We start from the raw sequence: 55381 nt of genomic DNA, 5'->3' as shown, positions 1-55381 counted from the left end.
GAAACCGTGATGGCGGAGGAGGTGACGGAAATCCGTCCGCCTGCGAAACGGTCGGCCGGCGGCGGAAGGCAGACGGCCGGCAGGCGGAGCGGCCCGGACCGCCGGGCTCTGGTGCCCTGGGCGGCGCTGGCGGCGACGGTCCTGCTGGTGGCCGGCGGGCTGGCGCTCGGCCGCGAGGCGGTCGTCTCGCTCTGGCCGCCCGCCTCCCTGCTCTACGAGACGGCCGGCCTGCCGGTGGAGCCGCCGGGCGCCGGGCTGAAGCTGCAGAACGTCAGCTCCCGGCAGAAGGCCGAGGGGGGCGCCACGGTCCTGGAGGTCGAGGGGCAGATCGTCAACGTCTCGGACAGCCAGCGGCCGGTGCCGCGGGTGAAGGTGCTGCCCTTCGGCAAGGACCATGCCCCGCTGCCGGGCTGGACGCTGGAGGCGGCGCCCGCGACGCTGCTGCCCGGCGAGGTCGCCACCTTCCGCGCCGCGCACCCCGATCCCGGCTCCGGTCCGGGGGCGGTGGCGGAGATCACCGTCACCTTTGACGGCGGCTGACGCGCGCCCCGGGCGACGGCGGCTGACGCTCAGGCCCGCGCCTGCTGCCCGGCGGAGCGGCGCCAGGCGCCGGCCATCCGGACCACCGGCAGCAGCCCGGTGACCATCATCGCCAGCCCGCACAGCGCCACGATGACGCAACCCTTCACCAGGAAGGCCGCGACCGGGACGAGGTGGCCGGTGAAGTCCGCGGCGCCCAGGGCGAACAGCGCATAGGCGGCGAAGGTCAGCAGCACGCTCAGGCCCGCCTGCCGCAGCGGCCGGGCCGGCAGCAGGCCGACGGTGCGGATATGGTTGCCGGCGATGCCGACCAGCATCAGGGCGGCCGTCGTGACGCTCGCCGTCGCCGCTCCCAGAGCGCCGAGGAAGGGGGTCAGCGCGAAGCACAGCGCCGCGTTGGCGATGCCGCAGACCAGCATCACCATCATGTACGGCCTCTGCCGGTGCCAGACCAGCAGCGGGTCGCCCAGCACGATCACCAGGAACAGCAGCGGCACGCCGGCCATCATGATGCGCATCGGTTCCCGCGCGCCTTCGAAGGCCGGGCCGAACAGCACCGCCAGGATCTCCGGCGCCAGGGCCATGCCGCCGACCGTCACCGGCACGGCGATGGCCGCCATGGTGACCACGAAGCGCCGCACCCCCGCCTGCATCGCCGGCCGGTCGCCATACACGTTGGCGAGCGGCGGCAGGAAGGCGTTGCGGATGACGTGGGCCAGCATGACCACCAGCGTCACCACCTTGTAGGCAGCGCTGTAGAGCCCGACCTCGGCCGCCGGCCGCATCAGCCCCAGGACCAGCACGCCGGTGCTGTGATAGGCCATCCAGACGAAGCCGCCGATGGAGATCGGGGCGGACTGCGCCAGCAGGTCCCACCAGCGGCGGACGGAGAAGCGGAAGGTCATCCGGCGGAACAGGGCGACATAGCCGATCCAGATCCACAGGGCGTTGACCGCCGCCGACCCGGCGGTGATGCCCGCGGCGATGGCGGTGTCGCCGCTGTCGTGCACCAGCAGCACCGTCGCCCCCAGCGTCAGCAGGGCGGTGCCGATCTGGCGCAGGGCGATGGCGCCCATCCGCTGGATGCCGGCGAAGACGAAGTCCAGCACCAGCGCCTGCGCGATCAGCTGCACCCCCTGCACCAGATAGACGGCGCGGGCGTCGGCCGGCAGGTCGAGCGCGAAGAGCACCGCCGCGAAGGCCCCGTAGCTGACGAGCGACAGCGTCAGCCGCAGCGAGACGACCGTCCCGGTCAGTTCCGGCACGCAGCCGGGATCACGCGCGATCTCGCGCATCGCCAGCGTGGCGATGCCCGAATTGACCAGCAGCGAGAAGAAGCCGACCAGCGCCGTGCCGAACCCGATCACGCCGAACTGCTCCGGCTGCAGCGCCCGCGCCAGCCAGCCGGTCGCCACCAGCCCGCACAGCGTCGTCACCACGGTGGACAGGGTCAGCAGCCCGATGTTCCGCAGGATCGTCAGCATGGCGTTCCCGCCGCGTGACGGTCCGATCCGCCCGGCACGCCGTTCAGCCAGCCTGCCATCATCGCCTCATCCGCTCCTGCCCTTGTTTCACCCAGGTCGTGCTGCACCGCAAACGCCATGGCGCGGCGCCCTTACGGTAGGCGGACCCACGGGGAGCGAACACTGGGCATTGAGGGAAGTCGCGGGGCAGCCGGCGCGATGCCGGCTTACCCCTCTTGTGGTGGTTACCAGCCGTCAGAACTGCTTCAGCAGCCGGTCGATATACTCGCGCTCCGTCTGCGGGCGGGAATACTGCCCGGACCGGCGGCGCAGCTCGTCGAGGATCTCCCGCGCCCGCTGCAGGTCGGACTGCTCGGGGATCTTCACGTCGTTGGCGTCGATGCTGCCGAAGCCGGAGGGGCGGCGGCCCAGCGGGTCGCGTCCGCGGCTGGGGCGCTGCTGCGTGCCCTGCGGCTGGCCCATCATCATCGGCCCCTGGCCCATCATCTGCTGGGCGAGCTGCTCGGCGAGCCCCTGCATACCCTGCTGCAGCTCGTCCATCGCCTGGGTCTGCGGCGGCACCGCGCCGCTGGGCGAGCCCTGCTGCAGGGCCTGCCCGGCGTCGCGCATGGCGCGTTCGGCCCGGCCGAGCGGGCGCGGGATCTCGCCGCCGGTCGCCTCGCCCATGCGGCGCATCAGCTCGCCGAGCTGGCGGCGCAGCGCCTCCTGCTGCTCGGCCTGCTTCTGCAGGGTCGGGCTGCCCTGCATGCTGCCCTGGCCCTGCTGGTTCTGCTGGCCCTGGCGGCCCTGGCGGCTGCGCGGCATCGGCTGGCCGTTCTGCTCGCGCTGCATCTGCTCCTGCGACTGGCGGAAGCTCTGGTCGAGAAGCTGCTGCTGCTGGCGGGCCATCTCCTGCAGCTCGCGCATCATCTCCCAGGCCTGGTTCTGGCCGTTCTGCTGCTGCTGTTGCATCTGCATGGCCATGGCGCCGTTGCGCATGTTCTCCAGCATCTGCTGGAGCTGCGAGAGCATCTGGCGGGCGGCGTCGCGCGATCCGGTCTCCGCCATCTGCCGCATCTGGTCCATCATCTGCTGCAGGTCGTTGCGGTCCATCATGCGGTCGGCCAGTTCCGGCGGGATGGTCGGGATCTGCTCGCCGCGCTTCAGCGCCTCCATCATCTGCTGTTCCATCGCCTGCATGAAGGCGTCGAGCGCCGCCTGCAGCTCGTCCATCAGCTTGCGCAGCTCCTCGTCCGACGCGTTGCGCTCCAGCGCCTCGGACAGGCGCTGCTCGGCGTTGCGCAGGTCGCGCTCCGCCTGCGACACGCCGCCGTCCTCGATGCGCAGGGCCGTCTCCCACAGAAGCTGCTGGACGGGCGGCACCGACTCCTCGCTGCGGTCGAGCATCAGGCGCCCGATGGCGGTGCGCATGGCGAGAAAGGCGACGATGTCGCCGCCATAGGTGCCGGGCCGGGCCGAGATGTCGGCCAGCGCGCGGGCCACGTCGACATGCGCGTCCTTCGGCCGGAGCGTGAGCTGCTTGCGCTGCTCGACCAGCGCGCGGGCGACCGGATGGCTGAACACCCGCTCCGGCAGGGTCAGCGCGGCTTCCTCCGAGCTGCCGGTCTGGCCGGCGCCGTCGGTGGCGACCAGCCGGATCGTCACCGGCAGGCCGGCCCAGGGGTGGGGCGTCAGGTCATGGAAGCCGGAGGCATGGGCCTCCTTCGGACGGACGCCGGGCAGCGACAGCGGCAGCTCGATCGGCGGCGCGTCGCGCAGGGCGGCGATGGCGCCGTCCTCCGTCCCTTCCGCCCCCTCGGTGGCGAGGCGGATCACCGCCTTCACCTCGGCAAGTCCGTAGTCGTCGCGCGCCGCATAGTCGAGCTTCAGCGCCGCCCGCTCCGATTTGGAGGGCGGGTTGGCGTGGGCGATGATCGGCGGGTTGTCCGGCACCACCCGCACCGGCCAGGAGCCGAGGGTGCCGCCGCCCTGGGTGACCGAAATCCGGGTGCCGCCCTCGATCGGCTGCTGGATCTGGAAGGTCGCGGCGTCCACCGCCTCGAAGGCGGCGGTCCGGTCCCCCGCCTCCAGCGTCGGGGTGCTGCGCCCGCCGGTGACGCGGGCGAGCACGAGGCTGCCCCTGGGCACCGGCACCGGCTGGGCGCCGGCACCCTCGGCCGCCGGGGCCTGGGTGCCGGCGCTGCCCGTCTTCAGGAAGACCGGCGGCAGGCCGGTGTATTCCGGCGGCGCCACCCAGAGGTCGAGCGTCGCGGCGGCCGTCACCGTCCCCACGCCGAAATGCGGCGTCAGCGCGGCGGCCAGCCGCGGCCTCCAGTCGCCCCAGGTGGCGCCGCCGACCGCCACCAGCACCAGCACGACCAGCGCGCGCAGGGCGAACCGGTCGCGCGACGGCACGTCGGACTGCGGGAAGGCGACGCGCAGCCGGCGCATCGCCGCGCGCACCCGCTCCTGGTGCAGCGCCCACAGCGCCTCGGCCACCGGGTCGCCGCCGGCCGGCCGGTCGGCCAGCGTGTGCAGCGGACGGTGCGGCAGGCCGCTGTCCCGCTCCAGCCGGCGCCGGATCTCCGCCTCGCCGGGCAGCGAGAAGCGGCGGAAGCCGAAGACGAGCGACAGCACGAAGGCTGCGGCCAGCAGGATCAGCACGGCCGAATGCAGCCAGCCCGGCAGGCCGGGCAGCAGGCCGGACAGCGCCAGGGCCAGGAACAGGCCGGCGATCGAGGCGGGCGCCCACAGGGCCGGCCACAGCCGCTCCCACAGCAGGGCCGCGCGGGCCTCGATCAGGCGAAGGCGCGGTGCCGCCGGATGGTCGGCTGCGGTGCGGCTCCGGCTCGTCCGCTGCTCCTGCTCGCTCATCTCGCCACTCCCATCCTGCCCGCAGCCGTCCCGCCCACAGTCATTTCGTCCGCAGCCATTTCGTCCGCAGCCATTTCGTCCGCAGCCATTTCGTCCATTGCGGCGGCCCTCCCAGGATATTGGCCGTTCCGCCCGGGTTTGCCCACCATCTACCCGTAAGAAAGTCCGACTCCGCGGATAGGGATAGCGCGTCCGACTCCAGCATCGCCCGATGGCCGAAATAAGGCGGCTCCGCCCTCGCCGCGGCTGTTTCCCCGGCCCGCCGCCTGCACTAGGATGCCGCCCCCGAACGACGAGGACCAGAATGGACAGCGACCTGACGTGCCCGCAGTGCAATTCCGAACATGTCTACCAGGACGGCAGCCTGTGGGTCTGTCCGGAGTGCGCCCATGAGTGGAACCCGCAGGCCGCCGGCGAGCCGGCCGCCGAGGCCGCGGAGGGCGTGCGGGACGCCAACGGCAATCCGCTGAGCGACGGCGACAGCGTGACCGTCATCAAGGATCTGAAGGTCAAGGGCTCGTCCCTGGTCGTGAAAGGCGGCACCAAGGTCAAGAACATCCGCCTGACCGACGGGGCCGACGGCCACAACATCGCCTGCAAGATCGACGGCATCGGCGCCATGAACCTGAAGTCGGAGTTCGTGAAGAAGGCGTAGCACCAGTTCCCGGCCCGTGTGTCCCCGATCGTGCTAATCGTCCGAGCCGGCCGGCACCGGCTTGGACGGAACGGCGCGGCGCCGGGTCTCGCGGTGCAGGATGTAGAGGCCGCTCGCGGCCACCACCACGGCGCCGGCGGCCATGTTGCTGGCCGGCACGTCGCCCCACAGCAGCCAGCCGAACAGCACGGCCCACAGCAGCGACAGATAGTTCAGCGGCGCCACCACCGCGGCCGGCGCCAGCGAATAGGCCCGCGTCACCAGAAGCTGGCCGCCGCCGCCCAGCAGGCCGGTGGCGAGCAGCAGCAGCCATTCGTGGGCGGTGGGGGTGCTCCAGGCGAAGGGCAGGGCGAGGCCCAGCATCACCGTGGTGGCGGTGGTGAAGTAGAAGACGATGGTGTTGGCCGGCTCCGTCCTGCTCAACTGCCGGACGGTGATCATGGCGGCCGCCTGACCGGCGGCGGCGGCCAGCGCGACCAGCGAGCCGAACTGCAGCACGTCGCCCGAGGGCCTCACCATGATCAGCACGCCGAGGAAGCCGACCAGCACCGCGCTCCACCGGTGGATGCCGACCCGCTCGCCGAGCAGCGGGACCGACAGCGCGGTGAGGAACAGCGGCGCGGCGAAGGTCAGCGCCACCGCGTCGCCCAGCGGCAGCAGGTGGAAGGACCAGAACATCGCCGACATCGACGCGATGCCGATCATGCCGCGCCACAGATGGGCGAAGGGGCGGGCGGTGCGCAGGTTGGCCACCCAGCCGCCCTGCGCGGCGATCATCGCTCCGACCGGGATCAACGCGAACAGGCTGCGGAAGAAGGCGACCTCGACGACCGGGAAGGTCTCCGTCAGCAGCTTCACCAGCACGTTCATCAGCGAGAACAGCAGCACCGATCCCAGCATCATGCCGATGCCGAGCGGCGTGTTGTCGGTCCGTACGTACGGCTGGACGGGGGATGGGAGGCAGGTCTCACTGCGCAACCGTAGCAAAACGGCGCCGCCCGCGTCACGATGTCGCAACGCGGGCGGTCATGTCCCGGCGGTATGGCGGCCCTGCTGAGGCGGCCGGGCGGTCAGTCCTGCAGCTTGCCGCTGATCTCCGCCTCGGCGCGCAGCCAGTGCTCCTGGTCGCGGCCCTCGGGGCGGCCCTCCTGCTCCCAGATCTCGTAGGCGCGCTCGGCGATCAGCTTGTTCTGGCCGCCGCGCAGCAGGCCCTCGGAGATGTTCATGTTGATGCGGGCCAGCGACACCAGCCGCCGCGCCTCGATGGTGCCCTGGGTCGCCTCCATCGTGGTGGTGGAGACATACTGCGCCAGATTGCGCAGGTTGGCCTTCACCTCCGGCTCCAGCGGGCACTCGTCGTTGACCAGCACGGTCTTGATCGCGACCCAGAGCTTCAGGTTGTGGTCGAGCGCGAAGCTGACCTTCTCCGGCGTGTCCGCCTCGATCAGCAGGCTGGCGGCGTGCAGCAGGGCGACGGAGTCCTGCTCGACCTGAGCGAAGTTGGTGCGGAGGATGACTTCCGCGCCGACGCTGGTGTCGGGGGCGGCGACCTCCGCAACCGGGGCGGCAGCCGGAGCGGCGGTGGCGGCGGACTTGCGCTTGGTGGCCATGGTGTGTTCCCCAGGAGCGTTTTTCTACGGGGTCCACTTGACCTGTGCATGATTAAGATGCGGTTAAGAGGATTCGCCCCAATTGCCGCAGGTCACCGTGCCGACGATTCACTTCCGGATGATGGGTTTCATTGACCGCCGAAGGGCAGGCGGTAATAGAGCCCGAAGACATTGTTGACCGGCACGGTGCCGTCCGTCGGGTTGCCGTCGGTGGCGATGCGGCTGTAGCCCAGGCTGAAGCGCGACTTGTTGTCGAACTCATATCCCAGTTCGAGCTGCGAGCGGAACTCGGTGGTCGGTCCGCTCTCGCGGGGGGAGCGGGCGAGAGAGCCGGCCCCGAAGCTGGGCGTGAAGACGAAGGAACCGAGCGGCACGTCGATCAGGATGCCGGCGCGCACGTTGCCGAGGCCCGAGGCCCCCGCCATGTCCGGGGTGGACGGGGCGGCGGACAGGAAGGGCCGGACGGTGGCGACGGATTCGAGCTGCGGGATCAGCGAGGCGCCGATGCGCACCTTGTCCTGCAGCAGGTCCGACACCCTGGTCTCGCTCTGGGTCCCCACGGCATAGGCGAGCCCGCCGACCTTCCAGGAGCCGATCCGGTCGCCGCTGTCCTGCGCCGATGCCGGTCCGGTCGCCGACAGCAGGGCCGCGGCTGCGAAGGCCAGGCAGGTCAGGGCGTTGGCGACGGGCAGTCGGCTCACGGCGAGCAGCCTCCGAGACAAGCGAACCGGCCCGACGGGTGGCCGTGCCCCCTTGATAATAATGCGGCTCGCACCCCTGCGAGGGGTGTATCGGCACTACCCCTTTGATGTCGGACTCCTGCTGCGCCGCGTCAACCGGAAAGGCGGCGCCGGATGCATTTGACACAGGTATTGCGGGTGCTTCGCGGGGTGGTGTGGCAGCCGTGTTGCCGGCTCGTCTTGCCGCGGTCCCCGGCTCTCCCGTATCCTGCCGCGGTCGACGGCCGGACTCCATCCATGGCGGCCGGGCGCGCAGCCGTCGATGCACAACGGCCGCCTGCGAACGGTCGATGGCAAGCCGCTGATGCGGAAGGAGGATCCCGGTCCTCCCCCCATTGTGCGCCGGAAACGCGCTGCACAATCCGCACGACAGGGCCCGGTTCGTGGTATCCTGCTGCCATGCAGCACGACCCGCCCGAATCGGCGCGGCCGGTCCCGGGTCCCGAGGATCGGGACCAGCGGGACGTCGTCGCCTTCCTCGCCGACCCGCGCACCCATGGTGGTGCCGCGGTGCAGCGGATCGACACCCATGCGGCCATGGTCTTCCTGGCCGGCGACCGCGCGGTGAAGCTGAAGCGGGCGGTGCGCTACCCCTATCTCGACTTCTCGACATCCGACCGGCGGCGCGCCGCCTGCGAGGCGGAGCTGACCCTCAACCGGCGGACCGCCCCGGAGCTCTACCAGGGGGTGGAGCCGGTGGTGCGCCGCAGCGACGGGACGCTGGCGCTCGGCGGGGCGGGGGAGGTGCTGGACTGGGTGGTGGTGATGCGCCGCTTCCCGGACGGGGCGCTGTTCGACCGCATGGCAACGGCCGGCGGCCTGACGTCCGACCTGATGCGCGGTCTGGCCGACGCCGTCGCCGCCTTCCATGCGGTGGCGGAGCGCCGGCCCGACGGCCCGTCCCTGCGGCCGGTGGTGGAGGAGAACCTGGAGGAACTGCGGGCCAGCCCGTCGCTCTTCCCGCCCGCCCGGGTGGAGCGGCTCGCCGTCCTGTCGATGCAGGCGCTGGCGCGGCTCGACCCGCTGCTGGAGGAGCGGCGGCGCTCCGGCTTCGTCCGCCACTGCCACGGCGACCTGCATCTGCGCAACATCGTCCTGCTGGACGGCCGGCCGACCCTGTTCGACGCCATCGAGTTCGACCCCGCCTTCGCGGTCGTCGACGTCCTCTACGACCTCGCCTTCCTGCTGATGGATCTGGAGCATCGCGGGCTGCGGCCGCTGGGGAACGCGGTGCTCAACCGCTATCTGGAGGTGACCGGAGACCTCGCCGGGCTGGCGGCGCTGCCGCTGTTCCTCTCGGTCCGCGCCGCGGTGCGCGCCAAGATTGCGGGGACCGTCGCCGCGCTGAAGCCCGGTGATGCCGGGGCGGCGGCCGAGGCGGTCGCCTATCTGGGTCGCGCCGCGGCGGCGCTGGAACCGGCGGCCGCCCGGCTGGTGGCGGTCGGCGGGCTGTCGGGCACCGGCAAGTCGGTGCTGGCGCGCGGGCTCGCCCCGTCGCTGGGGCCGGCCCCGGGGGCGGTGGTGCTGCGCTCCGATTCGGTGCGCAAGGCGCTGTTCGGCGTGGCGGAGACGGAGCGGCTGCCGGCCGGGGGCTATGCGCCGGGCGTGACGGAGCGGGTCTACGCCCTGCTGGCGGAGCGGGCGGGGCAGGTGCTGGCGGCCGGCCACGCGGCGGTGGTCGACGCGGTCTGCGCCCGGCCGGACGAGCGCGACCTGTTCGAGTCGGTCGCCCGCCGGGCCGCCGTCCGATTCGACGGCATCTGGCTGGAGGCGCCGCTGGACTTGCGGATCGACCGTGTGTCAAATCGCCGCAAGGATGCATCCGACGCAACCGCAGAGGTTGCAGAGCGGCAGGAAGCCTATGACCTGGGTCAAATCTGCTGGATGCGTATCGGTGCTGGCAGGGTTGCCGCGGATGTCCTTGCCGAGGCCCGGAAAAGACTGGCCTAATTCCGCTTGGCAGGAGCGAGCCGGAAGGCGCCCTGGCATGATGCCAGCACCGCGTCGTCTCCGGCGGTACTGAAACGATGGTCCGGCCAGCCGCCGCTTTTGCCATCCACCGTCCTGAAGGGCCGGTCGGGCCGGCCCGGGAGGAAGTCATGTCCCTGAAGACAATCCTCGTGCCGCTCGGCGGTACCGACAACGATCCGGTCGCCCTGAACGCCGCCCTGTCGGTGGCGCGCGATTTCGACGCCCATGTCGAGGCCCTCTTCGTGAGGCTGGACCCGCGCGACGCCGTCCCCATGCTGGGCGAAGGCATGTCCGGCGCCATGGTGGACGAGATCATGCGCGCGGCGGAGACCGAGGCGAACACCCATCTGCTGGCCGCCCGCCGCCATTTCGACGCGGCGGTCCAGGCCGCGGGGATCGAGCTGCGCGACGCCCCCACCACGGTGGAGGAGCCGTCGGCCCGCTGGCGCGAGATCGTCGGCCGCACCGACGAGGTGGTGCCGGCCGAAGCCCGGCTCGCCGACCTGCTGGTCTTCGCCCACACCGACCCGGACCAGGACGCCCAGGGCTATGCGACCATGGAAACGGCGCTGATGACCGGCGGCCGGCCGCTGATGCTGGTGCCCAAGGTGGTGCCGGCGGAGATCGGCCGCACCGTGGCGCTCGCCTGGAACGGCACGATCGAGGCCGCCCGCGCGGTCAGCGGCGCCCTGCCCTTCATCCGCAGCGCCGACCGGGTGCTGGTGCTGACGGCCGAGACCTCGGTCACCCAGGCTGCGGCGGGACGTCGCATTGCGGACTATCTGGCTTGGCAAGGCATTAACCCTGAGTTAACTATTGTCAAACCCGGATCGGAACCCGTCGGACAAGCGGTTACCGAGAAAGCCGCGGAACTGGGCGCCGACCTCCTCGTCATGGGGGGCTACGGCCACAGCAGAATGCGGGAAATGATCCTGGGTGGCGTTACCCGCTATGTGCTCAATCACGCCGGGCTCCCGGTGCTGATGGCCCACTGACCAGACGCGCGGCGCTTCGCCGTCCAACAGGCACGCCCTCCACGCCGGTCGATGGTCACCCGCAGGGGTTCGACCCGCGAGGATCCCGGCCCGCGAGGGAGGAGCGTGCCATGATCACCATTACAGACTGCATCGCGCTGAGCGACCTGACCGAGGCGGAGATCGACGCCATCGCCGAGCACGAGCATGTGCCGGAGATGGTGGCGGTCGAGATCGGCTGCTGCCTCGTCCATGCCCCGGACGCCGCCCGGCGGATCGCTGGCATGATCCGCGAGGACATCGCCGTGGCGCGGGCGCACGGCCGGCTCGCCCATGTGGCGGAGCTTCAGGACGTGTTGAGGGGGTTCGTCGCCGGCCATCCGGGCCTCTGATCGGGGCTCTGCTCTTTCGGGTGGCGGCGGAACGTCCGCGCCACCCGCCGATTGTCGTTGCTGCGGGCGGGCTTCCCCGCCCCCGCGCCGCCGCCGCGACGACCTTCGGAGACCGCCCATGCCCTTGAAGACCATCCGCCTGGAACTGGCGCGCACCGCCGATCATCCCGACGGCAGCGCCGAGCATGGCTACGAGTTCACCGCCCCGCTGACCGAGGACGGGCAGTTCGACCCGGTCGAATGGCGGCTCCACGAGCAGGACTGCACGGTCCACCGCTTCTGGCGCGGCGAGGACGACCAGACCGGCCGGCTGGTCCAGCGCGGGTCGGTCTGGCTGTTCGATTACGAGGAGGACGATACGGACGACGACGAGCCGATCTTCCGGTTCGACCGTCACCGCTTCGTTCCCGGCGACTATGTCGCCGTCACCGAGCATGACGGGGTGCAGCGCCCCTTCCGCGTGGCCTGGGTGCGCTGACCGTCCGCTTCGGTCGGGGGGCTCAGTGAGGGGCGGTGCCGCCGCCATAGGGCCGGTACTGCGCGTCCACATGCTGGATGTGCTCGATGAACCATTCCTTCAGCAGAAGGATCAGGTCGACGCGCAGCATCGTGGTGTTGCTGCCCTCGAAGTCGCGGTGCAGCTTCTCGACCTCCTCCACGAAGTACCGGTGGGCCGCCTTGTGCGCCGGCAGCTCGGGGAAGCCGTGGCTCTCCATCCACTCCTCCTCCCGGGCGAAATGGACGGTCGTGTAGGCGCGCAGGCTGCCGAGCAGGGCGCAGAGGTCGTCGCGGTTGCCCGCGGTGATGCCCGTGCGCAGCAGCCCGTTGAACATGTCGAGCAGCTTCTTGTGGTCGTCGTCCAGTATGGCGACGCCGACGCTCATCGTTTCGTCCCAGGCGACGTGGTCCATGGCGCCAATCCCCGTGCGACCCGGTTCCCCTTCGTGGCTGCACGTCCGCGCCGGCATGGTTGCGCACCGGCGCGTGGTCGTGTCTGGGGGAGGCCGTGGCGAATCCTAGGCCGGGCCGCTGTTGTCGTAAAAGCGGCAAATTCCCGCAGGGGGTGTGCCGCCGGCCGCCAAGCTTGGTCTTCCCTGTGCGGCGGACAGGCTATATGACGGATGGTGGAACTGGCCGGGGCGAGGGGAGGGGCGACGGATGGCTCTGCTCGACGATATCGCGGAAAAGAAGCGGCTTCTCGACAAGGCCCGTCCCCTGCCGATGCGGGTCGTCACCGACATCGCCGACCGGTTCGAGCTGGAGCTGACCCTGTCCGGGCTCGGCGTGGAAGGCGGCCCCCTGACCGCCGCTGAGGTGAAGACGCTGTTCCAGCGCGGCTCTCCCGCGCTGCGCAACCGCGACCCGGCGATGCAGCGTCTGGCGCTCAACCACCGCAAGGCGCTGGAGCTGATGGCCCGCCTGTCCTACCAGCCGGGCGGCATCGTCACCGAACGGACGATCGCCGCCTTCCACGGCCTGCTCTATGCCGGGATCGACGAGGGGGCCGGGCGCTATCGCGAGGGGCCGCTGGCGGATCCCGACGCCGTCGCCTCGCCCGACCCGGCCAAGCTGCGGGTCTCGATGTCCGCACTGTCCGGCTGGCTGCGCCGGACCGAGCCCAGCCCCGACGCCGCCTTCGAGGCGCACCACCGGCTGATGAGCGTGCGGCCCTTCGCCGCCGGCAACGCCGCCACGGCACTGATGCTGTGCAACCTGCTGCTCAACCGCTCCGGCTACCCGCCGGTCTTCGTCAAGGCGGACGACCGCATCCTGTTCGCCGACCTCGTGGAGCGGGCCTGGTCGGTCGGCGACAAGACGCCGTACCGCGAACTGATGATGCGCTTTCTCGATCAGAGCCTGGAACTCTGCCTCGTCAGTGTCGCGAACGGGTTTCCCGACCCGACCGACGTGATGGAGGTGGACGAGAGCGCCTGAAGCGCCGGCTCCTCCGCTCCCGCCGGCAGCCGCAGCCGCGACGGGCGGGCGACGCCGCTGTGGATCAGCAGGGTGATCGGCTGGGCGTCCACCCGGCGGGTCTCCCCCGGCTCCGCCCCGTTGCCCGGGTTGACCGGATAGGCCGGGAAGCAGGAGCCGGCGATGCTGACCCGCAGCGCCTCGCCCGGCGCCAGCGTCGCGCAGACCGCCCGCATCGGCAGGACCAGCGGCCGGGTCTGCGCCCCCGGCTCGACGCGGGCATAGCCGTGGGTCAGCGGCAGCACGCGCCCGTCCGGCTTCACCACCGACAGGGCGGCGGCGACGTCGAAGCAGGGGGCGTCCGCCTCCACCCACAGGTCGAGCGCCACCCGTCCCGCCAGGGTCAGCGGCTCCGTCAGGGGTGCGCTGCCGTAGACGGCGACATCCGGCCGGGCGTCCGCCGCCGCACGGTCCTGCGTGCCCGGCTGCGGTCCGCCATGGCCGCCGACCGTGGGCACCGGGCTGCGCGGATCATGCACCACCACGTCCGTGCCGCAGTCGAGCGACGGGGCGGGCTGCAGCAGGCCCCCGGTCCGCGCCGCCAGCCCGTCGCCGTGCAGGTGCAACGCCGCCGTCGCCGGGGCCAGGGCGGGGGCGTCGTGCCAGCGGCCGGCGCCGACGTCGAACAGGCGCACCGGCCCGGCCCGCTCCGCCCCGTTCTCCTCGCCCTTCAGGAAGCGGTCGAACCAGGAAAGCTGCAGCCGGTCGAGCGCCACCGCCGCGGTTCCCTGCTCCTGCGGCCCCGCCGCCGTCCAGGGGCCGACCACCAGCCGGGCCGGCGCGGCGCCGGGCCGGGCGCTCAGCGCCTCATGGGCATCCAGGGAACCGGCCAGCCGCGGGTCGTACCAGCCGCCGATCTGCAGGATCGGGACGTCCGCCGGCATCCGCTCCACCATGGCACGGGGCGACAGCGCGTCCCAGGCGGGGCCGGGCGCCGGGTCGGTCAGCCAGTCGTCGTGATGGGTATAGCGGGCATAGGCGCGCAGCACCTCCGGCCGCGACGGGATCTCGTCGTCGAGGGGAAGGGCGCGGACCGCATCGCTCAGCGCCCGGTGGGCCACGCCGTCCTCCAGCCGCCGGGCGGCCTCGGCGGCACAGCGCAGGGCCCAGCCCATGGCGTCGGCGAGGCGGAAGGCGCCGCCCTCATAGGCCCAGTCGGAATGGACGTCCCAGCCGGCGAAGGCCGGCGCCACCGCCCTCAGCGCCGGCGGCGCGGCGGCGAGCGCCAGGAGCTGGGCCATGCCGGCATAGCCGCAGCCGTACATCGCCACCTGTCCCGAGGAGCCCGGCAGGGAGGCCGCCCAGGCCACCGCGTCGGCGCCGTCCTCGCGCTCCGCCTGGAAGGGACGGAAGCGGCCTTCGGACGTGCCGCAGCCCCGGACGTCCTGCACGGCCACGACATAGCCGCGGGCGGCGTACCAGCGGGGATGGGCGTAATGGCTGGTCAGCGCCGTGCGGCGCCCGCAGGCCAGCCGCAGCAGCAGGACCGGCCACTCGCCGGCGGCGTCGGGCCGGTAGACGTCGGCGTCCAGCCTCACCCCGTCGCGGGTCCGCATGGAGACCGTCTCGGGCGGCCGCACGGGAAGAGGGGAGGGAAGCTCGCGGAGCACGGGGGCCAGATGAGTCATGGGACACGACCACTAGTGCCGATGTACCCGCCGCCCCACGCAAGCCGTATGCCATCATATGGAACGCGCCGCCGCCCTGCCGGAGCGGGGCCGGCGGCGCCATCGGCCGGCGGTCGTCCCTGATGAGATTTCAGGCAAATGCCGCCAACCGCCCAAGGATTATGCAAACAAGGGACCGGGCAATGGATCAGGAATCGTAGGACAGCAGCGAGATCGCCTCGACGTCCAGCTTGTCGCGGCCGTTCAGGAAGGTCAGTTCCACCAGGAAGGCGGCGGCGCGCACGTCCGCGCCCACCTGCCGCAGCAGGTTGATGGCCGCCGCCATGGTGCCGCCGGTGGCCAGCAGGTCGTCCAGCACCACCACGCGCTGGCCGGGCTCCACCGCGTCGGCCTGCACCTCGATGGTGTCGGTGCCGTATTCCAGGTCGTAGGAGTGGGCGATCTTGTCGCCGGGCAGCTTGCCGTGCTTGCGCACCATGACGAATCCGATGCCCAGCGCCAGGGCGAGCGGTGCCGCGACCAGGAAGCCGCGCGATTCGATGCCGACCAGCAGGTCCGGCTTGTGCGGGCGGATGGCGTCGGCCAGCCGCTCGATCGCGGTCTTCCACGCCTCGCCATGCGCCAGCATGGGCGAGATGTCGTAGAACAGGATGCCCGGCTTCGGGAAATCCTGTATGCCGCGGATGTGCTCTTTCAGGTTCATGGCGCTGGGTCCGTGGGGCGAGGCTCGGGCAGCCGGCGGGCGGGGGCCCGTCATGGTGCCGTCATGTTGCGGTGATACTACCGACGCCCTAGGCAGGGTGCAAACCGCCGTTTCGCCGCGCTCTCCGCCATCCCCAGGGTTGACCGGAACCGTAATGACCGCCACGTTCGAGCCTGGGTTTTTCCTTTCGCGCGGTATGGGACGCATGCCGAGAACTACGCAGGACGGGGTCATGGCGCTGCAAGCCGCCGCTGATCGGGCCTGGATCGAGACGGCCGACGCCGGCGACGGCGCCTGCCGCCTGTCGGCCGGCGGACGCTGGACGCTGGAGACCGCCCAGGGCCTGGCCGAGCGGCTCGACCGGCTGCGCCCGGCCGCCGTCCGGGGCGCCGTCCGGCTGGACCTCGGCCGGCTGGAGGCGCTGGATACGGTGGGTGTGGTGCTGCTGCTGCGCCTGTCGGAGCGGCTGACCCAGGACGGCCATGCCGTGACCATCGACGGGCTGCGCCCCGACCATGCCGCCCTGTTCGACGCGGTGCGCGAGGCCGGCCGGACGCCGAAGCCGGCACATGAGAGGCCGCGGCCGGTCGTCGACATGCTGGTCCGCATCGGCCGCACGACGGTCGAGGCGGGCAAGGAGGCGCGCGACCTCGTCGGATTCCTCGGCCTCGTCACCGTGACCTTCGGGCGCCTGCTGCTCCAGCCCTCCCGGCTGCGGCTGACCTCGGTGATGTTCCATATCGAGCAGACCGGGCTGAACGCCTTGCCGATCCTGGGGCTGCTGTCCTTCCTGATCGGCGTGGTGCTGGCCTTCCAGGGCGCCGACCAGCTCAAGCGTTTCGGGGCGGAACTGTTCGTGGTCAACCTGCTGGGCATCTCGGTCCTGCGCGAGATCGGCATCCTGATGACCGCGATCATCGTGGCCGGCCGCTCCGGTTCCGCCTTCACCGCCCAGATCGGCACCATGAAGGTGAACCAGGAGGTCGACGCCATCAGCACGCTCGGCCTCGACCCGGTGGAACTGCTGGTGGTGCCGCGGGCGCTGGCGCTGATGATCACGCTGCCGCTGCTCGCCTTCTACGCCGACATCATGGGGCTGTTCGGCGGGGCGGTGATGAGCTACGCGACGCTCGACATCACCTTCGGGCAGTTCATCCGACAGCTCCAGACCGCGGTCAGCCTCAACACCTTCATCGTCGGGCTCGTCAAGGCGCCGGTCTTCGCGCTCGTCATCGCGATCGTTGGCTGCTACGAAGGGTTGAAGGTTTCCGGCAGTGCCGAGAGCGTCGGCACCTTGACCACCAAATCGGTCGTGGAGGGCATCTTCCTGGTGATCGTCATCGACGCCCTGTTCTCCGTCCTGTTCTCCTTCATCGGCGTGTGAGGGCGGCAGGGCATGGACAACGGACTGGTGCGAACGGACGGCACGCCCGCGGGCCAGGATCGGGCGGTGGAGCGCGGGACCGCCGCGGAGGCGGGCGGACCGGTCATCCGGGTGCGCGGGCTGGTCACGCGGTTCGGGCCGCAGACGGTGCATGACGGGCTCGACCTCGACGTGCGCCGGGGCGAGGTGCTGGGGGTGGTCGGCGGCTCCGGCACCGGCAAGTCGGTCCTGCTGAAGGAGATCCTCGGCCTGATCCGTCCGGCGGCCGGCCGCATCGAGATGCTGGGCCGCGACACCGTCGATCTGTCGGAGCGGGAACGGGTGGCGCTGCAGTCGCGGACCGGCGTGCTGTTCCAGAACGGCGCCCTGTTCAGCTCGCTGACGGTGGCGGAGAACGTGATGCTGCCGCTGCGGGAGCATTCCGACCTGCCGGATTCGCTGATCGCCGAGATTGCGCGGGTCAAGATCGCCATGGCGGGGCTGCCGCCCGACGCCGGGGCGAAGCATCCGTCCCAGCTTTCCGGCGGCATGATCAAGCGGGCCGGCCTTGCCCGCGCGCTGGCGCTCGACCCCGACATCCTGTTCCTCGACGAGCCGACGGCCGGCCTCGACCCCATCGGCGCCGCGGCCTTCGACCAGTTGATCCGCGGGCTGCAGCGCAGCCTGGGGCTGACCGTCTTCATGGTGACCCATGACCTGGACAGCCTGGTGTCGATCTGCGACCGCATCGCCGTCCTGATCGACAAGCGGATCCGGGTGGGGACGCTGGACCAGCATCTCGCCGATCCGCATCCCTGGATCCACGACTATTTCCACGGACCGCGCGGCCGTGCCGCGCGCCATGCTGAGGATTGACCGGCACCCATGGAAACCCGCGCCAGCTACATCCTGGTCGGCAGCTTCGTGCTCGCGCTCATCGCCGGGCTGTTCGCCTTCACCGTCTGGGTCGCCAAAATCCAGCTCGAGGAGACCCGGCAGCCGTACCGGATCTACTTCACCGGTTCGGTCACCGGCCTGCAGCAGGGAAGCCCGGTGCGCTACCGCGGCGTCCCCGTCGGCACGGTCAGCGACATCCGGCTCGATCCCGAGAACGTGACCCGCGTGCGCGTGACCATCCAGGTGCAGGAGGGCACGCCGATCATGGCGGACTCCATCGCCTCGCTGGAGGTCCAGGGCATCACCGGCGGCTCCTATGTCCAGATCGCCGGCGGGACGGCGACCAGCGAGCGGCTGAAGACGACCGACCCCGACGGCATCCCCGTCATCCCGTCGCGCCCGTCGCCGCTGTCCGCCGTGGTGGATGCCGCCCCCCAGTTGCTGAACCGGTCGCTGGAGGTGATCAGCCAGCTCGGCAACCTGCTGAACGGCGAGAACCAGCGCGCGATCTCCGAGACGCTGGCGAACGTCCGCACCCTGTCCGCCGAGCTCGCCGAGGCCGGGCAGGGCATCGGCGGCACGATGCAGCAGGCGCAGAAGACGCTGCAGGGGTTCGAATCCGTGGGGCCGGAACTGAACGGCACCTTGCGCCAGGCGCGCGAGACGCTGACCACCCTCAACGGCACCGTCCGCCAGGCCGGGACCGACTGGAAGGAGCTGGCGCAGTCGCTGAAGCAGACCTCGACGCAGTTGAACGCCCTGCTTGCGGAAAACCGCGATCCGCTGCGCGACTTCAGCGCGACGGGGCTGTATGAACTGACCCTGCTGATCACCCAGCTCCGCGACCTGTCGGGGCAGCTCTCGCGGGTGGTCACGCGGATCGAGAACGACCCGTCGAACTTCCTGTTCGGCGGCACGAGGCAGGGCGTGGAGGTGCGCGGGAAATGAGGAGTCGGCAGTCCATGACGTCCATGAAGACCCTTGCGACGGTGTGCGCGGCCGCATGCGCGGCGCTTGTGCTGGCGTCCTGCGTCGCGGCGCTCAACCCGACCGCCCCCAGCCTCTACACGCTGACCCCGCACACCGCGGTCGACCCGTCGATCCGCAAGGCCGACTGGCAGTTGCTGGTCGAGACGCCGGTGGCCGGGGCCGCCATCGACACGCCGCGGATCGCGCTCGCCCGCTCGGCCACCTCCGTCGATTATTTCGCCGACGTCTCCTGGGCCGACCGGGTGCCGAACATGGTGCAGGGGCTGATCGTCCAGTCCTTCGAGGACAGCGGGCGGATCGTCTCGGTCGGCCGCGACACGGTCGGGCTGCGGTCGGACTTCGTTCTGAAGTCGGAACTGCGGGATTTCCAGGCGGAGTACAGCACCCCCGGCGCGACCGTCCCCGACCGGGTGCATGTCCGCCTCTCGGCCAAGCTGGTCGCCATGCCCCGCCGCACCATCGAGGCCGGCGAGACGTTCGAGGCGGTGGTGCCCGTGCGCGGCCGGGCCTTCACCGACGTGATCGCCGCCTTCAACGAGGCGCTGGGCACCGTCATGGGCGGCCTGGTTCCCTGGGCCCTGCGCCAGGGGACGGCGGTCATGCGCGTGACCGCCACGCGGAGCTGACGGGGCGACGGCATCCCGCCGGTTGAAATTGCTTGCCAACCAGTCATAGCGGCGTACGTAATTGGTTCGAAAACGGCGCTATTCCCGCACGGGGCGGACTGGCCAATGACGGATCTCTCGGGGCTTTCCCGCGAAGAGTTGGAAGAGATGGCCGAGGCCGGGCGCGAAATCCGGACCTGCCAGCGCGTGCTCGCCAAGACCGGCGACACGGTGGTCGGGGAACTGGTGCGCGGGCACGGCACGCTCTACGAGTGGCATCATTATCCGCCGGGCGACGTCTACGACGCCGAGTACCATGCGCAGTACTATTACCATTGCCACCCGGAGGAGGAGCGGCTGCCCGGCGAGCATGGCCACTTCCACACCTTTCTCCGGCCCCACGGCATGCCGGACGGGCTGCGGCCGGCGCCGCTGCCCGACCTGGAGAGTCCCCCCAACGACAACGACGCGCTGTCGCACCTGATCGGCATCGCCATGGACGTCACCGGCCAGCCGGTGCGCCTGTTCACCACCAACCGCTGGGTCACCGGCGAGACGTGGTATGCGGCGGGCGACGTGGTGCGGATGCTGGACTGCTTCATCATCGACCATGCCCGGCCCTCCTGGCCGGCCAACCGCTGGATCACGGCGCTGATGCGGCTGTTCCGGCCGCAGATCGTCACCCTGCTGCACGAGCGCGATGCCGCCGTCGGCCGCTGGGGGGCGGAGCGCCCGGACAGCTACGTCTACGAGGACCGGGAGCTGGAGGTCGCGTCGCAGGCCGCGATCTCGGTTGAGGAGCAGATGGCGGCGATCGACCTTGCGCTGTACGGCGTGCGCCGGCGCCGCCCGATCCTTCCCGAGCCGCCGAGCTTCGTCGGGATTCCCTGACTCACGGTTGCAAGCATGACGGGTGAAACGGTCCGATCGGCTGACGTTAAGGAAGGTTCAACCGTTTGGCTCCATGCTTGGCCGTAACGAATTCGTCTCCGCCGTAGAGGGACGGGCCGCGCAAAAGCTGGGGTCGGAGACCCATGACCGAACATTTGTCGAAAGAAGACGTCGCCCGCCTTTTGTCGGACCCCTCGCCCAGCACCCGTGCTGATCTGGCGGTCAAGGTCGCCCGGCATTTCGACAGCGACACGCTTTCCCCGTCTGAACGCCGGCTGGCCGAGGACATCGTCCGGGTGATGGTCAACGACGCCGTCGTGCGCGTCCGCCAGTCGCTGGCCGAGAACCTGAAGACCAGCCCCTCGCTTCCCCGCGACATCGCGCTGACCCTGGCGCGGGACGTCGAGGCGGTGGCGATCCCGATTCTCAGCGTCTCCACCGTGCTGACCAACGCGGACCTCGTCGAGATCGTCCGCACCGGCACCGACGCCAAGCACACCGCCATCGCCAGCCGCGAAACCGTTCCGGCCAGCGTCGCCGACGCCCTGATCGAGGTGGGCTCCGAAGGGGCCGTCGCGGCCCTGGTCGCCAACGAGGGGGCGGACCTCGGCGAAGGCAGCCTCGGCCGGGTGATCGACCGGTTCGGCGACAGCGAGACGGTGCAGGAACCGCTGGTCCACCGCGCCCACCTGCCGATCACCATCGCCGAGCGGCTGGTCGCCGTGGTGTCGGAGAAGCTGCGCCAGCATCTCGTCTCCAACCACGAGCTGCCGGCCAAGGTCGCCGCCGACCTGATCCTGCAGAGCCGGGAGCGGGCGACCGTCTCCCTCCTCACCGGCGAGAACGACGAGCGCGCGCTGGAACGGCTGGTGGCGCAGCTCTCGCGCACCGGGCGGCTGACGCCTTCGCTGCTGGTCCGCTCGCTGTGCACCGGCGACATCGCCTTCTTCGAGATGGCGATGTCCCATCTCGCCAACGTTCCGCTGACCAACGCCCGGCTGCTGATCCACGATGCGGGGCGGCTGGGGCTGAAGTCGCTCTACGACAAGGCGAAGCTGCCGCCGGCGCTGCTGCCGGCCTGCCGCATCGCCATCGACGTGCTGAAGGAAACTCCCTATGACGGGGAGGCGCACGACCAGGAGCGCCACCGCCGCCGCCTCATCGAGCGGATCCTGACCCAGTACGAGGATCTGGCGCAGGAAGACCTGGACTATCTGCTCGACAAGCTCGGCGACATGATCCACCGGGACGACGCCGCGGCCTGACCGGCCGCGGCTCTTCCGTGCTTTCCTCTCACATCGTCTTGATCTGAGCGGCGAACTCGTCCACGTCGGACTGAAGCGTCCGGGCATGGGTGGTCAGGCCGCGGGCTGCGTCCAGCATCCTGTCCGCGGCGGTGCCCGTCTGCTCCGCCACGTCGGACACCCCGGCGATGGTCTGCGACACGCTCTGGGTGCCGGTGGCGGCGTCGTGGACGTTGCGGGTGATCTCGCGGGTGGCGGATCCCTGCTCCTCCATCGCCGCGGCGATGCCCGTGCTGATGTCGCTGATCTTCTCGATGGTGCCGACGATCGCCGTGATGGCGCCCACGGCGTGCTGGGTCTCCGCCTGGATCGCGGCGATCTGGCCGGAGATCTCCTCGGTCGCCTTGGCGGTCTGGTTGGCCAGGTTCTTGACCTCGCCGGCGACGACGGCGAAGCCCTTGCCCGCTTCGCCGGCCCGCGCCGCCTCGATGGTGGCGTTCAGCGCCAGCAGGTTGGTCTGGCTGGCGATCTGGTTGATCATGCTGACCACCGCCCCGATCCGCTCCGCCGCGGCGGCGAGGCCCTGGATCGTCTCGTTGGTGCGCTGCGCCTCCTTCTCGGCCTCGCCGGCGATCCGGGCCGCCTCGCCGATGCGCTGGCTGATGGCGTCGATGGAGTGGGTCATCTCCTCCGCCGCGGCGGCGACCATCTCGACGTTGCCGGTCGTCTGCTGCGCCGCCGCCGCCACGCTGGAGGACCGCTGGGAGGCGTCGCGGGCGGTCCGGGTGAGGGTTTCGGCACTGCTGCGGATGTGGTCGGCCTCGCCGGTCAGCGTGCGGCAGAGCCCGTCGATCTTCTGGGCGAAGCTGTGGGTCAGCGCCTCCAGCGACTCCTGCCGCCGGCGCCGGGCCTCGGTGTCCACGCGCTCCTGTTCGGCATGCCGGCTGACCTGGAGCAGCGCGTCGCGGAACACCACCACGGCACGGGCGATGTCGCCGATCTCGTCCCGGTTGCCGGTGTGCGGCACGTCGGACCCGGTGTCCCCCGACGCGATGCGGGTCATGACGCCGGTCATCTCGACGATCGGGCGGGCGATCTGGCGGCGGGCGACGACGATCGTCATCCACAGCGCGAACAGCGCGCCGCCGCCGCCGACCGCGGCGATGACGAGCGTCCAGCGCCCCTGGGCGGCGACCAGATCGGCATGGTAGCGGGCGACGCGCTGGTTGAGCGAGTCCACGAGCTTGATCAGGGCGCTGTTCAGCGCCTGCCGGTTGGTCCGGTTGGCGTCGTTGTCGCCGTAGATCCGCGCCTGCTCCGCCCCCTTCTCCCGTCCGATGCGGACGAGCTCGGTCCGGAAGCGCACGAACTCCGCCACCTTCGCGGCCGGTTCGCCCAGTTCCGCCCGCTCCGCCGGCGGGGTCAGGTCGGCCAGGCGGTTGCTCCGCTCCTGCAGGGTGGTCAGGGTGGCCAGCAGCGGCTTGGCGTACTTCTCGACCTCCGCCGCGTCCTTCGCCATGTAGATGCCGCGCGAATCCATCACCGCCGCCAGCACCAGCGCGTTCATCCGCTCGCCCAGCGCCTGCCGCTCGTAGGCCAGCTCGATCGCCTCCGTCCGGGTGGAGAGGTCGTGCATCGCGGCAAGACCGATCACGCCGACGATGAAGGCGACGGCCGCCATCAGGCCGGAGATCAAGTAAATTCTGGAGCTGATTCGAACGTTTCTAAGTTTGTGAAGCATCCTGCGCAACCTCCCCGGGCGCGATCACGGTGCGTGCGCCGCACTGTTCCGAAGCGAGTTTGATATTGTGAGGTTTCCGGACAATTAATGATGAACACGACTCTTTTGTCCCGCGGCCGCAATCTTCAACAGGTATGGTCCTGTTCCAAGCCCGTGCGGCGATCCACCGCAGGTTGGACGGCGTTCTTTTGCATAGTCCGTTACGGCGCATCGCCCGGCCGCGGCGGAGTGGTGTCGGGGGCGGTGTCGGGGGCGGCGGGTTGACAACCTCTCCTTGCCCGGCTCTTGTCGAAGCCCGGCTCTTGCTGGTCCACCGGTTTGCTGTGACGGAGTGTTTTTCCATGCGCCGACTTCTCGCCGCGATGATTCTGCTGGCGCCGCTGGCGTCGGAGGCGGCCCCGCTGACCAAACAGCCGGGCTTCGACTGCGCCAAGGCGACCCAGCCGGCGGAAAAGGCGATCTGCGCCGACGACTCCCTGGCGGCGATGGACCGCCTGCTCGGCCGGGTCTATCGGCTGGCGGTCGAGGGACAGCCGGCCGACCGCGTCACCGCGCTGAAGGCGGCGCAGGGCCGCTGGCTGCTCGACCGGAACAAGGCCTTCAAGGACGCCAACAACGACCCGATGATGCTGAACGGCGTCTATCACCGCCGCATCCAGGAGGTGATCAGGCTGGCCGGCCAGCGCGCGCTCGCCGCCGCCATCGCCGTGGCGAAGCCGATCGACCCGCTGAAGGAGGCCGGACGCGACGCCGAGGACGATGCCGGCTTCGTCGCCTACACGCTGACCACGCTGTTCCCGAGCCCGGACGCGCCCGACCCCGGCGGGGCGGAGGAGGTTCTGTCGAACCTCGAGCTCTACGGCGGCTTCAGCTTCGCCGCCGCGCTGCCGGACGGCCGGCTGTTCGTCGCGGTGCCGGAGGGCTGCGGCGCCTATCAGTGCTCCAACTTCCCCTTCCTCATCGACAAGGCCAAGGGGATCGCGGCCCGGCTGGGGGTGGAGGTGCTGGCCGACGGCAAGCGGCGGGTCGATCCCGGCGCCGCCCCGGTCGGCCTCGTTTCCCTCAACGGCCCCCTCGTCGAGTTCTTCGAGCAGGGCCGCGGGCTGGGCGACTGCGGCAGCAAGTGGCGCTACCGGGTGGAGGGGCAGACGCTGAAGCTCGTCCAGCTCGAGGAGAAGCCGGAGTGCGACGGCCGGCCCTGGGACGGCAAGGGCACGAAGACCCGGACCTTCTGACGGTGGCCGGTAAGGGATCGATTGAACCTCCGGGTCCGGCTCGCCACTCTCTGGGGAACGGAAACGAACGAGGGGCAGGGCGATGGCGGTCGGTCGGGACGAGTTGAAGCGGCGCATCGGCCAGGCGCTGGGTGAGAGCCGGGCCGATCTCGTCATCAAGGACACGCGGTTCCTCAACGTCGTGACCGGCGAGATCGCCGCGGGCGACATCGCCATCTGCGGCGACCGCATCGTCGGCACCTACGAGTCCTACGACGGGGTGGAGGAGATCGACGGGCGCGGCCTGACCGTCGTGCCCGGCTTCATCGACACCCACGTCCATTGCGAATCGACCTGCGTCACGCCGCAGGAGTTCGACCGCTGCGTCCTGCCCCGCGGCACCACCACCGCCATCTGCGACCCGCACGAGATCTGCAACGTGCTGGGCGAGGCGGGGCTGCGTTACTTCCTGGAGAGCGCCGGCGGCACCGCGACCGACCTGTTCGTCCAGCTCTCCTCCTGCGTCCCGGCGACGGAGCTGGAGACGTCCGGCGCCCGGCTGGAGGCGCCCGACCTCGTCCGCTACAAGGACCATCCGCGCGTGCTGGGGCTGGCTGAGTTCATGAACTTCCCCGGCGTCTTCCACAAGGTGGACGGGGTCCTGGACAAGCTCGCGGCCTTCGACGGCCGGCACATCGACGGCCACGCGCCGCTGCTCTCCGGGCGGGAGCTCAACGCCTATCTCTCCTGCGGCATCCGCAACTGCCATGAGACGACCAGCGCCGCCGAGGCGATGGAGAAGCTGCGCAAGGGCATGCAGGTGCTGATCCGCGACGGCTCCGTCTCCAAGGACGTCCATGCGCTGGCCGGGGTGATCAGCGCCGAGACCTCGCCCTTCCTGGGGTTCTGCACCGACGACCGCAACCCGCTGGACATCGCGGAGGAGGGGCACATGGACCACCTCATCCGCAGCGCCATCCGGCTGGGCGCGCCGGTCGCGCATGTCTACCGGGCGGCGACCTGGTCGGCGGCGCGCAGCTTCGGCCTGCAGGACCGCGGCCTCGTCGCGCCGGGGCAGCGGGCCGACCTCGTCCTGCTCGACGACCTGGAGGGCTGCGCCGTCTCGCGGGTCATTCGCGGCGGCCGTCCGGTGTCGGAGGAGAGCTTCGCCGGCCGGCCGGCGGTGGAGCCGGTCGGGCTCGGCTCCATCAGGCTCGACCCGGTGGCGGTGGAGGATTTCGCCGTTCCCGCGGGCGGCTCCGTCCAGTCGGTGATCGGCGTGCTGCCGGGCAAGATCCTGACGGAGCACCGGCGGATGGAGGTCCCCGCGGCCGGCGGCCGTCTGGTCGCCGACCCGTCCCGCGACCTGCTGAAGATCTGCGTCTTCGCCCGCCACGGCACCAACCGCAACGTCGGGCGCGGCTTCGTCTCCGGCTTCGGCTTCGCGGAGGGGGCGCTGGCCTCCTCGGTCGGGCATGACAGCCACAATGTCTGCGTCGTCGGCGCCAGCGACGCCGACATGGCGCTGGCGGTCAACCGGCTGATCGAGCTGCAGGGCGGCTTCGTCGCCGTGCGCAACGGCACGGTGGTCGGCGAACTCGCCCTGCCGCTGGCCGGGCTAATGAGCCTGCAGCCCTTCGAGACGGTGGAGCAGGACCTGCGCGCCCTGCGGGCGGCCGTGCGCGCCATGGGCTGTCCCCTGGCGGAGCCCTTCCTGCAGCTCGCCTTCCTGCCGCTGCCGGTGATCCCCCATCTGAAGATCACCGACCGGGGGCTGGTCGACGTCGACCGGTTCGAGCTGGTCGCCGCCTGAAGCCTCGCCTGCGCCGGTCCAGGCCCGAGCATGACAGGTCCACCCGATCACGCCTGCGCATGGATGGCCGTCCCGCTGCGCTGACGGCGGAGGGTTCCCCGGATCAGGACGCCATCTGCGCCATCGGGCACAGGCTGTTGGCACAGCCGCCGGGATTGCAGGGATGCATAGGGGCTGGCTCGGCCTTCGCCTTGCCGACGCGCGGCGCCATGATCGCCTTCGACACCTCGGTGCCGCCGCAGGACGGGCAGGTCAGTCCCTCCGCCTTCCTGGCGTCATAGTCGGCCATGTTGTCGAACCACTGGTCGAACTCGTGGCCGCAGGCGCAGTGCAGGGCATAGACGATCATCGCAAGGCATCTCCCGGACGGATGAAGCGGAACCGGCGCCTGTTCTAGCGCAGGCCTCGCCGCCCCTCCAGGATCTGCGTCAATTCGACCGGCCCGGCGTCACCGTCCCCTCAGCGGCAGGCGGTGACGCCGACCTGCCGGCACATCGACAGCAGCGGACAGGTCGAGCAGTGCGGCCGCTCGCCGGTGCACATCCACTTGCCGAAGGGCACCAGCCGCTCGTTGATCTCCACCCAGTAGCGGCGCGGCAGCCTGTCGATCAGCGCCGACATCGTCCGCTCCGGGCTGGTGGTGGCGACATAGCCCCAGCGGTTGGTCACCCGGTGGACGTGGATGTCGACCGCCACCGCCGGGATGTCGAAGCCGACGGCGAGCGTCAGCGCGGCGATCTTCGGGCCGACGCCGCGGAACCGCATCAGCCCGTCCGGCGTGTCCGGGACGGCGCCGCCATGCTCCCCGACGATGCGGCGGGACAGCTCCCGGATGTCGCGTGCCTTGGGCTCCGGGAAGGTGGCGCCGTCCAGCAGCCGGGCGATCTCCGCCTCCGGCAGGGCGGCCATGGCCTCGGGGGTGCGGGCGGCGGCGAACAGCCGCCCGGCAACCACCAGGGTCGTCTCGTCCCGCGTCCGGGCGGAGATCAGGCTGGCGACGAGCTGCTCGAAGGGGCTGGCATGGCCGCGGTCGCGCAGCTCGAACATCGCCGCCTTGGGCCGGCCGGCCACCGCCCTGCGCAGGCGGCGGAAGACCTCGTCGATGTCGAAGGGCTCCTTGTCCGCGCCGCTCGCGGCGGCCGGGGCGGGTGCTGGCTTGGTGGCCGGCGAGGGGCGGGGCATGGCGGGCGGTCCGGCTGTTGCTGCATACCCCGGTCAACAGCCGGCCGGCCCCGGACGCTCCCCCGCCGTTCCCGGCGGATCAGCCGGCGGCCGGCGGCGGCAGGTCCTTCGAGGAGAGCAGCGGGCGCCGGAGCCGCCCCTCCCGGATCTCCGCCCGCAACCGGTCGGGGTCGATGGTCCGGATGCGTTCCAGCTCGGCCTTGTTGGCCTGGATGAAGGGGTTGCGCTCGGACGAATTCTCCGGCCGCGCGTGGTCCAGATGGTAGAGCGGCCCCGGCATCCGCTCCACGCCGAGGCCGAGGCGGCGGAAGCGCTCCACCAGCTCGTCGTCCTCGTAGCCCCAGGACAGGAAGGCCTCGTTGTAGCCGCCGGCCGCCTGCAGGGTCATGCGGTCGAAGAAGGCCGCCCCGCCCGGCGAGTTGCGGTGCATCAGCGGGAAGCGCGGGCACAGGGCGTTCAGCGGCGCGGTCGACAGGGTATGGCCGAAGCGGACGACCTCCTTGCCCAGCACCCAGAAGAACAGCCCGTTGTAGGGGAAGACCAGCGAGCCGCCCTTCCGCGCCGCGTCGCGCGCCAGCACGTACTGGACGGGATCGACGACGATGTCGGTGTCGTGCAGCGCCACCACCGGCGTCCCGGCCGCATCGACCATGCGGTTGACCAGATGGGCCTTGTGGGTGAAGGGGGTGTCGTTGCCCTCCACCTGCAGGTGGAGGCAGCGGGCGGCCAGTTCCGGACCCAGCGTGTCGGGCAGGTCGCTCGGCCCGGTCCTGTCCTCGCCGATCAGGATGGCGGCGGTGGTGTGCTTCAGAAGGTACTGGACGATGTAGCGCAGGTTCCGCCTGCGGTCGTCGCTGTCGGCGCGGAAGGCGATCAGGAAGGTCACGTCGGACAGGTCGTGCCGCCCGTCCGGCCCGGCCGCCTCCAGGATCGTGCGCCGGCTGCGGTAGGCGGCGTCCTGCGCCGCCAGCCGGTCGCGCGCGCCCTGGTCGTCGGGGTTGAGCGACAGGGCCATCTCGTAGAAGCCGACCGCCGCCCCCGGCCGTCCGAGGTCGGCCTCGATGTCGCCGCGCTGGCGCCAGCCGTCCGGGTGGTGGGGATGGCGGGCCAGCAGCCCGTCGAGGACGCCCAGCGCCTCGCCGATGCGGCCGATCGCCTGCAGGGCCTCGCTCAGGTGGTATTCGGCGTCGGGGAAGTCCGGCCGGATGTCGATGGCCCGCCGGTAGCTGGCGATCGCCTCCTCCGTCCGCAGCGCGATGTGCTGCAGGGCGCCCAGGTTGAAGTGGGCATCGGCGTCGCTGCCGTCGCGCTCCACCGAGCGGGCGATCATTGCGGTGGCGCCGGGGAGGTCGCCGGCCAGCCAGGCCAGCACGCCGTTGCGGTGCAGCGCCTCGGCATTGTCGGGATCGACCTCCAGCACCCGGCCGTAGAGGATGCCGGCCTCCCGGTGGCGGCCGGCCTTCAGGTGATCGAGCGCGATGGCGAGCGCTTCGGCGATGGTCGCCATGACGCGGCGTTCCTTTGCGTTGCGGGTGGGCGGTGGCGTGGCGGACGGTGGGGCGAGCGCGGGTCCGGTCGGGGATCGCGGGGGGAGGATTCCACTTTGACACGGCGGCGTCATCCGGGGAAATCTTCCCAATCAAACTCATGCGGCAAGGAAACGCCTGACCATGAAGAACGACCGCACACGAAATAACGGTACCCTGGGAGGAGACCTGCGCCTTGCCCTGACCCGCCGGCAGGTCGGTCAGGCGGCGCTCGCCGCGGGAACGCTGGCTGCCTTCGGGCGGGCGCCGGCCTTCGCGCAGGCCCCCACGCTGAAGGTCGGCGTCCTGCTGCCGCGCTCCGGCCTGCTGGCCCAGGCGGGCCAGGCCTGCCAGCGCGGCGCCGACATCGCGCCGGCCGTGCTGGCCGACCTCGGCCACAGGGTCGAGATCCTGTCGGCCGACACCGAATCGAACGTCGACGTCGCCCGCTCCCGCACGGAGAAGCTGATCAACGACGGCGCCAACGTCATCGTCGGCGCCTTCGACAGCGGCCAGACCGCCGCCGCCGCCCAGGTGTGCGAGCAGCGCGGCGTGCCGCTGGTCATCAACATCGCCGCCGCCGACCGGCTGACCGAGCAGGGTTACAAGACCATCTTCCGCAACTTCCCGACCTCCACCATGCTGGTGCAGAACGGGATGGCGCTGATGAAGGACCTGTTCGCCGCCACCGGCGCCACGCCGAAGACGGCGGTCTTCCTGCACGCCAACGACACCTTCGGCATGGCGAACAAGCAGGCGATCGACGCGCTGTTCCCCAAGCTGGACATGCCCTTCACCCTGGTCGAATCGATCTCCTACGACCCGAAGGCCCAGGATCTCGCGGTCGAGGTCGCCAAGGCCAAGGCCACCGGCGCCCAGCTCGCCATCGTCACCACCCGCGCCAACGACGCCATCCTGCTGGTGCGCGAGATGGTCAAGCAGCGGTGGGAGCCGATGGGCATCGCCTCGCCCGGCTCGCCCGGCCTCTATGACGAGCAGTTCTACAAGGTGCTGGGCAAGTACGCCGACTACGCCATCACCAACCTGCCCTGGTACGACCCCAAGGCCGACATGACGCAGCGCGTCTCGGCCGCCTTCCGGAAGCAGTTCCCCAACGACCGCTTCGAGGGCTACGCCTTCAACGTCGCCTTCACCTTCGAGGCGATCCTGATCGCCGCCGACGCCTTCAAGCGCGCCGGCTCCGCCGATCCGGCCGCCCTGCTCGCCGCCCTGCGCCAGACCAACCTGTCGAACAAGCTGATGGTCGGCCCGGCCATCGCCTTCGACGACAAGGGGCAGAACACCACGCTGGTGTCGGCCTGCGTGCAGAACCGCGACCAGCGCCCGACCGTCGTCCTGCCCAAGGGCTCGGCCGAGATGGAGCCGGTCTTCCCGGCCCCCGGCTGGGGCAAGCGGGGCTGATCCTCTCCGCTCCGCGCTCCTCCGCCCGGGCGGGGGAGCGTGGGGCGGCGGCGGTGCGGCCTTGTGCGCATTGTGCGGAGCGTTTCCGCCGCACAATGACGTCATCGACCATTTTTTGTTCTGCATCAAGGGGTTGGGCGATTCGTTCGCAGGCGTGCATTGTGCGGGCGATGCACAACGGCGCCGGGAACGACGTCCCGCCGGGACGGGGAGAAGGCGCAGGTCGGCCGGAGACGGCGATCAGCCTAGCGGTCCCTTCCGGTCCGGACAAGCGCGGTTTGAAAACGCGGCCCGTCCCTCAGCTTCCCGGCGCCCGCGGCGCGCTCCAGCCGCGCAGGACGCTGACGACGCGCAGGATGAAGACCGCCAGCACCGCCGTGACGGCGACCGGCAGGTCCGGCAGCTTCAGCGCCTGGCCGGCGATGACGATGGCCGCGCCCAGCAGGGCGGCCAGCGCGTAGATCTCCTCGCGCAGGACGCGCGGCACCTCGGCCACCAGCAGGTCGCGCATGGCGCCGCCGCCGCAGGCGGTCAGGCTGGCGAGCAGGGCGGCCGGCAGCGGGCCGACCCCGAAGGCCAGCGCCTTGCCGCAGCCGGCCACGGCGAACAGCCCCAGCCCGGCGGCGTCCAGCACCATCACCGGCTTGCCGAGCCGGTTGATCTGCGGATGGAAGAAGAAGGCCGCGAAGCCGGACGCCAGCGCCGCCAGCAGATAGCGGTCGTCCTGAAGCGAGGCCGGCGGCACCGCGCCGATCAGCAGGTCGCGGAACACCCCGCCCGCCAGCGCCGCCGCCAGCGACAGCACCAGCACCCCGAACAGGTCCAGCCGGTGCCGCACCGCCAGGGTCCCGCCGCTGAGCCCGAAGACGAACACGCCCGCCAGATCCATGGCGAGCAGGAGGGTGGAGGTCTGGCCGGTCATGTCTTGTCTTCTTGTCCTGGTCTTCCTGTCCTGGCGGATCCGGGCATTCCCGGGCGGCGGGCCGCGTCGTCCGCCGCGGGGGCGCCCCTGATTACCCCATTCCCGGGTCGGCGCAAACGGGGCTCGCCGCCGCGGGCGGGACCGGGGTAGCGTCGCGGGGAGCATCGGAAGACGCCGGGGAAGCATGATGACGACGATCCGCATCGCCTGCCTGCACACCGCCGCCAGCAACCTCGCCGTCTTCGACGGGGCGTTGCAGCCGGCCGGCCCGCCGCCGGTGGAGCTGTGCCATGAGCTGCGCGCAGACCTGCTGGCCGAGGCGGAACGGGCCGGCGGCCTGACCGGGGCGATCCGCGGCGCGACGGTCGCGGCGCTCGACCGGCTGCGCGCCGGGGCGGATGCCGTGCTGCTGACCTGCTCGACCCTCGGGCCGTCGGTCGAGGCGTTCGCCGGATCGCCCACGCCCGTGCTGCGCGTCGATGAGGCCCTGGCGCGCGAGGCGGTCCGCGGCGGCGGCCGGGTGGTGGCGCTCTGCGCGGTGGAGACGACGCTGGCGCCGACGCTCGCCCTGTTCCGCCGCCATGCCGCGGGATCGGCGGCGGAGGTCGAGGCGCGGCTGGTGCCGCGGGCGTGGGATGCCTTCAGGGCCGGCGACCTTGCCGGATATCATGCGCTGGTGGCCGCCGCCGCCGACCGGGCCCTGCAGGAGGGGGCGACGCGGGTGGCGCTGGCCCAGGCCTCCATGGCGGGAGCGGCCCGGCTCGTGCGGTCGGGGCCGGCGCCCCTCACCAGCCCGGCCGCCGGTCTGCGGGCCGCGGTGGCGGCGGCCATGGACCTTGCGGGCGGGAGGACGGCGGCCGGAAGGATGGCGGGCGGCTAGACCGACTTCGGCGCCGACAGCCGGATGCCCATACGCCGGGCCTCCAGCATGAAGGCGCGGGTCATCTGCAGCAGGTCGGTCCGCCAGTAGAGCTGCGCCAGCGGATCGTCCAGGTAATCCTCCGGCAGCATGGCGTAGCAGTAGGTCTCCACCACCCGGCGGTCGGCCGCCCAGGGGTCGGTGCCGTCGCGCCAGCCGATCATCCAGCCGGCATGGCCGGCGCCGATGGCCCAGCGCTCGAAATGCGGGGCGATGGTGTTGCTGTCGATGGGATCCTCGACCGGCACCTGATAGATCGCCACGAAGCGCCGGACATTGAGCTGGAGCCGCATCAGCAGCGCGTCGCCGAACGCCTCGATGCGATAGAGGCAGTCGGGGGCGCCCGGCGCGTGGCTGAAGGTGACCGTCGCCCGCCGCAGCCCGGCCAGCGGGGTGGGCGAGGGGGCGTCGGCCAGCGGCGGCGTCTCGTACTCCACGGCCCGCAGTTCCTCCACCATGTCGTGGGTCAGGATGCGGAAGACGCGCTGCTGGGCCTCGTCGATGGTCAGGCGGGTCATCGGGGGAAAACCGCTGTGGTGGCTGGGCGCAGGGGGAACGGACGCGGCGCCGGAAAGTTCAGCCGCATTTTTCCTCTTGACCTTCCAACGATGGGAAGGCGGAGGCTGGGGACATGGATATGTCCCATGCGAAGGAGAGTCCCATGCTGCGCTTCACGATTCCCGGCATGACCTGCGGTGGCTGCGCCGCCTCGGTCCGCAAGGCCCTCGGCACGGTCGAGGGGGTGGAGAGCGTCGCCATCGACCTGCCGAGCCGCAGCGTCGAGGTCGCCGGCCGGCCGGCCCCCGCCGCCGTCACCCACGCGCTGACCGCGGCCGGATTCGAACCGCAGGGCCTTCCGGCGGCTTGACCTTCCCATCGCTGGAACCCTTATTGACCACAGGTGCGGGGTGGCCGAAGGGTCGGCGAGCCAGTACAGGAGATCTGCGATGTCCACCGTGGAGCTGCCCGGCGCGGCCGGAGACGACGCCCGTCCTTCCGGCGATGTCCCCGGCAATGTTCTCGACATCGGCGTGTCCGGCATGACCTGCGCCTCCTGCGTCGGGCGGGTCGAGAAGGCGCTGGGCCGCGTGCCGGGCGTGTCGTCGGTGTCGGTCAATCTGGCGACCGAGCGGGCGCGGGTGCGGTTCGACGGCGCTCCCGATCCCAAGGCGGTGGCCGAGGCCATCGAGGCCGCCGGCTTCGAGCCGCAGACCGAGAGCTTCGATCTGACGGTCGGCGGCATGACCTGCGCCTCCTGCGTGGCGCGGGTGGAGAAGGCGCTGGGCCGCGTGCCCGGCGTCTCCAGCGCCGCGGTCAATCTGGCGACCGAGCGGGCGCATGTCGTCGCCTATGCCGGCGCGGTCGATGCCGCCCGTCTGGCCGAGGCGGTCGAGACGGCCGGCTTCACCGCCGCCCCGGTCCCGGCCGACCGGCCGAAGGGGGCCGAGGGCGACGAGGCGGCGGCGCGCGGCCGGCGGGAACTGCGGCACGTCCTGATCGCCGCGGCGCTGTCGCTGCCGCTCGTCGCCGGGATGGCCGGCGACCTGCTGGGGCTGGACTGGATGCTGCCGGGCTGGCTTCAGCTCCTCCTCGCCTCGCCGGTGCAGTTCTGGCTCGGCGCCCGCTTCTACCGTGCCGGCTGGAAGGCGGTGCGGGCGGGGGCCGGCAACATGGACCTGCTGGTGGCGCTCGGCACCTCGGCGGCCTGGGGGCTCAGCCTCCACATGCTGCTGACGGCGGCGCACGGCCACGCGCCGCACCTCTATTTCGAGGCGTCGGCCGTCCTCATCACCTTCGTGCTGTTCGGCAAATGGCTGGAATCGCGGGCCAAGGGCCAGACGGCGGCGGCGATCCGCGCGCTGATGGACCTGCGCCCCGACACCGCCCGGCTGCTGCGCGACGGCGGCGAGACCGAGGTGCCGGTGGAGCAGGTGCGCCCCGGCGACCGCGTCGTCGTCCGCCCCGGCGAGCGCATCCCGGTGGACGGCCGGGTGGCGGAGGGCAGCGGCAGCGTCGACGAATCCATGCTGACCGGCGAGAGCCTGCCGGTGGAGAAGGCGCCGGGCGACCGGGTGACCGGCGGCGCCATCAACGTCGACGGCCGGCTGGTGGTGGAGACTCTGGCGGTCGGGGCCGAGACCATGCTGGCGCAGATCGTCCGCATGGTGGAGGGCGCCCAGGCCTCCAAGGCGCCGATCCAGCGGCTGGTCGACAGGGTCAGCGCCGTCTTCGTCCCGGTGGTGCTGGCGATCGCGCTGGCGACCTTCGCCGGCTGGTGGATCGCCGGCGGCGACGTCGAGCGGGCGATCATCACCGCCGTGTCGGTCCTGGTCATCGCCTGCCCCTGCGCGCTGGGCCTCGCCACCCCGACCGCGATCATGGTCGGCACCGGGGCGGCGGCGCGGCACGGCATCCTCATCAAGGACGCCGAGGCGCTGGAGCGGGCGCATGCCGTCACCGCCGTCGCCTTCGACAAGACCGGCACGCTGACTGAGGGCAAGCCGCGCGTCACCGGCCTCGTCCCGGCGGCCGGGAGCGACGAGGCGGCGCTGCTGCGGCTGGCGGCCGGGCTGCAGGCGGGCAGCGAGCATCCCCTGGCCCAGGCGGTGCGCGAGCGAGCCGCGGCGGCCGGCCTCGCGCCGCTCCAGACGGCGGAGTTCCGCGCGCTGGCCGGGCGGGGCGTGTCGGGCATGGTGGAGGGGCGCCGCGTCCTGCTGGGCAGCGGCCGGCTGATGGCGGAAAACGGCGTCGCCGATCCCGCGCTCGCCGGGCGGGCCGCGGCGCTGGAGTCCTCGGGCCACACCGTCTCCTGGCTGGCGGAGACGGCGCCGGCGCCGCGGGCGCTCGGCCTCGTCGCCTTCGGGGACACGGTGAAGGAGAGCGCCCGCGTCGCCGTCCGCTCCCTGAAGGAGCAGGGGGTGGAGCCGGTGATGGTCACCGGCGACAGCCGGGGTGCGGCCCGCGCGGTGGCCGCCGACCTCGGCATCGACCGGGTCTTCGCCGAGGTGCTGCCGGGCGACAAGGCCGCCGTGGTGGCGGCGCTGAAGGCGGAGGGGAAGACCGTCGCCATGGTCGGCGACGGCATCAACGACGCCCCGGCGCTGGCCGCCGCCGATGTCGGAATCGCCATGGCGACCGGCACGGACGTCGCCATGCACACCGCCGGCGTGACGCTGATGCGCGGCGATCCGCTGCTGGTGCCGGGCTCGCTCGACGTGTCGCGGCGGACCTACGCCAAGATCCGCCAGGGGCTGTTCTGGGCCTTCTTCTACAATGTCGTGGGCATTCCGCTGGCGGCGCTGGGCTATCTCAGCCCGGTCCTGGCGGGCGGGGCGATGGCGCTGAGCTCGGTCAGCGTCGTGGCGAACGCGCTGACGCTGCGCGGCTGGGCGCCGCCGAAACGCCAGGGGGCACCATGTCGATGACCATCGGCGACGCCGCCAAGGCGTCCGGGGTCAGCGCCAAGCTGATCCGCTATTACGAATCGATCGGGCTGATCCCGAGGCCGGACGCACCGCGTCCGGCTACCGGGTCTACACGCAGACCGACGTGAATGTGCTGCGCTTCATCAGGCGGGCCCGGACGCTGGGCTTCGGGATCGAGCGGATCCAGCACCTCGTCGGGCTGTGGCAGGACCGCTCGCGCTGCAGCTCCGAGGTCAAGCGGGTGGCGCTCGCCCACATCGAGGAGCTGGAGGCGAAGATCGCCGAGCTGCGCGCCATGAGCGACACGCTGCGGGAGCTGGCCGACGCCTGCCACGGCGACGACCGTCCCGAATGCCCGATCCTGCGGGATCTGGCGCAGTCGTGAGGCCGGGACTCCCGGGGACGGATCAGCGCTTCGTCGCCGGGTCGTGGGTGTGACGGCGGTCGCGCTCGCCCCCGCCGCTCGACACGGTGCTGTTGGGACCGTTGGTCGGCTCGCCGGGGCGGGGGTGCTTCTCCTCCGGCGTCATCGGTTCGGTGGCGTCCTGCTGGCTGCTGCCGGGACCGCCATGGTGGCGGTTGGTGTCCGCGGTGTTTCTCGACATGCTGTCGGCTCCTGCTGGGGTCAGCGGTCCTGCTGGTAGCCCTGGTGGGTGGTGTTCTGCTTGATGTCGCCCTGCCGGTCCTGTTCCTTCAGGTTGGCCGGCACCTCGCGGTTCCCCCGGTCGTTGGTGTCGTCGGCCGACGGGTCGGTGGCGCCGCCGGGACCCTTGTCGCTGCGGCCGGCCGGCGGGACGGGGGGCATGTGCTTGGTCATCGGAGCCTCTTTCCGGTTTCGTAACGTCCTCAGCCTTCCCAACATGGAGCGGCCCCCGGGGGTTCCGGGGCGGAGCCGTCCGCTGCAACGCATGCATGCGGGAAAACCGTGGCGGGGGAGGCGCCGACCCTCCGTATGCTCCATGCCATGCCGGACCACCCGATCCCCGACCCCGCGGCCGTGAGGACCGCCCCGCCGTCCGCCCCGCCGTCCGCCCCGCCGCCGGGCGACGGGCTGCCGGTGCCGCAGCGCTACTGGGCGGTGCTGACGATGACGGTGGCTTTGGTGATGGCGGTGCTGGACGGCGCCATCGCCAACATCGCGCTGCCGACCATCGAGAAGTCCTTCGCGATCAGCGCCGCCGATTCGATCTGGGTGGTCAACGCCTACCAGATGGCGGTCACCGTCTCGCTGTTCCCCTTCGCGTCGCTCGGCGACATCGTCGGCTACCGCCGGGTCTACTGGGGAGGGCTTCTGGTCTTCACCCTGGCGTCGGCCGCCTGCGCCCTGTCGGACACGCTGCTGACCCTGACGCTCGCCCGCGTCCTCCAGGGGTTCGGCGGGGCCGGGATCATGAGCGTGAACATCGCGCTGGTCCGCTACATCTACCCGCAGGCGCAGCTCGGCCGCGGGGTCGGCTACAACGCGATGATCGTGGCGGTCACCTCGGCCGCCGGGCCGAGCATCGCGGCGCTGATCCTCTCCGTCGCCTCCTGGCAGTGGCTGTTCGCGGTCAATGTGCCGCTCGGGCTGGTGGCGCTGGTGATCGCCGCGCGGTCGCTGCCGGACTCGCCGCCCTCCGGCCACCGCTTCGACTTCGTCGGCGCGGGATTGAGCGCCCTGACCATCGGGCTGCTGATCACCGGCTTCAAGGGGGTGGACGGCAGCCAGCCCGGCTGGATGGTCGGTCTGCAGCTCGCCGCGGCGCTGGCGGTGGGGACGGTGCTGGTCCGGCGGTCGCAGGCGCAGGCGGCGCCGCTGGTCCCGGTCGACCTGCTGCGCCGGCCGATCTTCGCGCTGACCGTCGTCACCTCCGTCTGTTCCTTCGCCACCCAGGCCATCGCCTTCGTCGCCATGCCCTTCTATTTCGAGGACGTGATCGGCCGTTCTCTGGCCGAGTCCGGGCTGCTGATGACGCCCTGGCCGCTGGCGGTCGCGGTGGTGGCGCCGGTCGCCGGCCGGCTCGCCGACCGCTACGACCCGAGCGTGCTCAGCGCCGTCGGCCTGACGCTGCTGGCGCTGGGCATGGCGTCGCTGGTGCTGCTGCCGGCCGCGCCGCACAGCCTGGACGTGGCGTGGCGGATGGCGCTCGCCGGCTTCGGCTTCGGCCTGTTCCAGACGCCAAACAACAAGATCCTGGTGTCGAGCGCGCCCAAGGAGCGCAGCGGCGGCGCCAGCGGCATCCAGTCCACCGCGCGGCTGCTGGGCCAGACGCTGGGGGCGGCGGCGGTCGGGCTGATCTTCGGCCTGCTGCCCAAGGACAGCGGCACGCTGGTCGCCACGGCGCTGGGGGCGGTGCTGTCGGCCGTCGCGGGGGTGTCGAGCGTCCTGCGCCGGCGCGAGCGGGGAAGGCCCGCCTAGCGCGACACCCGCCTAGGCCCTTGGCACCAGCCGGGCGACCACCACCGTAATGTTGTCGAGCCCGCCGGCGGCGTTGGCGGCGTCGACCAGGGCGGCGCAGGCGGCGCGCGGCTGCGGCTCCCGCGCGAGGATGCGGGTGATCATCGCATCCGGCACCAGCCCGTTCAGCCCGTCGGAGCAGAGCAGATAGACGTCGCCCGGCATCAGCGAGTAGAGGCAGATGTCGGGCTCGACCGCCCCTCCGGTGCCCAGCGCGCGGACGATGATGTTGCGCTGGGGGGCGACGCCGGTCCCGCCATTGTCCAGCCACATCTGGTAGAGGCTGTGGTCGCGCGTCAGGGCCAGCAGCTCCCCGTCGCGCAGGCGGTAGAGGCGGCTGTCGCCGGCATGGAAGGCGACCAGCTTCGCGGTGCCCGGCACCCGCCAATAGCCGACCAGCGTCGTGCCCATGCCGCGCCCGTCGGCATAGCCGCGCTCGCGGTTCTGCCGGTGGATCCGCTGGTTGGCCTCCTGCACCGCGGCGCGCACCGCCGACACCGCCTCGTGCAGGACGGAGGTGCCGCCGGCCGGCTCGGACAGGGTGCAGTCATGGTCGTCGGCCGGCGCCGGCGGGCGGTCCGATGCGGCCCTGGCGGCCGGCATGAAGTCGCGCAACGCCCCGGCGACGGCCTCCACCGCCGTCCGGCTCGCGATGTCGCCACCGGCATGGCCGCCCATGCCGTCGCAGACCACCGCGAACTCCGCCGCCTCGTCGAGGTCGAAGCCGTCCTCGTTGCGGGAGCGGGTCCGGCCGACATCGGTCTGCCCGGCGGCGATCAGGTGGAAGTCGGGCAGGTCGAAAGCGGCATAGACCATCGAAACGGCGACCCCGGCGGCGCGGCTGTTCATGACGCAGGTTCCGGGCGAAAAACCGCCCGGTTCCACACCCGATCATGGCGCAAGGCCCGCAAAAGATACAGCGGCGATTGACCGGCCGGCGGCGCCCGCCGGGCCGCCTCGACGCCGGGCCGCCTTCAACGCTGTGCGGGGCGCCCGGCGCACCAGCGGCGCCACAGGGCGCGGCAGACGCGTTCCATGTTGCGGGCACGGCTGCGCCCGTCGAGGAAGGGGGCGGCATGGATGCGCGGGCGCAGCGCCGCGCGCAGCTCCGACAGGCGCCGCGGATCGCCGGCGAGCCCGGCCGCGATCCGCACATAGTCGTCGGGGGTGCCGGCGATCAGGTCCGGCAGCCCGACGGCGGCCAGCAGCGAGGCGGACCAGCGGCTCATCATGTTGGCGCCCGGCAGCGTCACCACCGGCACGCCCATGTAGAGCGCCTCGAAGGTCGTGGTCGCGCCGCAGAAGGGGAAGGGGTCGAGCGCCACGTCCACCCCGCGGTAGAGCGCCAGGTGGTGCTGCCGCTCCTGCACCGCGGCGGGGGTGACGACGCGGGCGGGATCGACGCCGCCGGCCGACAGCACGCCGCGGATGCGGGCCTGCAGGCCGGGGGCGGCGTAGAGGTTCTTGTACTTGAGGGCGAGGCGGGAACCCGGCACCGCCCGCAGCACGCGCGCCCACAGGGCCAGCGCCTCGTCCGACAGCTTCGCCGGGTTGTTGAAGCTGCCGAAGGTGACCGTCCCGTGGTCCAGCAGCGGCGGCGGCGTCACCTCCGGCGCCTCGGGGATCGGGGAATAGGCGTAGAGGGTGGGCAGGCGGACCGGACGCTCGGTGAACAGCTCGGCGCCGTGGCGCGGGGTCATCACCCGGTCGGTCAGGATGGCGTCCATCGCCTCCAGCCCGCTGGTCGCCCCGTCATAGAGGCTGACCTGCAACGGTGCCGGGCGGTAGGCGGCGACCAGCGGCCGGTTGTTGTCGAAGCGGCCGGCCAGCAGCACCAGCACGTCGATGCGGTCGGCGCGGATCCGCTCCGCCACCTCGGCGTCGGACAGGCCGGCGATCGGCCGCCACAGGTCGGCATGGCCCTGGAAGCGGACGGTCGCGGCATCGGGCCGCGGCACGTCGGCATAGCAGGCGACGAAGACCCTGCCGTGGTCGTGGCTGGCCAGCAGCGGCTCCAGGTTCCGTCCCACCGGATGCTCGCGGAAGTCGGAGGAGAGGTAGCCGATGCGCAGCCGGCGCTCCGGGTCGGGCACGACCTCCGGCGGCCGGGCCAGCGCATAGAGCGGCCGGGCGTGCCGCTCCTCGAAGCGGCGGTGCTCGGCGAAGCGCCGGGCTTCCGTCCAGGCCGGGTCGTAGAGGATGGCGGACAGCAGGTTGCGGTGGGCCGCCACGCTGCCGGGCTCCAGATCCAGGGCATGGCGGTAGCCGGCGGTGGACTCGGCATAGCGGGCGGCGGCCCGCAAGACGCTGGCGAGATTGCAGTGGGCCTCGCCGTGGCAGGGGGCGAGCGCCAGCACCCGGCGGTAGCCGGCCGCGGCCTCCTCGATCCGGCCGAGCTCCTGCAGATCGACGGCGCGGTTGTAGGCGGCGGCCAGGTCGTCCGGCCGCAGGATCAGGGCGCGGCGGTAGGCCTCCACCGCCTCCGCGCCCCGCTCCTCCAGCCGCAGCGAGACGCCGAGATTGTACCAGGGCTCGGCCAGCGTCGGGTTCAGCGTCACCACCAGCCGCAGCGGCGCGATCGCCTCGCCGTGGCGCCCGGCCCCGGCGAGCAGCAGGGCGAGATTGCCGGGCGGCCGGCTGTCGCCGGGGACGAGGCGGACGGTGCGGCGGTAGGCGCGCTCGGCGCCGTCATCGTCCCCCGCCCGCGCCGCCGCCACGGCCAGGGCGTAGTGCGCCTCCGCGTCGCCGGGGTCGACGGCTGCCCAGGCGGTGAAGGCGGCGGCGGCGCCCGCACCGTCCCCGGCGGCCATCCGGCAGGTTCCCAGCGCGTTCCACAGGAAGGGATCGGGCGTCCCCCGGCGGATCGCCTCGCCATAGGCGGCGGCGGCCTCCGTGAAGCGGCCCTGCCCATGGCGCAGGGAGGCGAGGCCGCGCCACGCCGCGGCGAGGCCGGGATCGAGGCGCAGGGCATGGTCGTAATGGCGCGCCGCCGCCTCCGCCCGGCCGGCGGTCTGCAGCGCGTTGGCGAGGTTGACCTGGGCGCCGGCCAGCGCGGGATCGGCGGAGACCGCGCGGCGGAGCGCGGTCCGCGCCTCCTCCTCCCGCCCCAGGGCGGTGAGGGCGAGGGCCTGATGGTACCAGGCGGCGGCGAAGCCGGGGTCGATCCGCCCGGCGCGGCCGAAGCTCTCCGCCGCCTCCTCCTCCCGCCCCAGGCTGCGCAGGACGAGGCCGCGGTTGTTGGCGGCGCCGGCGTGGCCGGGATCGGCGTCCAGCGCGCCGGCGAAGGCGTCGGCGGCTTCGCCCCGCCGGCCCAGCCGGTCGAGCAGGACGCCCAGGTTGAACAGGGTGTCGGCGTGGCCGGGGGCGAGGCCGGCGGCCGCGGCGCAGGCGTCGGCGGCCTCCTCCGTCCGGCCGAGCCGGTCGAGCGCCATGGCGCGGTGGCGGTGATAGTCCGGCACGGACGGGTTGTGGCGGATCGCCTCGCCGATCAGCTCGGCCGCCGCGGCGAAATGGCCGAGCTGCGCCGCCAGGACGCCCAGCAGATGCAGGGCGGGGGCGTTCTCGGGATCCGCCTCCAGGATGCGGCGGTAGAGCGTCTCTGCCTCGGCCAGCCGGCCGGCCTGATGGTGGTCGGCGGCGAGCGCCAGGGCTTCGGCGATGGTCGCCATGGATCCCCTGCGGTCCAACGGAATGCGAAGCCGTCTTGTCGCGCAGAGCGGGCCGTCCCGTCCAGTCAAACCGCGTGGCCGGCGGCTGGCAAAGCGTTCCGGACGTGGTAGACTGCCCCGGTTGGCATCGGCAGCGAGGCGGCATTCCCATGGCCGGCAGCATCGGAACCTCCCTCAGCGGGATGACCGCCCAGACGCGGCGGGTCGAGGCGTCGGCCTCCAACGTCGCCAATCTCCGCAGCAAGGGGGCGGTCCCCGACGCGGCCGGCGCGGTGCCGGACGGGCAGCCGCAGGCCTACCAGCCGCTGGGCGTGGCGCAGACCAGCCAGACCCCGGCCGGGACCAGGGCCTCCTTCACGCCGATCACTCCCGCCTACCTGCAGGAATACGAGCCGGACGCCTCCTATGCCGACGCACGGGGCATGGTGGCCGCGCCGAATGTCGATCCGGCGCAGGAGCGGGTGAACCAGATGGCCGCCAGCCGGGCCTACGGCGCCAACATCGCGGTGGTCCGCACCCAGGACGACATGCTGAAGTCGCTGCTGAACGCCAAGGTCTGACGGCGGGCCGACCGGCAGACGCTGCCGGGTCGGGCGGAATTTTCTGCCGGGGCACCGGGAAGATTCTGCCGGGTGGCGGACCGGCGATCGGCGGAAAGCCTCGTCCCCGCTTGTGACATTCCCTGGCGCGGAACTTGCTTGGGTACCGGCAGCGTCTTAATCCGTCGCCGGGGGTTGGTCCCATGACGATGATGGCCAGCAGCGAGGCCGCCCAGTCGATGCGCATCCGGGCCGAAGAGGTCCTGGAGCGCAAAGGCACCGGCGCGTCCCGCGGCGCCGGCGAACTGGCCGGCCAGTTCGCCGCGATGCTGGAGGCGCTCAACGGCGTCAGCGGGACCGGCACCGGGGACGGCGAGCCGAACGCCGGCTCGGCCACCCAGCCGGTGCAGCCGGCGATCCGTCTCGGCGTCGGGGCGGTGACCCTGTTCGCCCAGGAGGAGAACGGGGCGGAGACGGCGCAGGCCGGGCAGGCGACTCCCGACCCGCAGGGCGGCGACCCGGCCGCCCAGGTGGTGGCGAGTGCCATCCAGGCGGGCGACGGCTCCAACTTCCGCTGGCTGACCACGCTGCTGACGCAGAGCGGGGCGTAACCTCCGTCCCCCTGCCGCAGGTCAGACCGTGCAGAGGAAGCGGCGGTCCGTCCCGTCGAGGATCAGGCAGGTCAGCCGGTTCGTCGCGAAGGCGCCGGTGTCGATCCCGATGCGGTTGGCGCGGATGTCCGGTTCCGGCGCGATGGTGTGGCCATGGACGATCACCTTGCCATGGTCGGTCCGCGATTCCAGGAATTCCCGCCGGATCCACAGCCGGTCGTCGTCGCTCTGCCGGTCGAGCGGCACGCCGGGACGCACGCCGGCATGGACGAAATGATAGTCGCCGATGCTGAGGCTGGTGCGCAGCCCGGCCAGGAAGGACCGGTGATGGGCCGGCAGGGCGGCGGTCAGCCGGCGCTGCGCCTCCGCCATGAAGGTGGGCGGCGCGTCCTCGCACGGGGGTGGGACCCCGTAGCTGGCGAGCGTCGCGGTCCCGCCATAGGCCAGCCAGTCCGGCCCGACGCGGATGTCGCGCAGGAAGCCCAGCATCGTCGCCTCGTGGTTCCCGCGCAGGTGGACGGAGCCGAAGCCGGGCAGCGGGCAGGTCGCCAGCCGCTCGACCACCAGGCTGGAATGGGGGCCGCGGTCCACATAATCGCCGAGGAAGACCAGATACTTCACCCGGTCGGGCGCCAGGGCGGCATCGCGCTGGATCTGGCCGAGAAGCTGGTCCAGCAGGTCGAGCCGGCCATGGATGTCGCCCACCGCGTAGACTCGCACGCCGCGGGGAACCGAAGCCGGCACCGGCTTCGATTCGGGCCACAGCCTGCGCGCAATGTTCAACACGCCGTCACCTGCTCAAGACTGGAGGAAGCCGGCGTCATACCTGGTGCCGCCCGCCCCCCTGCGTCAAGAGAGCGCCGGGATTAGTGCTGTCGTGCCTTCGAGGTCTTGGTCAGTCCGCCGCCACGCCTTTTGCCGCGGCCTCCGCCCGGTCCAGTGCGTCGGCCAGCCGGTCGAGCGGCAGCGCCACTTCGCGCTGGGCGAGGCCCGGCCAGTGATAGACCGTGGTGATCCCCCGCGGCGCGACCTGGAAGCCCAGCCGGACCGGCAGCCCCGACCGCGCCGCCTGCACCAGCCGCGCCGTCGCCGCACAGCCGAGCGCCGCCTGCCGCGGTTCCTTCACCGCCACCGCCGGGCCGCCGGGGCGGGCGCGGCCGGCGGCGGCGAACTCCAGCCGCGGGCCGCCGGCCGCCACCCACACCGGCTGGTCGAGCATGATCGTCTGGTCGAAGGCGATGTGCAGCGCGTCGCAGGTCCCGCCGCGCGTCAGGGTCAGGGTGACCCTGTCCTGGCCGCCGCGGTTGTCGGCGAAGGGCTGCAGCAGCGAGGCGCTGCACCGCCGCCCGGCCGCCGCGCCGGCGCAGTAGGTCAGCGGCTCGTCGGCCGGGGCCGCCGCGTCTCCGGCTGGTCCCGCCAGGGCCGGTCCGGGCAGCGGCAGCGCCGCCGCCAGCAGGCATCCTCCCGCCAGGAGGCCGGCCAGCATCCTCGTCCCGTCCGCCATGGCGCCCTCCCGCGTCCCGTCCTGCTGCCGAGGGTCGGCGGAGAGGGTTGACTCTTGGTTAACGCAATTCCGGCCGGCAGGCCGTCACCGCCGGATCCACACCTTGGTCTCGATGAAGCGGCTGGCGAGGAAGCGGTAGGTCTGCTTCTGGAGCTGCTCCAGCGCCTGCGACCGCTCCAGCGGCATCTCGTCCCACGCCTGGAGGAGATCCTCCCATTCCAGCAGGCGGGCGCGCATGTCGTCGCGGATCTGGCGGATGAACTGCACCGTGGCGTCGAAGGAGCGCAGCGCGTTGATGACCTCGCCGGTCTGGGCGTCGGCCTGGTCGAAGACCAGGTCGTACTCGCGCAGCGGCTTGCGCAGCAGCCCGTGCATGCGGGCGATCTCGCTGCACAGCGTGCGGTCGCTGCGGTAGATCTGCTCCAGCTTCGTCAGCTTGTTGTCGATGCCGCGGATATGCTTGAAGCGGTCGCGCAGCGCCTCGACGTAGGACAGCTCCTGCGCCAGATCGTCCACCCGGTCGGTCAGATACTGCTCGACATTGCCGGTCAGCCCCAGCTTCTCGCCGATGCGGCCCAGCGCCTCCTTCATGCGGGCGGTGGTCTGCGGATCCTCGACGAGCTGCTCCAGCTCGTCGGCGTCGACCACCAGCCGCTCGCTGCCGGACAGCGAGGAGACCACCTGCATGATCAGGCGGCCCTTGGCGATCAGCCGGTGCTTGTCCTCCACCGACCAGGAGGCGCGGCCGTCCAGCAGCTCGCCCGGGATCTGCTCGCCGGGGCGGATCTGCTTCACGTAGGCCAGCCCCTTTTCCACCACCTCCAGCAGCCGGGCGTCGTGGCTGTCCTCGGCGATCTGGAAGGATTCGACCAGCGTCGGGAAGGGCAGGGCGGCGTTCAGGTCGCCCAGCATGATGTTGAGGACGGGCTCCTTGCTGGTCGGCTCGATCGCGAAATAGGCGCCGGGGCAGGAGAAGACCTTGTGCTGGAAGTCGAAATGGGTGTCGCGCATCGGCGCGCCGGGCGCCCCGTCGGCAGCCTGGGGGCTGGCGGGCCGCCGGCGGCATTCTCCGCCGCCGTACCCTCCGTGGTGGCGTTCTCCGCTGCGGCGGTCTCCTGCGCGCCCGCTCCCGCGTCGCTGTCTGGTCCCTGGTCGCTGTCAGGAGGCACGGTCATCATTCCCCGGGGCGGCGCTGTTCCATGGCTGGTCGCCTACCCTACAGCAGATCGCGCAGGCGGAACCAGAGCATCGCGAGGACGAGCGCCGGCGTGCGCAGGCGCTGGCCGCCGGGGAAGGCGGTGTGGGGGATGCGGGTGAAGACGTCGAACCGTTCCGCCGTGCCGCGCACCGCCTCGGCGATCAGCCGGCCGCCCATGCCGGCCAGCGCCACCCCGTGGCCGGAATAGCCGTGCGCGAACAGCACGGTCGGCGACAGCCGGCCGAACTGGGGCATGCGGTTGACCGTGATGGCGACGCGCCCGCCCCAGAAATACTCCACCTGCACGTCGCGCAGCTCGGGAAACACGCCCAGCATCTTGGTCCGCATCGACTGGCGGACCCGCGGCATGTCGATGCCGGAATAGCTGACGCCGCCGCCGAACAGCAGCCGGTGATCGGAGGAGCGGCGGTAGTAGTTCAGCGTGAAGTTCATGTCGCTGATCGCCGCGTTGGTCGGCAGCAGGGCGGTCACCCGCTCCTCGCCCAGCGGCTCGGTGGCGATCATGTAGGTGGCGACCGGCATGATCATCGGCGCCAGCGACGGCACCAGCCCGTTGAGGTAGGCGTTGCCGGCCAGCACGAGGAAGCGCGCCGTCACCCGCCCGCGTTCCGTCGCCGCCCGGGGCCGCGGCCCGCTGTCGATGGCGGTGACGCGGCTGTCCTCGAAGATGCGCACGCCGGCCGCCGCCGCCGCCCGCGCCAGCCCCAGCGCGTAGTTCAGCGGGTGGAGATGACCGCTGCCCGAATCGAAGAGGCCGCCGACATAGGAGTCCGTATTGACCACCCCCCGGATGCCGGCGAGGTCGAGCTGCCGCACCCGGTCATAGCCGTAGCCCTCGCGCATCTCGCGCTCCAGCTCCGCCGCGTCGCCCATGTGGCGCGGCTTCACCGCGGCGTAGGCGAAGCCCCAGGTCAGGTCGCAGGCGATGGCGTGGCGCTCGACCCGCAGGGCGAGCTGGGCCTTGGCCTCCTCGCCGAGCTCCCACAGGCGGCGGGCGTCCTCGCGCCCGACCCAGCGCTCGATGGTCGCCATCGGCTTGTTGTAGCCGGTGATGATCTGCCCGCCGTTGCGGCCGGAGGCGCCCCAGCCGACGCGGTGGGCCTCCAGCAGGATGACGGAATAGCCCTGCTCGGCCAGTTCCAGCGCGGCGGTCAGCCCGGTGTAGCCGCCGCCGACGACGCAGACGTCGCAGCTCTCCTCCCCCTCCAGCGCGGGATGGCGGGGGTGCGGGGTGGCGGTATCGGCGTACCAGGATCGCAGGTGGGTCGGCTTCGGCATGGCAGGGAGTTAGGATCGGCCCGCGTAAAACGTCAATGGGGCAGCCGGGGCGCCGGTCCCCTCTGGCGCGACACCCCGCCGCAGCGGCATACTGGTTCCCGTCGTCAACGGAAGGGAGGGGGCTGCCCATCGCTCGGAGCGGTCCACCAGTCTCATGGGATTTATGGAAGACTTCATCAAGAAGAACCGCATTACCGAGGTTGAATGTCTTGTCCCCGACATGTCGGGCATCGCCCGCGGCAAGATCGTTCCGGCCGAGAAGTTCCTGCGCATCCTGCGCGACCGCGGCCTGCGCCTGCCCGAGGCGATCTTCGTCCAGACCGTGACCGGCGAGTATCCGGAGGACGACGACGTCACGTCGGACGAGAATTCCGACATCTACATGATCCCCGATGAGCGGACGATCCGCTTCGTCCCCTGGTACGAGGAGCCGACGGCGCAGGTCATCACCGACTGCGTCTATGCCGACGGCAGCCCGGTCGATTTCTCGCCCCGCCATGTCCTGAAGCGCGTCCTCGCCCTCTACGACGAGCGCGGGTGGAAGCCGGTGGTGGCGCCGGAGCTGGAGTTCTTCCTGGTGCAGGTCAACAAGGATCCCGACTATCCGCTGGTCCCGCCGGTCGGCCGCAACGGCCGGGTGGAGAGCGGGCGGCAGGCCTTCGGCATCGACGCCGTCAACGAGTTCGATCCGATCTTCGAGATGGTCTACGACTATTGCGAGGCGCAGGACATCGACATCGACACGCTGACCCACGAGGCCGGCGCCGCGCAGATCGAGATCAACTTCAACCACGGCGAGCCGCTGGAGCTGGCCGACCAGGCCTTCCTGTTCAAGCGGACGGCGCGCGAGGCGGCGCTGCGCCACAACGTCTACGCCACCTTCATGGCCAAGCCGATGCAGGGCGAGCCGGGCAGCGCCATGCACATCCACCAGTCGGTGGTCGACGCCGCCGAGGGGCGCAACCTGTTCGCCACCCCCGACGGCAGCGACACGCCGCTGTTCCACGCCCATGTCGCGGGGCTGCAGAAGTACCTGCCCTACGTCATGCCGCTGCTGGCGCCCAACGTGAACTCCTACCGGCGGCTGGTGCCGAACTCCGACGCGCCGATCAACGTCCATTGGGGCCGCGACAACCGCACCACCGGCCTGCGCGTTCCCGTTTCGCCCGCCGATTCGCGCCGGGTGGAGAACCGCGTGGCCGGCGCCGACGCCAACCCGTACCTCGCCATCGCCGCATCGCTCGCCTGCGGCTATCTCGGCATGGTGCAGGGGCTGGAACCGACCGAGCCGGTGAAGGGTTCCGCCTACCGGCTGGCCTTCACGCTGCCGCGGCACCAGTCGGAGGCGCTGAGCAAGTTCAACAGCTGCCGTCCGGTGAAGGAGGTGTTTGGCGAGAAGTTCATCGACGCCTTCACCGTCGTGAAGGAGGCGGAGTACGAGGCCTACAACCGCGTCATCAGCTCGTGGGAGCGGGAGAACCTGCTGCTGAACGTCTGACGCCGCAAGGCACCCCGGCGGAGACGGGGGCGGAGACGGCCGCGTCCCGCCCCCGCCCCGGGCGCCCGCCTCAGGGCCGGTCGGGGGCGGTCTCCTCCAGCAGCCAGTCGCGGAAGGCGATCAGCGGCGGATGCGTGGCGCGGTCGGTCGGCCAGACCAGATAGTAGGAGGCGCTGCTCGCCGTCGGCAGGTCGAGCGCCGGGACCAGCCGGCCGCTCGCCAGCTCCTCCTCGAACAGGAACAGCGGCAGCAGCGCGACGCCCAGGCCGGAGATCGCGGCCTGCGCCACGGTGGCGAACTGGTCGAACAGCATGCCGTGCACGGCGTTCGCCGCCACGCCGTAGGTCTCCAGCCAGCGCTCCCAGGCGTCGGGACGCGAGGTCAGGTGCAGCAGCGGCGCCTTGCGGATGTCCGCCGGCTCGCGGAAGGCGAAGCGGTCGCGCAGCTCCGGGCTGCAGGCGGGCACCACCGTCTCCGGCCGCAGGAAGGCCACGTCGGCCCCCGGCCAGTCCGCCGTGCCGAAATGGATGGCGGCGTCCACCGGCTCCAGCCGGAAATCGAAGCGGGTGATGCGGGTCAGCAGGTTGATGGTGATGCCGGGGTTGGCCGCCAGGAACTTCGGCAGCCGCGGCGCCAGCCAGCGGTTGCCGAAGGTCGGCAGGATGGCCAGCGTCAGCGTGCCGCCATAGGGGTTGGCGCGCAGGTTCAGCGAGGCGCTGGTGATCTTGCGCAGCGCGTCGCGGATCTCGCGGGCATAGGTGTCGCCGCCCGGCGTCAGGCGGATGGTCTGGCGCTCGCGGTGGAAGAGCTGCACCTCAAGCTGTTCCTCCAGCGCCTTGATCTGGCGGCTGACGGCGCTCTGCGTCAGCGACAGCTCGCGGGCGGCGGCGGTGATGCTGCCGGTGCGGGCGGCGGCCTCGAAGGCGGAGAGCAGGGGCAGGGAGGGCAGGAAGCGGCGCGGGCTCTGCATGGCGGTCCGGGGAATGTCGCGTCGGGGCACCTCATTCCGGAGGCGAATGAGGTATTGAGAATTGATTATTTGGATTACACTTCCGTTCAAGCGAAATTGCGGTCTGCAAGCCAATTCTGCCGTCGCCGGACCGACTGTCGGGTGCCTCCGATTGAGCAATCGGAATGACCCGGCGGCTCCAACCGGCGCATGGCCACCCCGGACAGGGACCCCGCGAGGGGGCGATCCGACATGCTGAACGACCCGCGCACCCACGGGCTCTGGGAAACCTCCGCGCCGCCCGCCCCGGCGACCACGGCGCTGGCGGGCGACGTCGCCGCCGACGTCTGCATCATCGGCGGCGGCTACACCGGCCTGTCGGCCGCGCTGCATCTGGCCGAGGGGGGCGCCCGCGTCGCCCTGCTGGAGGCGGTGGAGATCGGCTTCGGCGGCGCCGGGCGCAATGTCGGGCTGGTGAACGCCGGCATGTGGGTCATGCCGAACGCGCTGATCGAGGTGCTCGGCCCGGTCTACGGCGAGCGGCTGCTGGACGCGCTGGGCAACGGCCCCGCCCTCGTCTTCGACATCATCGGGCGCCACGGCATCGACTGCCAGGCGGTCCACAACGGCACCCTGCACTGCGCGGTCGGCGCGACGGGGCTGAGCGAACTGGAGGACCGCGAGCGGCAGTGGCAGGCGCGCGGCGCGCCGGTCAAGCTGCTGGACGCGGCGGAGACGGCGCGCCGGGTCGGCACCGCCGCCTATGCCGGGTCGCTGCTCGACCTGCGGGCCGGGACGATCCAGCCGCTGGCCTACGCCCGCGGTCTTGCCGCCGCGGCGCTGAAGGCGGGCGCCGGCCTCTACACCCGCAGCGCGGCCGTCGCGGCCGAGCAGTCGGACGGGCGCTGGCGGATCCGCACGGCCGGCGGCTCCGTCTCGGCGGAGCGGGTGATCGTGGCGACCGACTTCTACGGCACCGGCCCGTGGTCGGAACTGCGCGGCGAGCAGATCTACCTGCCCTATTTCAACTTCGCGACCGAACCGCTGCCGGCGGAGATGCTGGCGGCCATCCTGCCGGGCCGCGAGGGCTGCTGGGACACCAAGGAGGTGCTCAGCTCCTTCCGCTTCGACAAGGCGGGCCGGCTGGTGTTCGGCAGCGTCGGCGCCCTGCGCGGCACCGGCACCGCCATCCACAAATCCTGGTCCCGGCGGGCGCTGAAGGCGCTGTTCCCGCAGTTCGGCGCGGAGATCGACGGGTTGCGGTTCGAGTCCGAATGGTACGGGCGGATCGGCATGACCACCGACAACCTGCCGCGCTTCCACAAGCTGGACCGCAACGTGTTCGCCATGTGCGGCTTCAACGGCCGCGGCATCTCGCCGGGCACCGTCTCGGGCCGGCTGCTCGCCCGCCTGCTGCTGGGCGAGATCGCGGAGGACGAGCTGCCCCTGCCGGCGACGCCGGTCGGCGCCCCGCCGCTGCGCGCAGCGAAGGGCGCCGCCTACGAGGTGGGCGCCCAGCTCGTCCATCTGGTCGAGGCGCGGTTCTGACGCGCCCGCCCCGCCGTCACCGCCTGACGGCCCCGGTCGGATGGCGCTTCAGCCAGTCCTGGAGATTCTCGACTTCCCTGGTCTGGTCGTCGATCATCTTCTGCGCCATCCGCTTCAACTCGGGATCGCTGCCGTGCTCGACCTCCAGCCGGGCCATGTCGATGGCGCCCTTGTGGTGTTCCAGCATCATGGCGGCGAAGTCGCGGTCGGCGTCGCCGGTCATCGGCACCGCCATCATCGCATGGTTCATCCGGCGCATGGCGTCCATGTAGGCGCGCGCGGTCGGGTCCTTCGGCATGGCCCCGTCCGGCATGCCCTGCTGCATCGTGCCGCGGGGATGGCCCGGCATCCCCGGTCCGCCATGGCCTTGCCCCTGGGCCTGTCCCTGGCCTTGCGCAGGTCCCTGGGCGAGGGCGGGCGGGGCGAGCAGGGCGGTGCCGAGGGACAGCAGGCAGGCGGCGCGCAGCAGCGCGGCGGTCTTCATGGCGGGCTCCTTTTCCGGCGCTGAAAGGTCGTTGCCGCCTCAACGCCGGTGCGGCCGGGGTGGTTCCATTAGGGGGCCCTGATGGTCGGCGCTCCGCTGACCGCCGGGCTCCGCTCACTGCGGCGACCGGGCCTGCCACAGCAGGAACTGCTCGAACAGCTTCTCCGCCTGCTGGGGCGGGATGCCGCGCTGGGACACGAAGGTCTCGAACTCCTGCTTCACCGCCGCGCCCTGCGGCCCGCCGGCGGCCGACGCCTGCCGCAGCCAGGCCTCCGCCGGTTCGAAGCGGGTCCAGCCGGGGATGGTGGCGGCGAGGTTGACCTCCTTCCATTTGGGATGGCGCGGCGCCTTCAGGAACTCGTCGAACCGGCCGAAGAAGGCGTCGACGAAGCGCGCCACCTTGCGGTGGCGGTCGGTGTTGCGCTCCCAGCCATAGACCGCCATCACGGCGCCGACCGCGACCGTCTCCACCTCCTCGCCGGGCTTGATCAGCCCCTCGTAGTCGGCGCTGGTCAGGCGGGAGGGCAGATAGGTGTCGAGAAGCTCTGCCGACAGCGGCACCGGCAGGAAATGCAGCCCGTCGCCCGCCTTCAGGTCGCGGAACAGGCGGGTCGGCTTGCCGGCGACATAGGCCATGGCGGCGATCTCGCCCTTGCGCAGCCGGTCCAGCGCCACGGTCTGGTCGGTCGTTTCCGGCCGCACCCGGATGCCCAGCATGTCGAAGATCAGCGTGGCGGTCATGTGCGTCCCGCTGCCCTGCACGTCGACGTTCACCGCCTTGCCCGCCAGGTCCCCGATGCTCTTCACGTCCGGGCCGGCGAGGATGTGGAACTCCTCGTTGTAGAGCTTGGCGATGTAGTTGATCCGCCGGTCGATGTTGGGCAGAAGCCGCTCCCGCTTGGCATAGGCCAGCACGTCGGACTGCACGATCCCGACGTCGATGCCTCGCAGCAGGGCGATGTCCTTCAGGTTCTGCACCGATCCCTTGCCCAGCATCGGCAGGATGCGCAGCGCGTCGCCGTCGTCGAGCACGGAGGCGAGATCGCTGGCGATGCGCACATAGGTGCCCTCGACCCCGCCCGACACGACGCCGACCGTGCCGCCGTTGGCGCTCGTCCCGCGCGGATCGGCGGCGCCGGCCGGCAGCCCGCCCGCGACGGCGAGCAGAAGCCCGAGGAGCAGCTTGCGGACGAGCCTGCCGCCGGTGGTGGTTGCGATGCCCATGATGTGCGCCCCCTGTGGTCTCCCGGCCTGTCCGTCACCGGCCCTTGCCGGCCAGCCAGTCGGTCAGCTTCTGCAGATTCCGTTCGGCTTCGGCGTCGCCCGCGGCGGCGGCCTTGCGGTACCAGGAGGCGGCCTGCTCCGGGTCGGCGGCGAGGCCGCGCACCCGCAGCCGTTCATGCACCAGAGGGTCGTGGGTCCGGCCGAGCGCCAGCGCCGCCTTCGGATTGCCGCCCGCGGCGGCCATCTCGTAATAGAGCCGCGCGCCCGTCAGGTCGCCCTGGGCGAACAGGGCGTCGCCCCGTTTCAGCAGCGTCGCCTCGGCGATGCCCGCCGGCAGCTTCGCCGGGCGCTGCACCACCTCCTGCGGCCGGGCCGGCGGCGTCTCGGCCTTGGGCGGCGGCGGCGGTGCCAGGGCGGCGATGGCGACCGGCTGGCCGGGGGGCGGCTGTCCAGGGGGCGGCTGGGCGGCGGGCGGCCCGTCGGGGGGCGGCGGTTCGGGGGCCGGCCCCTTGGCCGGGGTCGCCTTGGTCCCGGCCGTCTCGTCCCCGGCCGTCTCGTTCCCGGCGGTTTCATCCCGGGCGGTCTCCCCGGCCGGCTCCGCTGCGGCCGCCTGGGAGGCGGCCGGTGCCGGCTCGCCGCCGGACCGGCCCGGCAGGGGCACGGCCTCGACGCCGAAGGAGGTGCCGCCCTGGGCCGGCGGCGCGCCGGCCGAGGCCTGGACCGCCGCCGTCTGCAGGACCGGAATGGTCAGGTCCTTGGACTGCCTGGCGATCACCCCGCCGCCATGGTCGGTCACCGCGGTGATATGCAGGGTGACGCTGCCCGTGGCGTCCGGCGGCAGCGTCATGGTCAGGCGCGGCAGCGCCTCCAGCGGCACGCGCCAGGTTCCCTCCGCGGTCTCGCTGCCCTGCGACAGCGCCGCCCCGTCCGGAATATCGGCGATCAGGATGTAGGTCTGCGGTTCCTGTCCGGCGTTGGGCTGCCCGTAGGGGGACAGCACGGCGATCGACAGCGGCGTCGGCTGCCCGGCCACCGCGTCGGGCGCCAGCACGGCCAGGAACGGCATCAGGCGCCAGTCGGTGGACGCGTCGGCGCCGCTGCCGCCGGCCCCGGACTGCGGCAGGACAACTGTCGGGGCAGGCGTCGGGGCGGGACCGGCGCCGGGCGGTTGCGCCTCATGCGAGCCGAGCCACGATTCCAGGGAGGCGGCCCCGGCCGCCGGCGGCAGGGCCAGCACACCCAGCAGGATAAGGCCGCATCCCAGCCGGCCCGGGCCGGGACCGCAGGCCCGGCCGCCGCACCGCTCTTCCGCCATGGTGAGGCCCTCCCGAAGAAATATCGCTGAACTGCGGCTGTCTTCTTCTGCCGCATTGTTTGGGATTTGAGGAAAACGCCTTTGAGAAATCAAATCAACTGTCAGAAATGCGGAGAAATTATCTTGGAGCAGAGTTGTATTTCCTAATTTTATGGAAGCAACCAAGAAAAACAACCATCCCATGGTGGAGGTTTCAGTTTTGTGGCAGGAGGGGGATTACTGCCTTGTTTCCGGTCCTGATCGGATGCGGCGGTTCCTCCGCCGGTCTGGTTGCCACTTCCGATGGAAGAGCGCCGGCTTTGCTTGAAAAGAATAACCAATTTCGAAATGAAGCAGGACCGTAAGGAGTATCCCTTATGAGAGGGAACGGTCCCTTTTTTATCACGACCAGGACCGCCTACTCATTTTTTCTTAACCAAAAGTGTTAGGAAACAGGTAAGCAAGCCCTTGCACCCTCCACGTGCACAAGTTGAAAGCAGCATGAAGGGGGTTCTCCATGGCAACCGTTTCGGGCGAACTGATCGATGTCACCATCGCGGTCAACGCATGGGGGACGCCGGCCGCCGGTGTCTGGCCGCACTTCGTGCTGCGCCTGGACGGCAAGGAGATCGGGCAGACCTACGTGACGTCGACCAGCCAGTCCCGCTACGTCTTCACCACCAAGGTCGCGGCCGACCAGGCTCATAACCTTCAGTTGTGGTACGACAACGATGTCGTCATCAACGGCCAGGACCGCAACCTGTCGGTCAAGTCGTTCGAAATCAACGGCAACACCATCCTGTCGATCGACAATTCGGTGCGCTACGACACCGGCGCGGTGGACGGGCTGAAGGTCGTCACCGGCCAGACCGACATGAATTCGGGCGGCGCGCTGAACGTCCCGCTGCCCGCCGCCTTCTTCGCCCCCGCCCCGGTGCCGGGCGACGACGCCCCGCCGGTGATGACGACCACCATCACCGTCAAGGCCTGGGGCGTCCCGGCCGGCGGCCGCGCCCCGCACTTCAAGCTGCTGGTCGACGGCACGGTGGTGGGCGACGCCTGGGTCACCAGCCAGACCGCGGCCGACTACAAGTTCACCGCCAACGTGAACCCCAACGAGGCCCACAAGATCCAGATCTGGTACGACAACGACGACAACGTCAACGGCGTCGACCGCAACCTGTTCGTGAAGTCGATCGACGTCGACGGCCAGACCTTCGCGTCGACCAGCGAGTTCGCCTCCTACGACATCGGCGCCGTCGACGGGCGCAACGTGGTCAAGGGGCAGGAGGGACTCTACTGGGGCGGCGCGCTCAGCTTCGGCCTGCCGGAGGACGTGTTCGGCGGCCCCTACGTCCCGCCGCCCCCGCCTCCGCCGCCGCCGCCGAAGGCCACCGTCGAGATCGTGGTGAACGCGTCGGGCGCCTCGGCCGGCGGCATCCCGCCGCAC

The 55381-nt window shown here is 71.6% G+C and carries 51 protein-coding genes and 1 pseudogene (2 of these 52 running past the window's edge); 26 read left to right on the top strand and 26 right to left on the bottom strand.

Features of this window, described 5'->3' with window-relative positions; genetic code table 11:
• Positions 1-540: the 3' portion of a zinc-ribbon domain-containing protein gene (locus DEW08_RS22485; protein ID WP_109331528.1), read on the top strand. The gene continues 138 nt to the left of window position 1, outside the view; 540 of the gene's 678 nt are visible here — the last part of the coding sequence; its start codon lies off the left edge, out of view; its stop codon occupies positions 538-540.
• Positions 541-569: 29 nt separating this feature from the next.
• Here DEW08_RS22485 and DEW08_RS22480 read toward each other — a convergent pair whose 3' ends face one another.
• Both DEW08_RS22480 and DEW08_RS22475 read right to left on the bottom strand, forming a co-directional pair.
• Entirely contained in the window at positions 570-2024 is a 1455-nt protein-coding gene (locus DEW08_RS22480; protein WP_109331527.1) for a flippase, read from the bottom strand.
• 234 nt (positions 2025-2258) lie between these two features.
• Entirely contained in the window at positions 2259-4877 is a 2619-nt protein-coding gene (locus DEW08_RS22475) for a TIGR02302 family protein (protein WP_109331521.1), read from the bottom strand.
• Positions 4878-5181: 304 nt separating this feature from the next.
• Here DEW08_RS22475 and DEW08_RS22470 point away from each other — a divergent pair, with 304 nt between their 5' ends.
• A complete protein-coding gene (locus DEW08_RS22470; protein WP_109331520.1) occupies positions 5182-5532 on the top strand; it encodes a zinc ribbon domain-containing protein YjdM in 351 nt (116 codons plus the stop codon).
• A gap of 33 nt (positions 5533-5565) precedes the next feature.
• Here the strand turns inward: DEW08_RS22470 and DEW08_RS22465 are convergent, their stop codons facing one another.
• The 3 genes from DEW08_RS22465 to DEW08_RS22455 all read right to left on the bottom strand — a co-directional run bounded on the left by DEW08_RS22465 (position 5566) and on the right by DEW08_RS22455 (position 7843).
• Complete coding sequence (locus DEW08_RS22465; RefSeq protein WP_245986888.1) at positions 5566-6510, bottom strand: DMT family transporter; 945 nt, start codon at positions 6508-6510, stop codon at positions 5566-5568.
• Positions 6511-6602: 92 nt separating this feature from the next.
• Positions 6603-7142 carry a DUF2934 domain-containing protein gene (locus DEW08_RS22460; protein ID WP_109331514.1) on the bottom strand — a complete coding sequence of 180 codons (540 nt, stop codon included), beginning with the start codon at positions 7140-7142 and terminating at the stop codon, positions 6603-6605.
• Positions 7143-7270: 128 nt separating this feature from the next.
• Entirely contained in the window at positions 7271-7843 is a 573-nt protein-coding gene (locus tag DEW08_RS22455) for a hypothetical protein (protein WP_245986887.1), read from the bottom strand.
• A gap of 438 nt (positions 7844-8281) precedes the next feature.
• On the opposite strand from DEW08_RS22455, the gene DEW08_RS22450 reads away from it, so the two are divergent.
• The 4 genes from DEW08_RS22450 to DEW08_RS22435 all read left to right on the top strand — a co-directional run bounded on the left by DEW08_RS22450 (position 8282) and on the right by DEW08_RS22435 (position 11697).
• A complete protein-coding gene (locus DEW08_RS22450) occupies positions 8282-9832 on the top strand; it encodes a bifunctional aminoglycoside phosphotransferase/ATP-binding protein (protein ID WP_109331513.1) in 1551 nt (516 codons plus the stop codon).
• 149 nt (positions 9833-9981) lie between these two features.
• Positions 9982-10848 carry a universal stress protein gene (locus DEW08_RS22445; protein ID WP_109331512.1) on the top strand — a complete coding sequence of 289 codons (867 nt, stop codon included), beginning with the start codon at positions 9982-9984 and terminating at the stop codon, positions 10846-10848.
• Between the two features lie 110 nt (positions 10849-10958).
• Entirely contained in the window at positions 10959-11219 is a 261-nt protein-coding gene (locus tag DEW08_RS22440) for a hypothetical protein (protein WP_109331508.1), read from the top strand.
• 118 nt (positions 11220-11337) lie between these two features.
• Positions 11338-11697: a hypothetical protein gene (locus DEW08_RS22435; protein ID WP_109331507.1), complete on the top strand. Its 360-nt coding sequence runs from the start codon at positions 11338-11340 to the stop codon at positions 11695-11697.
• Between the two features lie 22 nt (positions 11698-11719).
• On the opposite strand, the gene DEW08_RS22430 is transcribed toward DEW08_RS22435, so the two are convergent.
• Positions 11720-12130, bottom strand: coding sequence for a bacteriohemerythrin (locus tag DEW08_RS22430; protein ID WP_109331506.1), 411 nt, complete (start codon positions 12128-12130; stop codon positions 11720-11722).
• Positions 12131-12377: 247 nt separating this feature from the next.
• Here DEW08_RS22430 and DEW08_RS22425 point away from each other — a divergent pair, with 247 nt between their 5' ends.
• Positions 12378-13154, top strand: coding sequence for a Fic family protein (locus DEW08_RS22425; RefSeq protein WP_109331505.1), 777 nt, complete (start codon positions 12378-12380; stop codon positions 13152-13154).
• On the opposite strand, the gene DEW08_RS22420 is transcribed toward DEW08_RS22425, so the two are convergent.
• Entirely contained in the window at positions 13070-14821 is a 1752-nt protein-coding gene (locus DEW08_RS22420; protein ID WP_109331500.1) for a CocE/NonD family hydrolase, read from the bottom strand. The genes DEW08_RS22425 and DEW08_RS22420 overlap by 85 nt on opposite strands.
• 187 nt (positions 14822-15008) lie before the next feature.
• Entirely contained in the window at positions 15009-15524 is a 516-nt protein-coding gene (locus tag DEW08_RS22415) for an adenine phosphoribosyltransferase (RefSeq protein ID WP_109331499.1), read from the bottom strand.
• A gap of 232 nt (positions 15525-15756) precedes the next feature.
• Here DEW08_RS22415 and DEW08_RS22410 point away from each other — a divergent pair, with 232 nt between their 5' ends.
• The 6 genes from DEW08_RS22410 (at position 15757) to spbR (ending at position 21535) form a co-directional block, all read left to right on the top strand.
• Positions 15757-16908 carry an ABC transporter permease gene (locus tag DEW08_RS22410; protein WP_109331497.1) on the top strand — a complete coding sequence of 384 codons (1152 nt, stop codon included), beginning with the start codon at positions 15757-15759 and terminating at the stop codon, positions 16906-16908.
• A 12-nt stretch (positions 16909-16920) separates the two neighbouring features.
• Positions 16921-17763 carry an ABC transporter ATP-binding protein gene (locus DEW08_RS22405; protein WP_109331496.1) on the top strand — a complete coding sequence of 281 codons (843 nt, stop codon included), beginning with the start codon at positions 16921-16923 and terminating at the stop codon, positions 17761-17763.
• 9 nt (positions 17764-17772) lie between these two features.
• Positions 17773-18732: an MlaD family protein gene (locus DEW08_RS22400; RefSeq protein ID WP_109331495.1), complete on the top strand. Its 960-nt coding sequence runs from the start codon at positions 17773-17775 to the stop codon at positions 18730-18732.
• A 14-nt stretch (positions 18733-18746) separates the two neighbouring features.
• Positions 18747-19400 carry an ABC-type transport auxiliary lipoprotein family protein gene (locus DEW08_RS22395; protein WP_109331489.1) on the top strand — a complete coding sequence of 218 codons (654 nt, stop codon included), beginning with the start codon at positions 18747-18749 and terminating at the stop codon, positions 19398-19400.
• Between the two features lie 105 nt (positions 19401-19505).
• On the top strand, positions 19506-20270 hold the full coding sequence (locus DEW08_RS22390) for a DUF6969 family protein (protein WP_109331488.1): 765 nt from the start codon (positions 19506-19508) through the stop codon (positions 20268-20270).
• 143 nt (positions 20271-20413) lie between these two features.
• Positions 20414-21535, top strand: coding sequence for a SpbR family protein (gene spbR / locus DEW08_RS22385; protein ID WP_109331487.1), 1122 nt, complete (start codon positions 20414-20416; stop codon positions 21533-21535).
• Positions 21536-21563: 28 nt separating this feature from the next.
• Here spbR and DEW08_RS22380 read toward each other — a convergent pair whose 3' ends face one another.
• Positions 21564-23195 carry a methyl-accepting chemotaxis protein gene (locus tag DEW08_RS22380; RefSeq protein ID WP_245986885.1) on the bottom strand — a complete coding sequence of 544 codons (1632 nt, stop codon included), beginning with the start codon at positions 23193-23195 and terminating at the stop codon, positions 21564-21566.
• Positions 23196-23596: 401 nt separating this feature from the next.
• Between DEW08_RS22380 and DEW08_RS22375 the strand changes: the two genes are divergently transcribed.
• Together DEW08_RS22375 and ade are read left to right on the top strand one after the other, a co-directional pair.
• On the top strand, positions 23597-24490 hold the full coding sequence (locus DEW08_RS22375) for a DUF1176 domain-containing protein (protein WP_109331485.1): 894 nt from the start codon (positions 23597-23599) through the stop codon (positions 24488-24490).
• Between the two features lie 82 nt (positions 24491-24572).
• Positions 24573-26282, top strand: coding sequence for an adenine deaminase (gene ade, locus DEW08_RS22370; protein WP_109331484.1), 1710 nt, complete (start codon positions 24573-24575; stop codon positions 26280-26282).
• Between the two features lie 103 nt (positions 26283-26385).
• Here ade and DEW08_RS22365 read toward each other — a convergent pair whose 3' ends face one another.
• From DEW08_RS22365 to DEW08_RS22355, 3 genes are all read right to left on the bottom strand, one after another.
• Positions 26386-26631, bottom strand: coding sequence for a DUF1178 family protein (locus tag DEW08_RS22365; RefSeq protein WP_109331483.1), 246 nt, complete (start codon positions 26629-26631; stop codon positions 26386-26388).
• 110 nt (positions 26632-26741) lie between these two features.
• Positions 26742-27464 (bottom strand): endonuclease III domain-containing protein, encoded by a 723-nt coding sequence (locus tag DEW08_RS22360; protein ID WP_109331482.1) that lies wholly within the window; start codon positions 27462-27464, stop codon positions 26742-26744.
• 79 nt (positions 27465-27543) lie between these two features.
• Positions 27544-28971 carry a tetratricopeptide repeat protein gene (locus DEW08_RS22355; RefSeq protein ID WP_109331478.1) on the bottom strand — a complete coding sequence of 476 codons (1428 nt, stop codon included), beginning with the start codon at positions 28969-28971 and terminating at the stop codon, positions 27544-27546.
• A gap of 163 nt (positions 28972-29134) precedes the next feature.
• Between DEW08_RS22355 and DEW08_RS22350 the strand changes: the two genes are divergently transcribed.
• Positions 29135-30412: an ABC transporter substrate-binding protein gene (locus tag DEW08_RS22350; RefSeq protein ID WP_109331476.1), complete on the top strand. Its 1278-nt coding sequence runs from the start codon at positions 29135-29137 to the stop codon at positions 30410-30412.
• A gap of 298 nt (positions 30413-30710) precedes the next feature.
• Here DEW08_RS22350 and DEW08_RS22345 read toward each other — a convergent pair whose 3' ends face one another.
• A complete protein-coding gene (locus DEW08_RS22345; protein WP_245986883.1) occupies positions 30711-31334 on the bottom strand; it encodes a trimeric intracellular cation channel family protein in 624 nt (207 codons plus the stop codon).
• Positions 31335-31518: 184 nt separating this feature from the next.
• Here DEW08_RS22345 and DEW08_RS22340 point away from each other — a divergent pair, with 184 nt between their 5' ends.
• A complete protein-coding gene (locus DEW08_RS22340; RefSeq protein ID WP_342760792.1) occupies positions 31519-32214 on the top strand; it encodes an aspartate/glutamate racemase family protein in 696 nt (231 codons plus the stop codon).
• On the opposite strand, the gene DEW08_RS22335 is transcribed toward DEW08_RS22340, so the two are convergent.
• Positions 32211-32771 carry a hypothetical protein gene (locus DEW08_RS22335; protein ID WP_109331475.1) on the bottom strand — a complete coding sequence of 187 codons (561 nt, stop codon included), beginning with the start codon at positions 32769-32771 and terminating at the stop codon, positions 32211-32213. The two genes, DEW08_RS22340 and DEW08_RS22335, sit on opposite strands and share 4 nt — an antisense overlap.
• Before the next feature lie 143 nt (positions 32772-32914).
• On the opposite strand from DEW08_RS22335, the gene DEW08_RS22330 reads away from it, so the two are divergent.
• The 3 genes and pseudogenes from DEW08_RS22330 (at position 32915) to cueR (ending at position 36063) form a co-directional block, all read left to right on the top strand.
• On the top strand, positions 32915-33121 hold the full coding sequence (locus DEW08_RS22330) for a heavy-metal-associated domain-containing protein (RefSeq protein ID WP_168220480.1): 207 nt from the start codon (positions 32915-32917) through the stop codon (positions 33119-33121).
• Between the two features lie 79 nt (positions 33122-33200).
• A complete protein-coding gene (locus DEW08_RS22325) occupies positions 33201-35678 on the top strand; it encodes a heavy metal translocating P-type ATPase (protein WP_109331473.1) in 2478 nt (825 codons plus the stop codon).
• A pseudogene (gene cueR / locus DEW08_RS22320) lies at positions 35675-36063 on the top strand (Cu(I)-responsive transcriptional regulator). The gene DEW08_RS22325 and the pseudogene cueR overlap by 4 nt, the downstream one beginning before the upstream one ends.
• 22 nt (positions 36064-36085) lie before the next feature.
• On the opposite strand, the gene DEW08_RS22315 reads toward cueR, so the two are convergent.
• On the bottom strand, positions 36086-36283 hold the full coding sequence (locus DEW08_RS22315) for a hypothetical protein (protein ID WP_109331472.1): 198 nt from the start codon (positions 36281-36283) through the stop codon (positions 36086-36088).
• A gap of 20 nt (positions 36284-36303) precedes the next feature.
• Positions 36304-36495 carry a hypothetical protein gene (locus DEW08_RS22310; protein ID WP_109331466.1) on the bottom strand — a complete coding sequence of 64 codons (192 nt, stop codon included), beginning with the start codon at positions 36493-36495 and terminating at the stop codon, positions 36304-36306.
• A gap of 135 nt (positions 36496-36630) precedes the next feature.
• On the opposite strand from DEW08_RS22310, the gene DEW08_RS22305 reads away from it, so the two are divergent.
• Positions 36631-38076, top strand: coding sequence for an MFS transporter (locus DEW08_RS22305; RefSeq protein WP_109331465.1), 1446 nt, complete (start codon positions 36631-36633; stop codon positions 38074-38076).
• 12 nt (positions 38077-38088) lie between these two features.
• On the opposite strand, the gene DEW08_RS22300 is transcribed toward DEW08_RS22305, so the two are convergent.
• Both DEW08_RS22300 and DEW08_RS22295 read right to left on the bottom strand, forming a co-directional pair.
• Positions 38089-38964 (bottom strand): PP2C family protein-serine/threonine phosphatase, encoded by an 876-nt coding sequence (locus tag DEW08_RS22300; RefSeq protein ID WP_245986878.1) that lies wholly within the window; start codon positions 38962-38964, stop codon positions 38089-38091.
• Positions 38965-39089: 125 nt separating this feature from the next.
• A complete protein-coding gene (locus tag DEW08_RS22295; protein ID WP_109331459.1) occupies positions 39090-41783 on the bottom strand; it encodes a tetratricopeptide repeat protein in 2694 nt (897 codons plus the stop codon).
• Positions 41784-41932: 149 nt separating this feature from the next.
• Between DEW08_RS22295 and DEW08_RS22290 the strand changes: the two genes are divergently transcribed.
• Both DEW08_RS22290 and DEW08_RS22285 read left to right on the top strand, forming a co-directional pair.
• Positions 41933-42343: a flagellar basal body rod protein FlgC gene (locus DEW08_RS22290; protein ID WP_109331458.1), complete on the top strand. Its 411-nt coding sequence runs from the start codon at positions 41933-41935 to the stop codon at positions 42341-42343.
• A gap of 182 nt (positions 42344-42525) precedes the next feature.
• On the top strand, positions 42526-42933 hold the full coding sequence (locus tag DEW08_RS22285) for a hypothetical protein (RefSeq protein ID WP_109331457.1): 408 nt from the start codon (positions 42526-42528) through the stop codon (positions 42931-42933).
• A 21-nt stretch (positions 42934-42954) separates the two neighbouring features.
• On the opposite strand, the gene DEW08_RS22280 is transcribed toward DEW08_RS22285, so the two are convergent.
• From DEW08_RS22280 to DEW08_RS22265, 4 genes are all read right to left on the bottom strand, one after another.
• Entirely contained in the window at positions 42955-43719 is a 765-nt protein-coding gene (locus tag DEW08_RS22280) for a metallophosphoesterase (protein WP_109331456.1), read from the bottom strand.
• Positions 43720-43828: 109 nt separating this feature from the next.
• On the bottom strand, positions 43829-44437 hold the full coding sequence (locus tag DEW08_RS22275; protein ID WP_109331454.1) for a hypothetical protein: 609 nt from the start codon (positions 44435-44437) through the stop codon (positions 43829-43831).
• An 84-nt stretch (positions 44438-44521) separates the two neighbouring features.
• Positions 44522-45448 (bottom strand): hypothetical protein, encoded by a 927-nt coding sequence (locus DEW08_RS22270; protein ID WP_245986876.1) that lies wholly within the window; start codon positions 45446-45448, stop codon positions 44522-44524.
• Positions 45449-45653: 205 nt separating this feature from the next.
• The gene (locus DEW08_RS22265) at positions 45654-46934 is read right to left on the bottom strand and encodes an NAD(P)/FAD-dependent oxidoreductase (RefSeq protein WP_109331453.1); all 1281 of its coding nucleotides are present in this window, start codon (positions 46932-46934) and stop codon (positions 45654-45656) included.
• Between the two features lie 154 nt (positions 46935-47088).
• On the opposite strand from DEW08_RS22265, the gene DEW08_RS22260 reads away from it, so the two are divergent.
• Entirely contained in the window at positions 47089-48432 is a 1344-nt protein-coding gene (locus DEW08_RS22260; protein ID WP_109331452.1) for a glutamine synthetase family protein, read from the top strand.
• A 70-nt stretch (positions 48433-48502) separates the two neighbouring features.
• Here the strand turns inward: DEW08_RS22260 and DEW08_RS22255 are convergent, their stop codons facing one another.
• A complete protein-coding gene (locus tag DEW08_RS22255) occupies positions 48503-49402 on the bottom strand; it encodes a LysR family transcriptional regulator (protein ID WP_109331447.1) in 900 nt (299 codons plus the stop codon).
• A gap of 231 nt (positions 49403-49633) precedes the next feature.
• Between DEW08_RS22255 and DEW08_RS22250 the strand changes: the two genes are divergently transcribed.
• The gene (locus DEW08_RS22250) at positions 49634-50929 is read left to right on the top strand and encodes an NAD(P)/FAD-dependent oxidoreductase (RefSeq protein WP_109331446.1); all 1296 of its coding nucleotides are present in this window, start codon (positions 49634-49636) and stop codon (positions 50927-50929) included.
• A 16-nt stretch (positions 50930-50945) separates the two neighbouring features.
• On the opposite strand, the gene copM is transcribed toward DEW08_RS22250, so the two are convergent.
• The 3 genes from copM to DEW08_RS22235 all read right to left on the bottom strand — a co-directional run bounded on the left by copM (position 50946) and on the right by DEW08_RS22235 (position 53952).
• On the bottom strand, positions 50946-51413 hold the full coding sequence (gene copM / locus DEW08_RS22245) for a CopM family metallochaperone (protein WP_109331444.1): 468 nt from the start codon (positions 51411-51413) through the stop codon (positions 50946-50948).
• 114 nt (positions 51414-51527) lie between these two features.
• The gene (locus DEW08_RS22240; RefSeq protein ID WP_109331443.1) at positions 51528-52637 is read right to left on the bottom strand and encodes a TAXI family TRAP transporter solute-binding subunit; all 1110 of its coding nucleotides are present in this window, start codon (positions 52635-52637) and stop codon (positions 51528-51530) included.
• Between the two features lie 34 nt (positions 52638-52671).
• Positions 52672-53952, bottom strand: a complete 1281-nt coding sequence (locus tag DEW08_RS22235) for an SEL1-like repeat protein (RefSeq protein WP_109331437.1) — start codon at positions 53950-53952, stop codon at positions 52672-52674.
• A gap of 496 nt (positions 53953-54448) precedes the next feature.
• Between DEW08_RS22235 and DEW08_RS22230 the strand changes: the two genes are divergently transcribed.
• Positions 54449-55381: the 5' portion of a carbohydrate-binding domain-containing protein gene (locus DEW08_RS22230; RefSeq protein ID WP_109331436.1), read on the top strand. Its footprint extends 2220 nt past the window's final position; only the first 933 of its 3153 coding nucleotides appear in the window; its start codon is at positions 54449-54451; its stop codon lies off the right edge, out of view.

Source organism: Azospirillum thermophilum, from assembly GCF_003130795.1.
GTDB lineage: Bacteria > Pseudomonadota > Alphaproteobacteria > Azospirillales > Azospirillaceae > Azospirillum > Azospirillum thermophilum.
This window is presented reverse-complemented; position numbering and strand designations above follow the sequence as displayed.

Bases quoted from the DNA above. Each gene is read 5' to 3' on its own strand.
- DEW08_RS22480 (WP_109331527.1), bottom strand. From the start codon at position 2,024: ATGCTGACGATCCTGCGGAACATCGGGCTGCTGACCCTGTCCACCGTG.
- DEW08_RS22475 (WP_109331521.1), bottom strand. From the start codon at position 4,877: ATGAGCGAGCAGGAGCAGCGGACGAGCCGGAGCCGCACCGCAGCCGAC.
- DEW08_RS22470 (WP_109331520.1), top strand. From the start codon at position 5,182: ATGGACAGCGACCTGACGTGCCCGCAGTGCAATTCCGAACATGTCTAC.
- DEW08_RS22460 (WP_109331514.1), bottom strand. From the start codon at position 7,142: ATGGCCACCAAGCGCAAGTCCGCCGCCACCGCCGCTCCGGCTGCCGCC.
- DEW08_RS22450 (WP_109331513.1), top strand. From the start codon at position 8,282: ATGCAGCACGACCCGCCCGAATCGGCGCGGCCGGTCCCGGGTCCCGAG.
- DEW08_RS22445 (WP_109331512.1), top strand. From the start codon at position 9,982: ATGTCCCTGAAGACAATCCTCGTGCCGCTCGGCGGTACCGACAACGAT.
- DEW08_RS22440 (WP_109331508.1), top strand. From the start codon at position 10,959: ATGATCACCATTACAGACTGCATCGCGCTGAGCGACCTGACCGAGGCG.
- DEW08_RS22435 (WP_109331507.1), top strand. From the start codon at position 11,338: ATGCCCTTGAAGACCATCCGCCTGGAACTGGCGCGCACCGCCGATCAT.
- DEW08_RS22430 (WP_109331506.1), bottom strand. From the start codon at position 12,130: ATGGACCACGTCGCCTGGGACGAAACGATGAGCGTCGGCGTCGCCATA.
- DEW08_RS22425 (WP_109331505.1), top strand. From the start codon at position 12,378: ATGGCTCTGCTCGACGATATCGCGGAAAAGAAGCGGCTTCTCGACAAG.
- DEW08_RS22420 (WP_109331500.1), bottom strand. From the start codon at position 14,821: ATGACTCATCTGGCCCCCGTGCTCCGCGAGCTTCCCTCCCCTCTTCCC.
- DEW08_RS22415 (WP_109331499.1), bottom strand. From the start codon at position 15,524: ATGAACCTGAAAGAGCACATCCGCGGCATACAGGATTTCCCGAAGCCG.
- DEW08_RS22410 (WP_109331497.1), top strand. From the start codon at position 15,757: ATGGCGCTGCAAGCCGCCGCTGATCGGGCCTGGATCGAGACGGCCGAC.
- DEW08_RS22405 (WP_109331496.1), top strand. From the start codon at position 16,921: ATGGACAACGGACTGGTGCGAACGGACGGCACGCCCGCGGGCCAGGAT.
- DEW08_RS22400 (WP_109331495.1), top strand. From the start codon at position 17,773: ATGGAAACCCGCGCCAGCTACATCCTGGTCGGCAGCTTCGTGCTCGCG.
- DEW08_RS22395 (WP_109331489.1), top strand. From the start codon at position 18,747: ATGACGTCCATGAAGACCCTTGCGACGGTGTGCGCGGCCGCATGCGCG.
- DEW08_RS22390 (WP_109331488.1), top strand. From the start codon at position 19,506: ATGACGGATCTCTCGGGGCTTTCCCGCGAAGAGTTGGAAGAGATGGCC.
- spbR (WP_109331487.1), top strand. From the start codon at position 20,414: ATGACCGAACATTTGTCGAAAGAAGACGTCGCCCGCCTTTTGTCGGAC.
- DEW08_RS22380 (WP_245986885.1), bottom strand. From the start codon at position 23,195: ATGGCGGCCGTCGCCTTCATCGTCGGCGTGATCGGTCTTGCCGCGATG.
- DEW08_RS22375 (WP_109331485.1), top strand. From the start codon at position 23,597: ATGCGCCGACTTCTCGCCGCGATGATTCTGCTGGCGCCGCTGGCGTCG.
- ade (WP_109331484.1), top strand. From the start codon at position 24,573: ATGGCGGTCGGTCGGGACGAGTTGAAGCGGCGCATCGGCCAGGCGCTG.
- DEW08_RS22365 (WP_109331483.1), bottom strand. From the start codon at position 26,631: ATGATCGTCTATGCCCTGCACTGCGCCTGCGGCCACGAGTTCGACCAG.
- DEW08_RS22360 (WP_109331482.1), bottom strand. From the start codon at position 27,464: ATGCCCCGCCCCTCGCCGGCCACCAAGCCAGCACCCGCCCCGGCCGCC.
- DEW08_RS22355 (WP_109331478.1), bottom strand. From the start codon at position 28,971: ATGGCGACCATCGCCGAAGCGCTCGCCATCGCGCTCGATCACCTGAAG.
- DEW08_RS22350 (WP_109331476.1), top strand. From the start codon at position 29,135: ATGAAGAACGACCGCACACGAAATAACGGTACCCTGGGAGGAGACCTG.
- DEW08_RS22345 (WP_245986883.1), bottom strand. From the start codon at position 31,334: ATGACCGGCCAGACCTCCACCCTCCTGCTCGCCATGGATCTGGCGGGC.
- DEW08_RS22340 (WP_342760792.1), top strand. From the start codon at position 31,519: ATGATGACGACGATCCGCATCGCCTGCCTGCACACCGCCGCCAGCAAC.
- DEW08_RS22335 (WP_109331475.1), bottom strand. From the start codon at position 32,771: ATGACCCGCCTGACCATCGACGAGGCCCAGCAGCGCGTCTTCCGCATC.
- DEW08_RS22330 (WP_168220480.1), top strand. From the start codon at position 32,915: ATGCTGCGCTTCACGATTCCCGGCATGACCTGCGGTGGCTGCGCCGCC.
- DEW08_RS22325 (WP_109331473.1), top strand. From the start codon at position 33,201: ATGTCCACCGTGGAGCTGCCCGGCGCGGCCGGAGACGACGCCCGTCCT.
- DEW08_RS22315 (WP_109331472.1), bottom strand. From the start codon at position 36,283: ATGTCGAGAAACACCGCGGACACCAACCGCCACCATGGCGGTCCCGGC.
- DEW08_RS22310 (WP_109331466.1), bottom strand. From the start codon at position 36,495: ATGACCAAGCACATGCCCCCCGTCCCGCCGGCCGGCCGCAGCGACAAG.
- DEW08_RS22305 (WP_109331465.1), top strand. From the start codon at position 36,631: ATGCTCCATGCCATGCCGGACCACCCGATCCCCGACCCCGCGGCCGTG.
- DEW08_RS22300 (WP_245986878.1), bottom strand. From the start codon at position 38,964: ATGAACAGCCGCGCCGCCGGGGTCGCCGTTTCGATGGTCTATGCCGCT.
- DEW08_RS22295 (WP_109331459.1), bottom strand. From the start codon at position 41,783: ATGGCGACCATCGCCGAAGCCCTGGCGCTCGCCGCCGACCACCATCAG.
- DEW08_RS22290 (WP_109331458.1), top strand. From the start codon at position 41,933: ATGGCCGGCAGCATCGGAACCTCCCTCAGCGGGATGACCGCCCAGACG.
- DEW08_RS22285 (WP_109331457.1), top strand. From the start codon at position 42,526: ATGACGATGATGGCCAGCAGCGAGGCCGCCCAGTCGATGCGCATCCGG.
- DEW08_RS22275 (WP_109331454.1), bottom strand. From the start codon at position 44,437: ATGGCGGACGGGACGAGGATGCTGGCCGGCCTCCTGGCGGGAGGATGC.
- DEW08_RS22270 (WP_245986876.1), bottom strand. From the start codon at position 45,448: ATGCGCGACACCCATTTCGACTTCCAGCACAAGGTCTTCTCCTGCCCC.
- DEW08_RS22265 (WP_109331453.1), bottom strand. From the start codon at position 46,934: ATGCCGAAGCCGACCCACCTGCGATCCTGGTACGCCGATACCGCCACC.
- DEW08_RS22260 (WP_109331452.1), top strand. From the start codon at position 47,089: ATGGGATTTATGGAAGACTTCATCAAGAAGAACCGCATTACCGAGGTT.
- DEW08_RS22255 (WP_109331447.1), bottom strand. From the start codon at position 49,402: ATGCAGAGCCCGCGCCGCTTCCTGCCCTCCCTGCCCCTGCTCTCCGCC.
- DEW08_RS22250 (WP_109331446.1), top strand. From the start codon at position 49,634: ATGCTGAACGACCCGCGCACCCACGGGCTCTGGGAAACCTCCGCGCCG.
- copM (WP_109331444.1), bottom strand. From the start codon at position 51,413: ATGAAGACCGCCGCGCTGCTGCGCGCCGCCTGCCTGCTGTCCCTCGGC.
- DEW08_RS22240 (WP_109331443.1), bottom strand. From the start codon at position 52,637: ATGGGCATCGCAACCACCACCGGCGGCAGGCTCGTCCGCAAGCTGCTC.
- DEW08_RS22235 (WP_109331437.1), bottom strand. From the start codon at position 53,952: ATGGCGGAAGAGCGGTGCGGCGGCCGGGCCTGCGGTCCCGGCCCGGGC.